A 57,671-nucleotide genomic window follows, 5' to 3' on the forward strand; every position below is an offset into this window, starting at 1 on the left:
TGAGCAGGCGATGAAACAATCGAGTCGACTTCGACAAAGCCACCTTCCTGCCCGCTAGCCTGAGCCTCGAAAAAGAAAGGGTCTTCCCCTTCCACTTCTTCTGCGGGTAAGAATAAGCAACCCTGCACCGCCAGAGCCGCTACAAGCGGCAGAGCGAATTTCCTTGAAGGCCTCATGATCCGACACTCCACTTTCAGTGTTGCGCTGATAGCTGTCTTTCAAAAAAGTCTAGCCGGCGAGGATTATCCAGCCAGTTGGCGTCAGGTCATTTCTGCGTGCAATTCATTTTTATAAAGTTTTATGCGCCATTTTAGGTACTTTTGTGGGTAACTGGTTAAAAGTTTCTTCGCAGTAAGGCACCTACGAGTCCGTTCTGACTAAAAAAAGCAGAAAGAACTCACAACTTCTTAAAAGCCCAATTTCAGCTGAGTGGCCCCCATAAAAAAAGCGGCCATAGGCCGCTTTTTGAGGTTTAGGCTGTAGCTTATGAAGAGGCTATAGCAGCAGGCGCCGCACATCCGCAAGCACACTCACCAGGTAGGTCATAAAGCGTCCGGCATCGCCACCATTTACCGCGCGGTGATCGTAAGACAGCGCCATTGGCAGCATCTGCCGCGGCTCGAAGTCTTCGCCGTTCCACATCGGCTTCACCGCCAACTTGGAAATACCGAGGATGCCCACTTCTGGCGAATTGACGATCGGGGTAAATCCGGTACCGCCAATAGCACCCAGGCTTGAGATGGTGAAACAGGCACCCTGCATCTCGTTGGGCTTCAGCTTGCCATCGCGGGCTTTCAGGGCCATTTCAGTGGCCTCGGCCGCCAGCTCGTACAAGCCTTTTTTATCCACATCGCGGATAACCGGCACCATCAAGCCTTTTGGCGTATCCACCGCCATACCCACATGTACATAGTCCTTGCGCACAATCTGCTCGCCATCGTTGTGCAGGGACACATTGAAGCTGGGCTCTGCGCGCAGGGCCGCGGCTACCGCTTTCAGCAGGAAAGGCACAGGCGTGAGTTTCACACCGCGCTTTTCCGCCTCAGCCTTCATAGACTTGCGGAAGGTTTCCAGCTCTGTGATATCCGCATCGTCAAACTGGGTGACGTGAGGCACATTGAGCCAGTTGCGCGACATATTGGCTGCGGTGATCTTGTGGATCTTGCTCATCGGCTCCACGCTCACCGGGCCAAACTGGCTGAAGTCGATATCCGGCATCTTGGCAATACCGATTCCACCGCCGACCGCACCGCTCTCGGCTTTCTTCACCTGTTCGCGGATGTAATTATGCAGATCGTCCTTGGAGACCCGGTTGCGCGGACCGGTGGGCTTCACCTTGTTCAAGGTAACACCCAACTCACGGGCCAATTTGCGTACGGCGGGACCGGCATAAACCTGGGCTGCAGCAGTGAGATTGCGCTCCAGCTGGTAATCTTTCTGCGGCACTGCCGGCGGCTCAACAGATAAAGGGGCCTGCTGTGGAGCACTCTCGACAGGCGCAGCAGCTGCCGGGACTGCGGCTTGAGCTGCCGGGGCGGCGGCACCGCCTGCAGCAACCACTTTCAATACACCGAGGGTATCGCCCGTGGAAACCTTATCGCCTTCTTTAACGGCGATAGAAACTACAGTACCGGCGCTGGGGGAAGGGACATCCATGGAGGCTTTATCGCCTTCCACCACAATCAGAGAATCACCCTCTTCGACGGTATCACCGGGTTGCACACTGATCTCGATCACATCAACCGCATCGGCACCGCCCAGGTCCGGGATCTGGATCGTTTCCTCTTTCGGCTCGCCGCTCGCTGCTGCCGCAGGGGCTTCAGCTACAGGCTCTGCCGCCGGCGCAGCTTCTTGCTTGGCGGGGGCTACAGCGGTCTCCTCTGCTGGAGTTTCCGCGACATCGGTTTCGATCTCACCGATCACATCGCCTTCAGAGACCTTATCGCCCTCTTTTACGCTGATGCTGAGGATTTTGCCGGCCACCGGGGCCGGCACATCCATGGAGGCCTTATCGCCCTCCACCACAATCAGAGAATCCTCTTGCGCGACGGTATCACCGGCGGCAACCGTAATTTCAATCACATCCACCTGATCGGCACCGCCGAGATCAGGCACTTTAATGACTTGTTTTGCCATAGGAGTTCTGCCTTCTCTTAGCTGATGCGCGGGTTAACTTTTTCGGCGTCGATATTGAGCTTCACGATCGCTTCGGACACTTCTTTCGCATCAATCACACCCTGCTTCGCCAGCCCATTCAGAGCGGCAATCACCACATAGTTGCGATCCACCTCGAAGAAGCGACGCAGCTGCTCGCGGCTGTCACTGCGGCCGAAACCATCAGTACCCAGGGTGGTCAAATCCCCATCGATAAATTCACGCAGGGGCTCCACATAGGAACGGATGTAGTCAGTGGAAGCGATCACCGGTGCGGTATTGCCCTCAAACTGCTCGGTGATCCAGGCTTTGCGCAACTCGGCTTCCGGGTGCAGCATATTCCAACGCGCCACATCCTGGCCTTCGCGGGCCGCTTCCACAGCAGAGGTGAGGCTCCAGACATCGGAGGTCACGCCAAATTGATCGGCGAGGATATCCGCTGCTGCCAGCACTTCGCGCAAAATAGTACCGCCACCAATCAACTGCACATGCTTCTTGGCAGTCTTGCCCTTGGCGCCTTTCTTGACGTTGGACTGGAGTTTGTAGATGCCGCGAATAATGCCCTCTTCCACGCCCTGGGGCATTTCCGGTTGCAGGTAGTTTTCGTTCTCGATGGTTATGTAATAGAAGACATTCTTCTGCTCCTCGTACATCTCCTTGAGGCCCCGCTGCATAACCACAGCCAACTCGTAACCGTAGGCCGGATCGTAGCTGCGACAGTTGGGGATAGTGGAGGACAGCACATGGCTGTGACCATCCTGGTGCTGTAGGCCCTCACCATTCAAAGTGGTACGGCCGGCGGTGGCGCCAATCAGGAAGCCGCGCGCCTGCATATCGCCAGCGGCCCAGGCCAGATCGCCCACACGCTGGAAGCCGAACATGGAGTAGTAGATATAGAAAGGCACCATCGGCACGCCGTGGTTGCTATAGGCCGTAGCCAACGCCATCCAGGCAGACATGGCACCGGCTTCGTTGATACCCTCTTCCAGCACCTGGCCTTTCTTATCTTCCTTGTAATACATGATCTGGCCGTGATCCACCGGGGTATAGCGCTGCCCTTCAGAAGAGTAGATACCCAGCTGGCGGAACAGGCCTTCCATACCGAAGGTACGGGCTTCATCGGGCACAATCGGCGCGATGTTCTTGCCGATATTCTTGTCTTTCACCAGTGCGGCGATAGCGCGCACAAATGCCATCGTGGTGGAAATTTCGCGCTCGCCGGAGCCTTTGGTCAGCGCGCTGAAGGCATCGAGACCGGGCACTTCCAGTTTTGGGCACTCAATCGGGCGACGGGGAACCGGACCGCCCAGGGTCTTGCGGCGCTCCGCCATATATTTCATTTCCGGGCTGTCCGGAGACGGACGGTAGTAAGGCACTTCTTCCAGCTCTTTATCGGTGAGCGGAATGGCAAAACGGTCGCGGAAGCGCTTAAGGGAATCCAGATCCAGCTTCTTCACGGAGTGGGTATCCATCGCCGCTTCACCGGCGGAGCCCAGGCCGTAGCCTTTAACTGTTTGCGCCAGGATCACAGTGGGCTGGCCTTTATGGGCCATGGCAGCCGCGTAAGCTGCGTAGACTTTATAGGGGTCGTGGCCGCCGCGATTGAGCTTCATAATCTCATCGTCGGACATATCCTTGACCAGCTCCAGCAGCTCCGGGTACTTGCCGAAGAAGTGTTCGCGGGTATAGGCGCCGCCGTTGGCCTTGAAGTTCTGCATCTCGCCATCGACCACTTCGTCCATGACTTTCTGCAGTAGCCCCTTGTCGTCTTTCTCCAGCAGCGGATCCCACAGGCGGCCCCAGAGTACTTTAACGACATTCCAGCCGGCACCGCGGAATACGCCTTCCAGCTCCTGCACAATTTTACCGTTACCGCGCACCGGGCCATCCAGGCGCTGCAGATTACAGTTAACCACGAACACCAGGTTTTCCAGTTGCTCGCGGCCGGCCAGGGAAATGGCGCCCAGAGTTTCCGGCTCATCACATTCGCCGTCGCCGAGGAAAGCCCACACCTTGCGGTCACCGCGCGGCGATAAACCACGGGCGGACATATAGCGCATAATATGCGCTTGATAAATTGCCTGAATCGGTCCCAGCCCCATGGAAACTGTGGGGAACTGCCAGTAATCCGGCATCAACCAGGGGTGTGGATAAGAGGAGAGACCGTTACCGTTCACTTCGCGGCGGAAGTTATCCAGCTGCTCCTCATCGAAGCGTCCTTCCAAGTAAGAACGGGCATAAATACCCGGCGCACTGTGGCCCTGGAAGAAAATCAGGTCGCCGCGCTCTTCACCTTCATTGCCGCGGAAAAAGTAGTTAAAGCCCACATCGTAGAGTGTGGCGGCAGAGGAGAAACTGGAGATATGGCCGCCGAGGTGGTCGTTATTCTGGTTGGCACGCACCACCATTGCCAAGGCATTCCAGCGAATCAGGGAGCGAATACGGCGCTCCATAAATAGGTCGCCGGGCATGCGCTTTTCCGCATTGGGCGGAATGGTATTGCGGTAAGGGGTAGTGATAGCCGCGGGTAGCTGCACACCGACATCGGTAGCGCGATCAGACAGCTGCTTTAGAAGGAAGGCGGCGCGCTCTTTGCCGCTGTAGCGGATAACCGCCTGCAGCGCATCCAGCCATTCCTGCGTTTCGAGGTTATCGGTATCTTCGTGCATCAAATGCTCCTCGGCGAATTAGGCGACGTCGAGTCGGTCTATTTCTCAAAAATCGGTACGCGGGCAAACTACAGCGCAGGCGAAAAAATGCTTCCTTTTTTTCAGGCTTCCGCCAATTCACCGCCGTTGGTGGCGGAAATGCAATGTGTGAATCTTCACCCGATCGCGGCGGAGAGGAAAAGCGGCGCCAGTCTGTGCCGCGAATGCTTAGTTTGACTGTAATTATCTGTTCCGGGCCCCACTCTAACGTGGCGGACAAAGCCCCATTCCCGGTTATTAGCGGAAGCGATTGTAGTATTACTACAAAAAATTTTCCAGATAGGGCGGTTAGTAACAAACAAAACAAAACGGCAAAACAATTATTTGCCATTTTGCTGTTTTACCGGAATATTTTATGGAAAGTTTGAGAAATCAAATTACAAAATCGAGTCTCAAATAAAGGTGCCAGTCACAGCTGCACCAGCTCCCCGCCAGATTGGTATTCAGCGTAGACCAAGTAGCGCAGTGGACCACCCGCCGCCATAGCATCGAAGGGATAGCAGGTCACCAGTAGCAGGCCGCGCTCGGCAAAAACCGGCAGACGTTCGCGCTCACTATTTACGATACGCAGCTCCGTCACCCGATACGTGTGCCAGCGCCCGTCTTCACCCTGCAGGTAAATGCCATTGCCGTGCCGCAGGGTTTGCAGCCCGGCAAAGTGTGTATCCCGATGCGCAGCGATTACTGTGGTGCGAAAATCACCGGGCTTACCGGAACCATTAAGCAAGCCGGGACCAAAGGCGAGGGATTCTCCACTGCCTCCCGCCAGCACTATAAAAGGACGCTGGCCCTGCAGCTTGAGCTTGGCCACCGGCCGGGTATCCGCCCAGGGCCAGGGCTTTTGCGGAACCCCGCCCTGCAACTGTTCCTCCCAGGCACTGGCAATCAGAAACTGAGCCAGCTGCGCCTTGGCCAGTAGCCAGGAGGCGGAGCCCAACTGCCACAACCCCACCAGCAGGCACACTGAAAAAAGCAGCAGGCGCATCACTGCGGCGCACTCCCCAGCTGCGCCTCCAGACCACTGTTACAGCGGCGCAAATCCGGCACTACCTTACGCAGCAGGCGGCGGATTGCCCCCATCAAATTGGCGCGCATTGAGCGGCCCCGGCGCAACAATGCTGCCAGGCTGAGCAAGCTCAGGGCAGCAAACAGCTGCGCATAAACACCTGTGGCCGTACTGGGGTAAGCCTGGCGCTGCAACACCTGCCCTCTGGGCACCATGCTGGTGAGCGCAGTTTGGGAGAGCTTTTCTTCGGGCTTGCGCACCAGCTCTTCTTCAACCGCGACAAAGCTGGTGTAGGGGCTGGCGAGTTGATGATCCAGGGCGAGCTGTAAAATCTGTGCACGCAGAGCCTGGCCCGCATCACTCTCCTCACCCAGCTGGGTCTGGCGGTCGCGCAGGGATTCCATTTTGTTGCGCGCCCACAAACTGCCGATGCCCTTGCTACTGGGGGCCTGCTCCAGGGTCAGCGCCAGGTTGCGCACAAACTGCTTACCGGCCATACGCCCACGCAACTGAATATCCCCCTGCAGCGACTGCCCTTCCACCCTGGCCACCAGCTGCAACGGCTCGCCGCGATAGAGATCGGGGATTCGTTTGGGATAGGCATCCGCCACCACACCCTCGGGCCAGCTCAACTGCAGATCGGTGGCCATAGGGTTTTCCAGCTTGGCGAATAAGGTCTGCATGCGCCTGTGCAGCTCGGAAAGATCGCCGATGGTGACGAAAGAACCGCGGCCAAACTGGGCGGCTTTACGCATAAAATGGCTGTTGGGCGCCGAGCCAATGCCCACCGTAAATAAACGCGCATCGCCCAGGTGTTGGTGGATTAACTCGAGCAGCGCCTGTTCATTGCCCACCGCACCATCGGTAATAAATACCACCTGGTGTACCAGGCTGTTGTTATCGGGCAACTGCTGGCCCAGTGCCAGGCGCAGCGCCGCAGCCATCTCGGTGCCGCCATCGGCATTTAAGCGTTCCACCTCCCGGCGCGCACGCTGAATATTCTCCGCACTTGCTGCCACTGGACGCGGGAAAAAAGCGCGGGAGCTGTTATTAAATTCGATCACATTAAAGCGATCATTACCATCTAGACGCGAGAGCGCCAGGGTAAGACTCTCCTTGGCCTGACGGATAGAGTTGCCAGACATGGAGCCGGAGGTATCGATCACGTAAACCACTTCCCGCGGCAAGCGCTGGGCACGAGCACCCTCATCTGGTGGCAGCAGCATTAGCTGCAAATAGGTACCGGATTTTTTATCCGCACTTTCCCTGCCATCCGCCTGCACACCGGCAGCACGCTCACCAACATGCTCACTAAACAGCGCCGCACGCGGCATGGCCGAGGGCTCCGGCTGCCAGTTTAAAAGAAAGTCCCGATCCATTTTTGCCCTGCCCTTGCGCAGACGAATCGAGTAGCGCTCTCCGGCTTTTTCATCGATGGCAATATCGTGATAGGGGCTGCCGATTTTCACCAGCGGCAAGCCGCCTTCCAGCTCTACCTCAATGGCCATATTGTGACTGCCCACCGCTTCCAACTCTGCCGCCGGCTGCATCAACGGGGTAATCGCTGCGGCATCCGGTACCTGATCAGTGGGCAGCGCCCAGCCACTGCTCTGAGTGGCCAACTCCAGCTCGGTACCACCGAAAGCTTGTGAGGGAATGGGTTCACCGGGGATATAACGGGGAGTCAGGGTGGTTGGCAGCCGCAAAGAAAAGACGCCACTGTCATAGGCCACCGGCTGCAGGTAGCGAATATTCACCTGCACCGTTTCTCCCGGTGCGATATTCGCTACCTTGTTGGTAAACAGGTTGGGGCGCTGCTGCTCTAAGAGCGCCGCACGCTTACCCGTCGCGCGCGCGGCCTTATAAATCTTTGCCGCCTGTTTGCGCTCGCGCACCTTGCCGACAATACGGCGCTCGCCCAATTGAATCTCGAGGCCAACTACCGCTGCCTGCTCGGGCAGCGGCAGTGCGTAAACCGCCTCCTGCCAGCTATCGCTGGTATTCTGAAAAGCCTGCTGTAACTGCACTTCCGCAACCAGACCGCGCACCACCATTTTGACACTACTGTGCAGGTGCACGGCGGGCACATAGCGGCCCGGCTCCGCACCGGTGAACAGTAAATCCCCCGCCTGCACATCATCCAGGGTAATCAGTTCAGAGGTAATATCACCATTACTAGACGTAAGCGCCTGGGCACTGACCTCGGCTCCGATTGCCGCAATGACCACGGCCAATACCACCACTATAAATAACAACCAGCGTCCGGTACCACCGCTCTTCTGGCGGCGGCGGTAATATTCCTCCGTCGGCAACATCAGATCGTCTTTATGAAACCGCTGCCCAAACAACATCACCCTGTTCACTCACTTCCCTCCACTTTTAAATTGGATGTTGAAGTGATTAAACAGGGGCAAGCGGGCGAAAGGTGGCAGGGAATCGGGTGGAAAATGGGAGGAATTATGGCGAATTGTGGTGAAGGGAGATAATTTAGCTTTTAGCTATCTCCTCTCACCCTCCATTAAAATCATTTTCAGACATAACTCTTTTTGACATAATTCTTATTGAGTCCCAACGCAATTTATACCCTAAACCCAAATAAACTATGCCGGACATATCAAGGAAGACAGGAGCATACAACACTCCAAACTGAGTATATTTAAACTATAAAAGCTGGCGAACAATAATTCAGACTACCAACCCCATAAATTAACATACAAGTAGACTCTACACTTAAAAAATCCTGACTTTTCTAAAAATCTTACACTCATGTAAATTGGTCTTCTTAGCCCCACCGGTAACATATGATTCACGACCAAATAAATGCGCCTCTAACTCCACCAACCTATCTTTAGCTTCTGCATGCTCAAACAACGTATAAAAATCTCCTAAGTTTGACAAATTCTTACTCTTATAAAATTTCTCTTTCGTGAAAAACTTATTTGCCCCATTCCCCAACATAATTACTATGCCTTCAGGCTTCAGAACCCTATACACCTCTTCATTTAACACGGAATACCCATGAGGGCTCACCGCAATTACAACATCTACTGAGCAATCATCCAAAAAAAGGCAAAAGTTAACATTTGCACTATATATATTCTCCCATTTCAACCTGTCCTCCTCATTCAACTCCTTCTTACTCAACTTACTCAACTTACTCAACTTTTGCCTAAAGTCACCCGGCTCCCAGAAAGAAGCATATGGAGCATGTGAACGATCAACAAAGTCATAATTAATAACTTTACTACCCTCAAATCCGGACACTTCCCGAATCTCGCCGTTACTTATTGGGTGCTCACGCCCAGAACCCAAGTTTAAAATAAGAGGCCCATCAGCTTCCATAAAAAATCCTTTTCAATAATTACCAAACGAAAACAATACCCAATTTAAGAACAAGCAAAAACTTCTCAAACAAAAAATTAAATCTCATAGAAAGCTTCAGCACTTTAACACACACATAAGAGTGAAGTATCACACTTAATTACAAACCATCCGAATATAGACCCAGAAGAAAATATACAATCAAAACCACCCCACAACCATTTGAACAGCAACAACAAAACTATGGATAAAATAAAAAAGCTGACAGAGGGAAGAATTTGAATAACAGACGTACAAATTAAACTGCAGAACCTCCAAAAATCAATCAATACTGAATCAATATTAATGCACTTTCTTAAGAGAAAATCTGCACCAAGACCATCGAACCAATAAGGAATAAAATTTCCAGACACAAAAAAACCGGCGCAAGCGCCGGTTTTTTTGTCAATCAATCTGATATCAGTCGACTAGACCATAATCCTTACGCAATACTTCAAGCAATTCCGCTTTGGGGTTATCTGATATCTCCAATTTCGTACCAATAATCTTCTCAGCAATACCAATATAAGTATTAGAGAGATCCATCAGCATAGATTCTGGCAGCTCATTGTCGCGAGCCAGAGCCAGGCGCTCAGCCATGCGGTCTTTGTTTAACAGGATATCGGCATCGGGGAAGTGATTGAGCAGGGCCTGGCGGAAACCCTCTTTGGATTTTTCCACAACCTTGCCCGCGCGATACTGTTCGCCGTCCCAGATACGGGAGGAGTCCGGGGTACCCACTTCGTCCATATAGATCAGCTTTTCTACACCATTAGCATCGGTGACATAGCCGAATTCAAACTTGGTATCGACAAAGACCTGGTCGAGCTTTTCCAGCTCGGCGGAGATCAAATCGAAACCTTCTTTTAACAACTTCTCGTACAGGTCGATATCGCCCGCGCTGCGGAAGCCGAAGGCCGCAAAATTGTCTTCGATATTCTTGCGGGTGACATTGACGTCATCCACTTCCGGCACGCCGGGGATCCCCTTGAGAATACCTTTGCTGGAGGGGGTAATCAGCAATTCTGGCAGCTTCTGGTCTTTCTGCAGGCCATCGGGAATTTCAATGCCGCAGAACTCGCGCTCGCCCTTTTGGTAAGAGCGCCACATGGAGCCGGTGATGTACTGGCGGGCGATCGCTTCGATCATCACCGGGCGCGCCTTCTGTACGATCCACACCAGCGGATGCGGGATATCCAGAATATGGCTATCGGCCAGACCCTGCTCTTTAAACCGCTTGAACCAGTGGTTGGAAATCGCGTTCAATGCCGCGCCCTTGCCGGGCACGCCGCGCATGCCGCCCTCGCCGGTCCAGATGCAGTCGAATGCGGAGATGCGGTCGGAAATCACCATTACCGCGAGAGGGGTGTCCGGGGAAACCGGGTAGCCTTTTTCCTCAATCAGGCGGCGGCTATCTTCTTCGCTCAGCCAGTAAACAGAACGGACCTTGCCGCTGTGGACAGGCTTATCGGTACGGATCGGCAGGTCATTATTGACCGCTAGAACTTTGTCAGCCAGGCTCATGGGCTCTCACCTATTCGAAGGAGCAAATAAAAGAAAGCGCGGCATTCTAGCAATGGCCCGCGTCGATACAAAGAAAAGAAGTTGGCGGGAGCCCCCGAACAATTTCGTGATGCCTCTGGCTCTCAGGCCGGTTACAGGCAGGGCTCGGCTGCGCAGGAGTGCCTAGACGTTTCAATAAGTCGCAACGCAGAGTGTGACCCGCTCTTAAAGCTCTATAGGGCGGGCCAGGTTGCGGAATAACAATGGCTCAGAGGCTCCCTGCGGGCTCGCCGGCATTACTCCGATATACGCTTGGCCTCCCACTCGGCCTGGTGCTCGCTGGTGGGCCAGGCACTCATAATGGCCTTAAGCAGGGTCGCCAGCGGAATAGCGAAGAAGACGCCCCAGAAGCCCCAGATACCGCCGAAAAACAGTACCGCCAGGATAATTGCCACCGGGTGCAGATTGACGGCCTCGGAAAACAACAATGGCACCAATACATTGCCATCGAGCAGCTGGATAATGCCGTAGGTCATAATCAGGTAGAAAAACTCATTGCTCCAACCCCACTGGAACAGGCCAATGGCCGCCACCGGGATGGTCACCACCGCCGCGCCGATATAGGGAATCAATACACTCAGGCCCACCGCCACCGCCAGCAGCAGGGCGTAATTGACCCCCAGCAACAGGAAGGCGGCGTAGCTCACCGCTGCCACTATACCGATCTCAACCACTTTGCCGCGCACATAATTGGCCACCTGGTCGTTCATCTCGTGCCAGATCTGGTGCAGCATGGGGCGCTGCTTTGGCAGGAAAGAGGTACACCAGCGGATCAGCTGGTCGGAGTCCTTCAGGAAGAAAAACACCAGGATCGGCACCACCACCACATAAATCAGCAAGCCGGCAAAAATGGGCAGGTTGGTGAGAGAAAAGGCCAGCAGGGTCTGCCCCATGCCACCCAGCTCTTTGCCGAGGGTATTAAAAACCTCGTCGATCTGCGCCGCAGAAATCAGGCGCGGGTAGCGCTCCGGCAGTAGCAACAACAGCTCCTGGCCGCGCTGCACCATATTCGGCAACTCCGCACCGAGGCGCACCAGCTGGCGCCAAATAATCGGCAGCACCACAAATAGCAGGCCCACGATAGTGCCCACCAACACCAGGCAGGAAAGTGTTACCGCGAGCCAATGGGGCACCCGCCAGGACTTCAACTTTTGCACCATGCCCTGCATCAGGAAGGCGATTACCAGGGCCGTAAGCACAGGCGCCAGCACACCTCCGAGCGTGGCCAGTACCACCAGCGCTACGGTGAGCAGCAGCACGAGCAACACCACTTCTTCCTGACTGAAGTAGCGGTTCACCCAGCCTTTAACAATCGACAACATAGACTCTCGGGATTGATTCTTCATTTGCCAGCGTACAGCCAATATAGAAAGGTATTATCACGCCTCTCGGCGCGCAGCAGGGGCCTGCCACTCAGTGCGGCAAAGCTGTGAAAATCGCGCCAGGAACCCTCATCGGTGGCCATCACACACAGTAAGGTCCCCGCCTCGTATTGGCGCAGGGCCCTGCGCATAGCCAGCAGAGGCTGGGGGCAGGGCAACTGGCGGGCGTCCACCGTTACCGCCGCATGCCAGTCCGGCACGGAGTTTTTATCAACGGTATCGGAAGGGGGCACGGCCATTGGCTATCTGGTCACAAGCTTTACAGAGCCGCGGATTATAACGCGTAATCTGCGCCAGTTACCGACAATGCTTAACCCTTTTTAACCTTCCCACTGGCGCCGGCCAGAACCTTTACCGCCCCACCCTGTCTAACCCTCGACAGTTCAACGGGGTTGCGTATAGAGTTGGACTATAGATCCTTCATGGACAGACCGAGCAGTAATCAAAATGACTGATCCCCAAAAAAGCCTGCCTCGTCGATCAAACAAAGCGCCTCTCTCACTGCGATTGCGCAATACCCTAAAGGCACTCGGCTTAGGCCTGTTGCTCGGCAGCACTCCCATTGCAGCCACCGCTGACTCTGAGGGAATCCGCCTGCCGGAACTTGGAGACAGCACCAGCGGCCTGGTATCCCCCCAGCGCGAGAAAGAACTGGGCCAAATGTGGCTACGTATATTTCGTAGCCAGGTTAAGACTTCCTCCGATGCACTGCTGCAGCAGTACGTCGAAAAAACCGTTAAGGGCCTGGCAGAATACAGCCCCCTGGAGGACAAGAATATTGATGTGGTCGTGGTAAACAATGAAACCATGAACGCATTTGCGGTACCCGGTGGCATTATGGGTATTCACACTGGCCTCTTCCTATTTGCGAAAAACGAAGATCAATTTGCTTCGGTGGTCGCCCACGAACTGGGCCACCTCAGCCAGCGCCACTACGCCCGCTCCCTGGAAGCCCAGCGCAACAACACCCTACCCACCCTGGCCGGCATGCTCGGCGCTCTGGTACTCGCCGCCACCGCCGGTGGCGAAGCGGGGCTCGCCGCCATAACTGCAACTCAGGCTGCAGCGCTCGACAGCCAGCTGCGCTTTAGCCGCAAGAATGAACAGGAGGCCGATCGGGTCGGTATCGAAACCTTGGCAAGATCCGGCCGCGATCCAGATGCCGCCGGCGAGATGTTCGAGCAGATGCTCAAAGCCACCCGCTATTACCGCCGCCCTCCAGAGTTCCTGCTGACCCACCCGGTAACAGAGAAGCGTATCGCCGATGCCAAGCTGCGCTCCCAGCGTATGGAGGATGTCGAACCCAGCGATAGCCGCGATTACCATATGATGCGCGCGCGAATTCGCCTGGCCACTGAAGCCACGCCACAGCAGGCCGTTAAACGCTTCCAAGCCGAACTTAATGGTATCCATGACAACGAAGATGCCGCCCGCTACGGCCTGGCATTGGCACAAATCGCCGCAGGAAGGCCGGATTCCGCTCTGGACACCCTGCAGCCGCTCCTCGATAAGGAGCCCTCAAAAGCCGCTTTTGTCCTGGCGCGCGCAGATATTGACCTAGTGCGCCAAGACTATTCAGGCGCCACCCAGCGCTTACAGCAGGCACTGGACCGCAACCCCGGCGACCACGCCCTGGTGATGGGGCTCGCCAACGCTCATTTTAAAGCGGGCAACTATCTGGCGGCAGAGCGCATGCTGGCCAAATACAGCAGGGTGCGCAAGAAAGACCCCGCCGTATGGTACCTATTGGCCGAGACCCATGGCTTGGCCGGGGATATCGTCGGGGTGCACGAGGCACGAGCCGAATACTATATTTTGATCGGTGTTTTCGATAAGGCCCTGCAGCACCTGCGCCACGGCATTCGCATGACCAAAGACGACTATCAAACCAATGCCATCCTGAAACAGCGCCTTAAAGACGTCATCAAGATGCAGGAAAAAGCCAAGGAGCTTTGACCCCACTCATTAACAACACAAACAAAGCACAAACAAAAAGAGCGGCCTCTAGCCGCTCTTTTTTATTTGCACTGGAGCCCGCTAGGCGCCTTTAACCCTTGCGGAAATCCAGCATTCTCTGCAGCGGGATCATCGCCTTACGGCCCAGCTCCGCATCTACAAAGATCTCGTTATCACCGCGCTCCAACACCCCACACAAATTCTCCAGGGAGTTCATCGCCATCCAAGGACAGTTCGCACAGCTGCGGCAGGTGGCGCCAGCTCCAGCAGTGGGGGCAACCATTAATTCTTTATCCGGGCACTCCTGCTGCATCTTGTAGAAGATGCCCTGGTCGGTCGCCACGATAAAGCGCTTCTCTGGGCGGGTCTTGGCTGCATTGATTATCTGCGAGGTGGAACCCACCACATCCGCCAGTGCAACCACCGAGGCAGGGGATTCCGGGTGCACTAACACTACGGCATCCGGGTAGAGCGCCTTCAGGTCCTCCACACCTTTCGCCTTGAACTCCTCGTGCACAATACAGGAGCCATCCCAAAGCAGAACATCCGCACCGGTTTCACGCTGCACATAGCCACCGAGATGCTTATCCGGGGCCCACAGGATTTTTTCACCGTTGGCATCCAAATGGTCCACTACATCCAAGGCGATACTGGAGGTAACCACCCAGTCCGCTCTCGCCTTCACCGCCGCAGAGGTATTGGCATAGACAACGACCGTGCGATCCGAATGCTGATCACAGAACTCGGAAAACTCATCCGGGGGGCAGCCCAAATCCAGGGAGCAGGTAGCCTCCAGGGTGGGCATTAACACACGCTTATTCGGCGTCAGGATCTTGGCGGTCTCGCCCATAAACTTCACCCCGGCCACCACCAGGGTATCGGCGCTATGCTTGGCACCAAAGCGGGCCATCTCCAGAGAGTCGGATACACAGCCACCAGTCTCTTCGGCCAACGCCTGGATTAATGGGTCTGTGTAATAGTGAGCCACTAACACGGCATTCTGCTCTTTAAGCAGACGCTTGATACGCTCACGCCAGGCTTGCAACTCCTCCTCACTGTACTGAGACACAACCGGCTCCGCCAAGTGCGCCTGCACCAGAGAGAGGGAATCTACCGTTTCTGCAACAACGGACTTTTGGGTCATGGCTAACTACCACCAGCGAAAAACGCGCAGTATAACGCATTGCGACGCCATATCAGCGCACCTAAAGTATCAACAACTGGTAATTCGACAGCACCGCAAGATAAGTTACGCCCCATGCCCAGGCTGCAGAGCCCAAGAGAACAGAGAAGCAGTTTTGCGCGCCCACATCCAGGCAAAAAAGCCTTCCTATTAATGGGGAACCCCTAAAATGGAGCAGGTTGAAAACATTGTGATTGGTGCTGGAGCCATTGGTCTCGCCAGCGCCTATGCCCTGGCCATTAAAGGGCAGGATGTACTGGTTCTGGAACAACACACTAATATTGGCACAGAGATTAGCGCCCGCAGCAGCGAGGTGATCCACGCCGGCATTTACTACCCAAGCAGCAGCTTAAAGGCTAATGCCTGTGTCGCGGGCAAAGCCAAGCTGTATCGTTTTTGCCGCGAGTATGCGGTCCCACACAAAGCCATCGGCAAATTAATCCTGGCTACCAACGAAGCCCAACTCCCCCAACTCAAAGCCTTGAAAGCCCAAGGAGATAAGAATGGCGCCGGCCATTTACAGCTGCTGAACGGAAGAGAAGCCAAGGCAATGGAACCCCAACTGCAGTGTCACAGTGCAATTTATTCACCTACCACAGGCATCTTCGATAGCCACGCCCTACTATTGGCACTGCAGGGCGCCCTGGAAGTGCGTGGCGGCCAGGTGGCACTGGGCACAGCAGTGAAAAAAATATCGCGTGAAAGTAACCTCTACCAACTCACAATGAGAGATGGCTACCAGCTCGGTACCAAGAATTTAATCGTAGCCGCAGGGCTACACAGCCACCAATTGCTCTGCAAAATCAACGACAAAAGTATTCGGCAATTAGTCCCAAGCCAATTTCTGGCAAAAGGGAATTACTTTTCTCTCGACCACAAGCCCCCTTTCTCCCACCTGATCTACCCCCTACCAGAACCCGGTGGGCTAGGCACTCATCTCACACTGGATTTGGAGGGCTATGCCCGCTTTGGACCCGACGTTGAGTGGGTAGAAAAAATTGATTACACCGTGGATAAAAAACGAGGGGAAAGGTTTTATAAAAGTGTTCGCCTTTATTGGCCCGAGCTCCCCGCAGAAAGCCTAAAGCCAGATTACGCTGGCATTCGCCCAAAGCTCACGGCAAAAGGCGGCCCAACCGAGGACTTCAAAGTATTCCACTGGGGCGAAAGTCAAGAACCACAACTAGTAGCCTTTTTCGGCATTGAGTCACCCGGCCTTACCAGTTGCTTATATTTAGGGGAGATGGCAGCAGACTGTATTTGTCGCTAAAAACTGCACTCCGTGAAGACCAATAAATACCTTAAAGGCTCAGCCAAGTAGAGAATTTTCAGGCGCTAGCAAACCAGTGTTCACAGAGAAGTAAAAATAAAAAGGAAGCAGTAAAGAAATGGTGGGTCGTGCTGGATTCGAACCAGCGACCAATTGGTTAAAAGCCAACTGCTCTACCAACTGAGCTAACGACCCTTAGGAAGTTGGGCGAACTTGGTATGTCCCAACTCAGGATGCTTTTACTTCTCTCGCAGATCTGTAAAAGCTGTGGGGTTACTGTGAATATCCCCGGCGGAAATGGTGGGTCGTGCTGGATTCGAACCAGCGACCAATTGGTTAAAAGCCAACTGCTCTACCAACTGAGCTAACGACCCTTTTCCGTGCCTCGATGTGAGGAGCTGCGTATCTTACGGATCTATTCTGAAAAGACAATACCTAACCCGAAAAAAAATCTAACAAATTTAAGGGGTTAGGTATTTCCCATAAAAATGACACCAACTGACAATCAGCTGGCATACACCGTAGGGTCCGCCAGGCCCGCTTCCGTAAATCCCGCAGCACGCAGCCGACAGCTATCGCAGCGACCACAGGCCGCACCATCTGGGCGCGCCTGGTAACAGGATACCGTCAAACTGTAATCAACCCCAAGACGGGTTCCCTCGAGTACAATATCCGCCTTACTCATCTGCATCAGCGGCGCTCTCACAGAGAGCTTGTTTCCCTCTACCCCAGCGCGGGTAGCGAGGTTGGCCATCTTTTCATAGGCCTCGATATACTCCGGCCGGCAATCCGGATAGCCCGAGTAATCCACCGCATTGACGCCGACAAAAATATCCTGAGCTCCAAGCACCTCGGCCCAGCCAAGGGCAATAGAGAGGAATACCGTATTGCGAGCCGGTACATAGGTAACCGGGATGCCACTGGTTTCCTCTTCGGGAACCTCAATACTGTCATCGGTTAGGGCCGAGCCGCCAATTGAACGCAGATCGAGCTTCACCACTTTGTGCTCTGCCGCTCCGAGATCAGCGGCTACGCGCTTTGCCGCTAACAATTCAGCTTCGTGCCGCTGGCCGTAATCAAAACCCAAGGCATAACATTCATAACCTTCTGCACGCGCCATGGCGAGCACTGTGGCCGAGTCGAGGCCACCGGACAGCAAAATTACCGCTTTCTTTGCAGTCATCTCTTCCTCAATTTTTCAATCCACAATCACCGGGCCAATCAGACACCCGGGATATCTCCCCACAGCAATTTGTGCAGCTGCATCTGCATGCGCACCGGCAACCCATCGGCCAGCACCCACTCCGCCAGCTGCCGCGCCGGCAACTGCTCATAGCTGGGCGAGAAAAGTACCTCCCCTACACGCTCTGGCAAGTTGTACTGATCCAGGGTGAACCTGGCCCACTCGTAATCGCCCCGGTCACAGATCACAAATTTGATCTGATCATCGCGGGTGAGCACCTGCATATTTTCCATGCGGTTGCGGTGCTGCTCTCCGGAAGCTGGGGTTTTCAGATCCACAACCCGGGATACCCGCGGGTCCACCTGATCCACCGGCATGGCGCCACTGGTCTCCAATGATACCGAGTAGCCGGCGTCGCAAAGGGCTTCAAGCAAGGGCAGGCAATTGGGCTGGGCCAGGGGCTCGCCCCCAGTTACACAAACATGGCGTGCGGGGTGGCTTTGCACCTGCTGCAATATTTGCTCCAGGGTCATGCGCTCGCCGCCATAAAAAGCGTATTCCGAGTCACAATAGGTACAGCGCAGCGGACAACCGGTCAGTCGAACAAAAACCGTAGGCAGGCCACTTTCCCGCGCTTCCCCCTGAAGGGAGTAGAAAATCTCACTAATTCTGAGTGATTCTTTAGACAGATTGGTCATACACACCCGACACAAAAACGCCCGAATGGCACATGCCATCCGGGCGCGGGATCATAGGCTTTTTCTGCTCAAAAAACCAGCGATGCGAATTAGGCAACAACAGCAGTTATTACTGCCGCACCGGGCTAGAAGTTCTCCTGCAGATATTTCTTAGCCAGATTTGATGCACGGGCATCACTCGCCGCCACCTGCTCCAGCAGGTTGCGCGCTTTCTGCTGATCTCCCAGCTGGTGGTAAACCGTTCCCAGCTTGTAACGACCGTCCCAGACTTTATTAGAGTTCGGGTAGCCGTCCAGCAGGGCCACAAACCATCCGCGGGCCTCTTCCAAATTTCCCTGTACCAGCGCTATCTCACCCAGCCAATAATTGGCATTGGGGGCATACTGACCGTTGGGAAAGTCTTGTAGCAGACTCTTGAATTCAGCGCTGGCGCCACCGTAGTCACCATTGCGAGCCAGACCAAAGCTGGCCTGATAGCGGTCGCGTTCACTCTTGCCGTCTTTCGGCCCCTGGGGCTTAGGCGGCATTGAGGAACCCCCTCCAACAGAGGCGCCACCACTGCCTTTAGTATCCACCGGCGGCTGAGCTGAGGGCTCTGTACCACTCAAGCGCGCTATACGCCGGTCCAGATCCATATAGTCCTCGGTGCGCTGTTGTTTGAGACGCTTAATCTCGTGGCGCAGCTCCTCAACCGTACCGCGCAATTCGCGCACTTCCTGCTGCAATACCTGCATCTGGTAGTAGGCTTCAGCCTGGGGGTTGGTCTTAGCTTTGGGACTGGGGGTTGTGGCGCGGGCGAGGTAGATGTCCTCGTTAGTAGCGTCACTTGAGACGGGCGACGGCTCCTGGCTGCTGGCAGTCAGGTCGACAATCGGGGCTTGGGAGAATACGGGCGATGCCGCAGCCATTATGGCAGCGGCGATCGCCAGTTTTCTAATCGTAAAAGCCATTGGCATCCATTTTGACGATTAGTTAATAACAACGCGACGGTTCATCGCACGGGCAGCTTCGTTAGAGCCCATTTGAGCCGGGCGCTCTTCACCGTAGCTGATTACTTCCAGGTTAGCTGCGTCTACGCCCTGCAGTACCAAAAAGTCGCGTACAGCATTGGCGCGGCGCTCACCCAGAGCCAGGTTGTACTCGCGGGTGCCCAGTTCGTCAGCGTGGCCTTCGAGGCGAACAGCAGTAGCATTACTGCGCATGCGGTCGGCGTGACGGATCAGCAGTTCACGGGTTTCCGGCTTCAGCAGGGACTGGTCGAAGTCAAAGTAAACCACATTTTCCAACGGAGCCATGGTTTCAGCTTCATCTACAACGTTAGTTTCAACTTGAGTATCAACCTCAGGCTGAGTGTACTCTTCACCGCTGGTGTTGTCGCTGCTGGTATTGCTACAACCGGCCATTACTGCCAGAACACAGGCCAACCCCAGGCCCGTTTTTACTGATTTCAACATAAGCTACTCCGCTTTTAGTGTTATCGAAAATCCTGAAAGATTTTTAAAATTGGTCTTATAAATACCCTACGCTTCAGAGCGCTGGGCCCCCGCCTCAATCAAAGTATGGCGACCATGCCGGTTCACGGACATCGCCTCTCTGTGAGGGTAAGTTGTACTTCACCCCGGCATCCAGCGATACCGCAGCCAGAATGCCCTTGTCTCCGCGCTTGGTTGCGTACATCAGCATGGCCCCATTGGGTGCAATGCTGGGGGACTCATCCAGGGTGGTCTCCGTGAGGACACGCATCCTGCCCGAGTTAATATCCATCGTGGCGATGGTAAAGGTTCCCCGGTTGCGATGTACCATGACCAACGTTTTCCCATCAGGAGAAACACGCGGCCGCGCATTGTAGTCGCCATCGAAGGTTAAGCGGTCGACTTGACCAGTGGCAAGAGTCAATTGGTAAATTTGTGGCTTCCCTCCCCTATCTGAGGTGAAAACCAGCGATTTACCATCCGGCATCCAGTTCGGCTCGGTATCGATGGAGAAGTGTCTGGTCATGCGAGTGAACTTACCACTCGCCAAATCCAGTACATAGATCTCCGGGTTGCCGTCCTTGGAGAGCACCATAGCCAACTTGGTTCCATCAGGAGACCAGGTTGGCGAGCTATTGATGCCCTTGAAGTTGGTTAGTTGTTTGCGTTCGCCTGTGCGCAAGTTTTCGCGGAAAATCGCCGGGCGGCCGGTCTCGAAAGAAACATAGGCCAGCTCCTGGCCGTTGGGCGACCACATGGGCGACATCACTGGCGCACTAAAGCGGCGAACCTGCTTGGCACGGGCACCGTCGATATCCGAGCGCATCAGCACATAGCTGGGCTTGCCGCCGCGCTTCTCTTCCTGCACATACACCATCTCTGTGGAGAAGGCGCCGCGAATACCAGTGATGGCCTCAAAGATTTCATCGGCGGCGCGGTGGGCAATATCGCGCAACTGGGTTTGGCCGCCGCGTACCTGTTTGGTGAACATCTTGTGCTGGCCGAAAACATTAACCAGGTCAAAAGTCAGCAGGTAGCCCGAGGCCTGGGGCTCGATACGGCCGGTAACAATGTACTCGGTGCCGAGGATACGCCAATCGCGGAACACCACATCTTCCGGAGTTTTAGGGAAGGACAGCATGTCCTCCTTGGGTACCGGAGAAAAAAGGCCGCTGCGGCGCAGGTCGGCGGAAATAATTCCAGAGACATCCTCTTTGAGGACACCACCGCCTGACCAGCTGAATGGGGATACCGCGATCGGGGTGGGGTCATCGATACCACTGGTGATATCCACCACCAGCTGGGCGCGAGCCCCCAGGCTCACCGAGGCGATTGCAATAATGACGACTGTCTTCAGTAAACTCTTGATCATTGGCGCAGATCTTCGACTTTAAAGTTCAAAATTGTGGTGCGGACTTCCCGCTCAAATATCACCGGCTCCTCCTGGGCCAACTTGGCCACTTCAGGAAAGACTTCCACCCGGCGGATGGCGGTGAGTACCGATCGATCCAGGGCCGCATTACCACTGCCCTCGACGATATTAGTTGCCACCACCCGGCCGGTGGGGACAAAATTTATTTTTACCTTGGTCAACATGCCGTTACGGGCACTCGGTGGGCGACTCCACACGGCTTCAATTTGCTGCTGAATCGCTTGGGCTACAGACATCACCGCCTGCTGCCCATCATTGGCATCAAGCAGCTCCTGCTCATCTTCCAGCGCTTCATTGAAAGAGCTCTCTCGCTCTTTGGCCAGCTGCTCCTTGAGTTCTTTTTCCTTACGCTCTTTTTCTTTGCGCTCTTTCTCGCGCTGGGCCTTCTCCTGCTTAGCCTTGCGATCGGCTTCGACTTTGGCCTTGCGCTTTTTCTCCGCTTCCTGCTTTTTCTTTTGCTCTAGGGCCGCGCGGCGCTTGCGCTCCACTTCGGCCTTGCGTTTTTGCTCAGCCTCGCGCTGGGCGCGCTGCTGAATTTTGTCTACTTTTTTGGGCAGTTTCTTCTTTGGCGTCGCCGCCTCAATGGTTACCAGCTTGGCCTGCACAAACTTCGGCATCGGTTTGCGCTCGGGCATACTGCTGGCTTCCCAACCATAGGTAATGGCAGTGATTAGCGCCCCGTGTAACAGGAGGCTAATTATTATCGCCAATACATAAAAGCCTTTATTCACCGGCACCCTACCCCTGCGGTGGCTCTGTCACCAAGCCGACACTGGGTGCACCCGCCTGCTGCAGCTCGGTCATGGCATTGACGATTAAACCGTAGCGGGCCTCGCTATCGCCCCATACCAGCACCGGAGTTTTCGGCTTTTGCCGCAACACCTTGGCCACCGTCTCCTTGATCTCAGGGAGAGACTTGGCCTCCTGCTCATCGGTACCCAGATTTAGGTAATAGGTGCCATCGGCACGCACCGAAATAATCAAAGGCTCCTCATCGGTGTCCTCCATCGGCGCCGAGGGCGCATTTGGCAGGTCCACTTTGACCCCTTGCATCAACAATGGTGCCGTGACCATAAAGACAATCAACAGCACCAGCATCACATCGATGTAGGGCACCACATTGATCTCGGAGACCAGCTTTTTCTTGGTTCCCTTGCGAAACACACTCATAGGGTTCGCCTACTCACTACTCAGCCGGAGTGCACTTTGCGGTGCAGGATAGAGGAAAACTCCTCGGCGAAAGTTTCGTAGCTGGACAACAGCCACTCCGCCTTGGCCGAGTAACGGTTGTAGGCCATTACCGCGGGAATCGCCGCAAACAAACCCATGGCCGTTGCCACCAATGCCTCACTGATACCCGGGGCTACAGTGGCAATGGTGGCTTGGTGCATAGTGGCGAGACCGCGGAAGGAGTTCATAATCCCCCAAACGGTGCCGAACAGGCCGATATAGGGGCTAACGGAGCCTACAGTCGCCAGAAACGGCAGGTTCATCTCTACCTTTTCCTGTTCCCGGGACATGGCCACGCGCATGGCGCGCTCGGTACCTTCCATAACCGCTTCCGGGCCACTACTGCCCTGCTGGCGCAGGCGGGTAAACTCGGTAAAGCCAGCGCGAAACAGGGATTCGACCCCATCGGTCTTTCCTTTTTCGGCGCGCTCGTTGCCCTCGCGAAAAAGTTTGTTCAGATCTGCGCCGGACCAGAAACGACGTTCAAAATTATTGAGCGCGCGTTTGGCCTGGGATAAGTAGAGCCCGCGCTGGATAATCATGACCCAGGACACCACAGAAGCCAGTAACAGCAGCAACATGACGAGCTGTACCAACAGGCTGGCGTTCTGAATTAGCCCCCAAAGAGAAAGTTGTTCACCGGCGTTCATCTTCTTTAATAACTGCCTTTAATGCTGAATAAATAGGTTCCGGCAGGGCACAGGGCCTGCGGCTGTCGTCAGCGACACAGGCCACTTTGACCACGCCTTCGCAAATTAGCTCATCGCCGCGCCAAATTTTTTGCTCAAAAGTCACTGCGGCACGCCCCAGTTTGCCAATCGCCGCCGTGGCGCGCAACGCATCATCGAGCCTGGCGGAACGACGGTACTGGACCTCGGCGGAATGTACCACCAACAGTACACCTTCCTGCGGCATCGCCGGCTTATCATACCCGAGGGAGCGCAACAGTTCTGTGCGCGCGCGCTCCATATACTTCAAATAATTCACGTAATACACGATGCCGGCCGCATCGGTATCTTCGATATAAACCCTTACAGGAATACCGAACTCTTCCTTCATTGAATATCCCTCACTTCCACAGCCACCCAACCCAAAAGTACCAGGTGCTGAATCATCAACTGACCTTATCCGGCTTAGGCAGGCCAAAATGTTCATAGGCGAGCCCGGTAACTACTCGCCCACGGGGTGTCCGGGCAATATAGCCCTGCTGGATCAGGTAGGGCTCCAATACATCTTCCAGAGTATCCCGCTCTTCGCTCACAGCAGCGGCGAGACTATCCACCCCCACTGGACCACCATCAAATTTCTCGATCATCGCCAACAGCATACGTCGATCCAGAGAGTCAAAGCCTTTTGCATCCACATTGAGCATATTCAAAGCGGCATCGGCGATATCAGCATCCACCGCACCATCGCCCTTAACATCTGCGTAATCGCGCACACGGCGCAGCAGGCGATTGGCAATCCTCGGGGTACCGCGGGCGCGACGCGCCACTTGTAAGGCTCCGCCTTCATCCATCTCAACCCCCATCAACCTAGCGGAGCGACGCACGATACTGGTGAGGTCTTGCACGTTGTAGAATTCCAGCCGCTGCACTATGCCGAATCGATCGCGCAGGGGCGAGGTGAGCAGGCCCGCTCTGGTAGTGGCCCCCACCAGGGTAAAGGGTGGCAGATCCAACTTGATTGAACGCGCCGCCGGCCCCTCGCCGATCATAATATCCAGCTGGTAATCCTCCATGGCCGGATACAAAACCTCTTCTACATGGGGGCTGAGCCTGTGAATCTCGTCGATAAACAGTACGTCCCCAGGTTCCAAATTCGTCATCAGCGCGGCCAGATCACCGGCCTTCTCCAGCACTGGCCCCGAGGTAGTCTTGATCGCCACCCCCATTTCTGCGGCAATAATATTGGCCAGAGTGGTTTTACCCAGACCTGGAGGACCGAATACCAGGGTGTGATCCAGGGCCTCTTTGCGCAATTTGGCCGCCTGAATAAAGATCTCCATCTGCTCGCGCACCACTGGCTGACCCACATAGTCGGCCAGCGCTTTGGGGCGCACAGCGCGGTCGTACTGCTCTTCCTGCCCAGAGGGCCCCGCAGGTTCTGGGGCCACTAAACGATCGGCTTCAATCATCGCAACAACTCCAAGCCACTCGGTTTAGGCGGGTGCCATGCCCTTTAGGGCCAGGCGGATAAGGGTGGCACTGTCGGCTTCCGGCTGCTCCTTGCTCGCGCGGGCCACCATTTTGCTGGCCTCAGTGGGCTTGTAACCCAGGGCCACCAGGGCGCTCTCCGCCTCGCCGGTATGATCTACCTTGGGTGCTGTGGCTGCCGCCATCAATGGAATATCGTTGGAATCACCGAAATCCGAGGTCAACTTATCGCGCAGCTCTACAATCAGACGCTCGGCCGTCTTCTTGCCAACGCCTGGTACCTTTACCAGTGCCGCAACATTATCCTCAGCCACACAGCGTGCCAAAGCCGCACCATCGAGACCGGATAAAATCGCCAGGGCCATCTTGGGGCCCACACCACTGACCTTGATCAGGGTCCTGAACAGTTTGCGATCGGCGTCGCGGATAAAGCCGTAGAGTTGCTGGGCCGTTTCGGAAACCGCCAAGTGCGTGTGTACTTGAACTGGCTGTCCCAGGGCGGGCAATTCAAAAATTGTGGTCATAGGCGCGAGTACTTCGTAGCCCACCCCTTGCACATCAATCAGTAACAAAGGGGGCTGTACCGCGGCCAGAGTGCCACTCAGTCTTCCAATCATGTGTTGTTCCAGGTTTATCTATCGCTGCCCACAATGAGGGCTAAGTTCTGCAGAGTTTTCTAAACGCTGAGGCGACCGCGGCGAAAGCGGCTGCGCGCTCCGCCGGCGGTAAATAGCAGGGTCTGCTCCGTGTGCATATGGCAGAGAGCCACGGCGAGTGCATCGGCGGCGTCCTCCTGGGGAGTCCCCGGTAGTGACAGCAAGGTTTTGACCATGTGCTGCACCTGCAGCTTATCGGCTGCACCACTGCCCACCACCGCCTGTTTGACCTTGCGCGCCTCATACTCAGCCACGGCGAGACCACTATTGGCCCCGGCCACTATGGCTGCACCGCGCGCCTGGCCCAGTTTCAGGGCTGAGCCCGCACTCTTAGACATAAATACATTTTCAATTGCCATCTGCGCCGGTTGGTATTGCTGGGCAATCTGAGAAACCGCATCGAAAATCAGCTTTAGGCGCTCAGATAGGGGGCCTTCGGGAATACGAATTACCCCACTGGCCACATAGCGGGCCTTACCCCGTTCTACATCGATAATTCCATAGCCGGTTTTACGCGAGCCGGGGTCAATACCCAGGATTCGGGTCAAGAGGTGTTCCCCAAATATCTGTATGTTTATATAGTGGCGGGAGTGTCCCAAGGTGGGAGCGAGGCGTCAAGGGAGATCGCAGACAGCATAGAAAAAGTGGCTATCTGCTGAAGCGATATGAGGGTAAACCGGAGCAAACACCGTCCGCCCCGGCCTGAACTGAGACTCAGCCCAGCTCTTCCATCACCTCTGCGGGAATATCCGCGTTGGTGTAAACACTTTGCACATCGTCGAGATCTTCCAGCATCTCGATCAGGGCCAACACCTTCTCTGCCCCCTCTTTATCCAATGGGATAGTGGTGGACGGAATCATGGCGATTTCGGCGCTGTCCGGCGTGAAGCCTGCGGCTACCAGCGCATCTTTCACCGTGAGATAATCCTGGAATTCGGTGGTCACCTCAACGCTGCCATCATCGTTGGTTTCGATATCCTCAGCACCCGCTTCCAGGGCCGCTTCCATCAGCGCGTCTTCATCCACGCCAATATCGTAAAACATCTGGCCTTTGCGGGTGAACAGGTAGCTTACGGAGCCATCGGTACCCAGGTTGCCGCCGCGCTTGGAGAAAGCGTGGCGAACCTCGGCCACTGTACGGTTGCGGTTGTCGGTCAAACACTCCACCAGTACTGCAACACCGCCGACACCGTAACCTTCATAAACTACAGCTTCATAGTTATCACCTTCCGCATTGCCGGCGCCGCGGGCAATAGCTTTATCGATGGTGTCGCGCTTCATATTCGCGCCCAGAGCCTTGTCGATAGTCGCCCGCAATGTCGGGTTATCGTCGGGGTTGGGGCCCGCCTTGGCCGCTACGGTCAGCTCACGAATGATCTTGGTAAAGATCTTGCCGCGCTTGGCATCCTGAGCCGCTTTACGGTGCTTGATATTGGCCCATTTACTATGTCCGGCCATGTTCCGTCTCTCTTCAATCTGTGCGAGGGATGGGCCAATAAGCGAAGCGAAATGCCCATCACCACGATTTGACAGGCCCGCTTCGCCCGGCCCGTCGGGGGAAAATCAGCTGATTTTTTCTTCTTTCTGGCGCAGGCGAATATTCAGCTCGCGCAACTGCTTGGCATCCACCGTGCCCGGAGCATCCGTCATGACACAGGCGGCACTCTGGGTTTTGGGGAAGGCAATCACATCGCGAATAGAGTCGCTGCCTGTCATCAACATTACCAAGCGGTCCAAACCAAAGGCCAGGCCTCCATGGGGCGGCGCACCATACTTGAGAGCATCCAGCAGGAAGCCAAATTTCTCGCGCTGCTCTTCCGCATCGATACCGAGAATACGGAACACCGCCTGCTGCATGGCCTGGTCGTGGATACGCACAGAACCGCCACCCAGCTCGGTACCATTCAGCACCATATCGTAGGCGCGCGACAATGCGCCCAGCGGGTTCTGCTCCAGCTCTTCAGGGCTACAGGAAGGCGCGGTGAATGGGTGGTGCAGTGCGGTAAGGCTGCCGTCGTCGTTTTCCTCGAACATCGGGAAGGCCACTACCCACAGGGGCGCCCACTCACTGGTGTACAGATTGAGGTCTTCACCCAACTTGCAGCGCAGCGCACCCAGCGCTTCGGAGACCACTTTGGCGGTATCCGCGCCGAAGAAAATAATATCGCCGCTCTCAGCCTCAAGCCGATCCAGAATGGCAGCACGAGTCTCAATGGGCAGGAATTTCACGATCGGCGACTGCAGGCCATTCTCCAGGTCGGAGCGGTCGTTCACCTTCACATAGGCCAGACCCTTGGCACCGTAGATGCCCACAAACTTGCCGTAGTCATCGATCTGCTTGCGGGTCAGCTTGTCGCAGCCACCACTCACCTTGATAGCCGCTACGCGACCTTTGGGATCATTGGCCGGTCCAGAGAACACCTTGAAGTCCACTTCGGTCATCAGGTCTTTGATCTCTACCATTTCCAGCGGAATGCGCAGATCCGGCTTGTCAGAGCCGTAGCGCAACATCGCCTGGTAATGGGACATACGTGGGAATTCACCCAACTCAATGCCTTTCAATTCCTTGAACAGCTTGCGCACCATGCCCTCAGTGATCGACATAATCTCTTCCTCGTCGAGGAAAGAAGTCTCGATATCGATCTGAGTGAATTCCGGCTGGCGATCGGCGCGCAGGTCTTCATCACGGAAACACTTGGCAATCTGGTAGTAACGATCGAAGCCGGACACCATCAACAACTGTTTAAACAGCTGCGGAGACTGCGGCAGGGCAAAGAATTTGCCATCGTGGGTGCGGCTCGGCACCAGGTAATCGCGCGCGCCTTCGGGGGTGGCGCGGGTCAGGATCGGGGTTTCGATATCGAGGAAACCGTGCTCATCCAGATAATTGCGAATGGCCGTGGTGAGCTTGGAGCGGAAATACAGATTGTTCTGCATCTCGTTGCGACGCAGGTCCAGGTAGCGGTACTTGAGGCGCACGTCCTCACCCACAGCGGTGTGCTCATCCAGCTGGAAAGGCACTGTCTCTGCCGTGTTGAGAATTTCCAGCTCAGTGCCGTAAACCTCAACTTCACCGGTCACCATATTCGGATTAAGGGCTTCGGGCGCGCGGGCGCGCACACGGCCGGTGACCTTGAGAACATATTCGCTGCGCACGCGATCGGCCATTTCGAAATGCTCGGCCGCATCCGGGTCGAATACCACCTGAACAATTCCCTCGCGGTCGCGCAGGTCGATAAAGATTACACCGCCGTGATCGCGGCGGCGGTCGACCCAGCCACAGAGGGTTACTACACGGTCTATGTCCGCGGAACGAAGGACGCCACAGTAGTCGCTGCGCATGGATGAAAATTCCCGTTATCGATAGGTAAAAAGGTTAAATAGAGAGTACACCGCACAAGCGGCTCCGCACAGCGGGTTTAAGCCGTCTTCGCCGTTTTTGCCGGCTGGCCACTTTTAGCTTTACTGCCATTGGCAGCATCACCGGCCAAATTTTTCTTACTGCCGGTCTTAAAATCTGTCTCGTACCAGCCGCCGCCCTTGAGGCGAAATCCCGCTGCTGAAATCTTCTTGTGCAACTCGGCCTTGTCACAGGCTGGACAGTCTTTGAGGGGGTTGTCGCTCATGCGCTGCAAGGCCTCCATCTCGTGGCCGCAGGCATTGCACTGGTATTCATAGATCGGCATTACTCGGTACCCGATGCTGGAAAAAGGGGGACAGAGTATACATGAGCCCCCCAGAGGGAAGAAGCAGGCACCCCCTTTTGGCCTTTGTAGAAGGGGTTTGGGATCTCAAAATAGGTACAAAATAAGGAAAAAGCACTATTTTTCTAGTATTTTCCCGTGCGGCCAAACAAAAACTATATATACTTCCCACCATCACCCGCTGAGACGCCGTTTTGTGGATGCAGCGCAGCGGGAGACCGAACACACTTTTACCGGATATACACCGAACAACAAAGAAGGAAGTAAGCTATGGCAATCGCCAAGAAAGCTGCCAGCAAAACCACTGCTGCCAAAAAGGCTCCAGCCAAGAAAGCCGCTGCCGCTCCAGTTAAGAAAGTAAAAGCGATCAAAGAGAAGTTCACCAAAACCCAGGTGCTGAACCAGATCGCAGAAAATACTGAACTGTCCCGCAAGCAGGTACAGTCTGTTCTGGACGAGCTGAGCGATATTATTGAAGGCCACATCAAGAAGCGCGCTGTTGGCGAATTCTCCCTGCCGGGCCTAATGAAAATCACCACTGTGAAGAAGCCAGCCAAAAAAGCCCGTAAAGGTATCAACCCCTTCACTGGTGAAGAGACTGTCTTCAAGGCCAAGCCTGCAAGCATCCAGGTAAAAGTTCGCCCCCTGAAGAAGCTGAAGGAAATGGCTGAGTCCTAAGACTCCCAGCCTCAGGCACTAAACCCCGCAACTGCGGGGTTTTTTTATGCCCCTATATATCATCTAAAGATTGGCCATAGCCCCATTCTTAGCTACACCAATTTCCCCTTTAACCACGCCCTTATCAATTTCAGCAGGGTGTAGCTTCCACAAAAAATAACCGATCCCATACGGGAGTCTATCCGGCAATATTTATTAGCTGATGAATAGCGTAAAATAACCAGCTTACCGATAATTGAACCCAGTTTATTCCTATGCGCGCATCCCGTTACCTTATCGCCACCCAGAAAGAAACGCCCAACGACGCGGTAGTAATCAGCCATCAGCTGATGCTGCGCGCCGGTATGATCCGCCGTCTCTCCTCCGGCCTCTACACCTGGCTGCCCACCGGCCTGCGCGTACTGCGCAAAGTAGAGCGTATTGTGCGTGAAGAGATGAATAGTGCCGGTTCCCTGGAAGTATTGATGCCGGTAGTGCAGCCGGCGGAGCTGTGGGAGGAGTCCGGCCGCTGGCAGCAGTACGGCCCGGAATTACTGCGCATCCAGGATCGCCACTCCAATGACTTCTGCCTGGGCCCAACCCACGAAGAAGTCATTACCGACCTGATCCACAATGAGATCAAAAGCTACAAGCAGCTGCCGGCCAATTTCTACCAGGTACAGACAAAATTCCGCGATGAAATTCGCCCGCGTTTTGGTGTGATGCGCGCGCGTGAATTCACCATGAAGGATGCCTACTCCTTCCACATCGATGCGGATTCCCTGCAGGAGACTTACGACATTATGCACGGCGCCTACTGCCGCATTTTTGATCGTATCGGCCTGGACTACCGCCCGGTGCTGGCGGATACCGGCTCTATCGGCGGCTCCAGCTCCCATGAGTTCCACGTTCTGGCACAAAGCGGTGAAGACGATATCGCTTTCTCCACCGAATCCCGCTACGCCGCCAATGTTGAGCTGGCCGAAGCCTTGGCCCCTGCAGGCGAGCGCGCCGCACCGAGCCAGGAAATGCAGGAAGTACACACGCCAGGGCAAAAAACCATCGCCGATGTCAGCGAATTCCTGAACAGCGACCCCACCCATTCGGTAAAAACCCTGATCGTGCTGGGTGAATGCGAAGAGGGTGAAACCGCGCCCCTGGTTGCGCTGGTGCTGCGCGGCGACCATGAACTGAACGAACTGAAAGCAGAAAAATTGGCCGGCATTGCCAGCCCATTGCAGTTCGCCCCGGAGCAACGTATTGCCGATGAACTGGGCTGCAATATCGGCTCTTTAGGGCCCGTCGGCATGAAGCTCGAAACCATTGTGGACCGAGCTGCGGCACACCTGGCGGACTTTATCTGTGGCGCCAACCGCGACGATTACCACTTCACCGGCGTGAACTGGGGCCGCGACGTGGAACTCGGCCGCATTGAAGACCTGCGCAATGTCGTTGCCGGTGACGCCAGCCCCGACGGCCAGGGCACCCTGGAAATCAAACGCGGAATCGAAGTCGGCCATATATTCCAGCTGGGTGACAAATACAGCCGCGCCATGAACGCCACCGTACTCGATGAGAACGGCAAGGAGCAGGTCATGTCCATGGGCTGTTACGGCATTGGAGTATCCCGGATTGTCGCCGCCGCTATTGAGCAAAACCACGACGACTCCGGCATTATCTGGCCAGACGCCATAGCGCCGTTCCAGTTGGCAATTGTGCCCATCAATATGCACAAGAGCGATGTGGTACGGGAAAAGTGTGAGCACCTGTATGAATCCCTGCGCAGCAAAGGCGTCGATGTACTGCTAATGGATGAGCCCAAGGCTCGCTTGGGTGGCATGCTCGCAGATGTCGAATTGATTGGTATCCCCCACCGCATCGTTATCGGCGACCGCGGCCTGGAGAAAGGCATTGTGGAATACAAGGGCCGCGCCGATGCTGAAAGCCAGGAGTTTGCGGTATCCCAGCTGGAGGAAGTACTGCTGGAGAAATTCGGCCTGCGCTAATCTGATGATGAGATAGATATTCCTTATCTATCTCAAAATACCTCCGTGAAATGCCAACGCAGCACTTTATGTCCGTTGGTATTTCACAGCCCCATTCAATTCAAATGCCTCTCCCTGTCCAGATTTGCGTAAAAGGTCCATAAAAGGCGCTACCCAATCTCCCTGGATCTCGTAAAATTCCCAACATGATAAGAAAAGCTATTACCGCGATGGGGTTCTGCCTTATCTGCTGCAGTGCCATATCCCAGACTAACACCAAGCAAGTGGACCCCGAGTTGCGGCTCGCCCTGCGCGAGGCCATTACTCAGGCAGACAGCTTTGTCGATCGCTTCGATGCGGAGGTGTGGCTGATGTCAAAATCCCAGCCCTTAGCACGCTACATCAAAGCCCCTAAAAGGCGCATACACGTTCTTAAGGCTGTGCATCGCGAGGCAACCCGAGCGGGTTTACGCCCGGAAATTGTTCTGGCGGTAATCCAGATCGAGAGTGCCTTTAACCCCTACGCAGTATCCCGGGTAGGCGCGCAAGGCATGATGCAGGTAATGCCATTTTGGAAAAAAGAGATTGGCCGTCCCGGTGACAACCTGATTGATATGGATACCAACCTGCGTTACGGCTGCACCATCCTCAAGCACTACATCAAAAAAGCGAAGGGCAATCTGGCCAACGCCCTCGCCTACTACAACGGCAGCTATGGCCGCCACACCTATAGCAGTAAGGTGCTGGATGCCTGGGCCAACCGCTGGAGATAAGTCGTGACCTCAGGCTATTTATTTTTTTCCGGCGGGGCCTGCGCCTTACTCTTACTGGCCGCAACCAAGGTTTCCGTCAATCACCGACGTCTCGCGGCGGGCCGCTGGCTGATTTTGGTTTTGATCGGTGTTATCTGTTATTTACTGTTACCGACACTCCCTCCCCTTGTCGGGCTCATGGGGCTGCTGATTCACCTGCCGGTGATTCTGGTGCCCGCCGCCTTCTGGCTGTTTACCCACTTGCTCTGTCGCGAGGAAGAACCCTTTCCCCGCTGGGGCTGGATGCCTATCGGCCTCTCCATTGCCTTTAGTATCGCTGCTAGTCACTCGCCAATCCCTTTAGGCAATAGCGCCGAAGAGGTTTTTTTTAATCTGTCCCAATTTACCCGCTTAGGTCTGATTGGCCTGGGCATGCTCACTCTACTCGGGCAGTTTCACTCGGATTTGGTCGAGGAGCGCCGTCGCTTGCGCGCCATACTGTTGATTGCGGTAGGCACTTATATGCTGATCGTTATCAGTGCTGAATCATTGTTTGCCTACCGCCCCGTCCCCAATGGTGTGCCAACTCTTCACGCCCTACTCGCCAGCCTGCTGTCCCTGGCAGCCTGTTTATGGCTGCTTGCGCTCTCACCCAGCGCCCTGGGCGACTCTCTACCACAACCAGCAACAGATATCCCTGAAGAGGAAGCCCCACCTCCAGCACCTGTACCAACCTTGGATGAGCAGCAGCAGATGCAATTGGCTAAATTGCAAAAGCATATGGAAGGTGGAGGCTATCGACACACCGGGTTGACCATTCGCGAACTGGCGGAGCAACTGGATACCCGCGAGCACCTGCTGCGTACACTGATAAACCGCCACTTGGGCTATCGAAACTTCAACGAATATCTCAATCAATTTCGCATTGATGAGGCCAGCGCTCGTCTGGCCGATCCGGAACAGGCGCATCTACCAGTGCTGACCATCGCCCTGGATATCGGCTACCGATCTCTCAGCCCGTTTAATGCCGCTTTTAAGCGTCGTCACAACCAGACCCCAACCGAGTACCGTCGCGACAAGCTGCCCGCCTAAGAGGGCAGCAATTCGGAATTCGTCAGCATTTTTTCATTTTCCGTAAGCCTCAGTCAGCAAAGCCCCCCAGACTGCAAGCACTGATGCAAAAGCTCCCCATGTGAGTAGCACCTAGAATCCCAATAGATCCTCAATATCCAACGCTGCCCCTTTAGCAACGCCGATGAAAAAGGATGGTGAAAAAGATGGATTTCTTCGCAGATGTGGCTGATTACGGAACCACCCACTTTAAACTGACCCTATTTCGCTATGTGTTGGCGGCTTCTGTGATGAGCATCTGCGCGAGCTGGCTGTTTCGCGCCTGGATGAACCGGCGCCGCATCCAAAAACGGCGTGCTAGCTGGGGGGATATTCGCCGGGAAGTCAGCTACTCCATGCTGACCGTTTGTATTTTCACCCTCTTTGGCATCAGCATAAATTTGCTACAGGATATGGGGATCGCCAAGCTGTATTGGAACTGGAGTGACTACCCGCTCTGGTGGAGCATCTTGAGCCTGCCTGTGGTAATTCTCCTGCATGACGCCTATTTCTACTGGACCCATCGGGCAATGCACCACCCAAAGCTGTTTAAGCACTTCCACAAGCTACACCATATGTCGCGAACCCCAACTCCCTGGACTGCCTACAGCTTCTCTATCGGTGAAATATTTATCAACGGACTTTTCTCTCCACTGATCGCCCTAACGATACCGTTGCACCCAAGTATCTGGCTTAGCTTCCTTTTCATAATGATTTTCCGCAACGCCATGCTGCATACAGGCCGCGAATTCCACCCACGCAGCTGGGTCGATGGCGTGCTCGATAATATGACCACCACAACTCATCACGACCTGCATCACCAGCGTTTTCAGGGCAATTACGGTTTTTACTTCACTTGGTGGGACCGCCTAATGGGCACGGAATTTAAGGACTACAAAGAAGTTTTCCGCCAGGCTGTAGACGGTAAACTACACGGCGGACAGCAGGTGGAAACTACCACGCTGGAACAGCACTCCAGCGATGACAACTCTGGGAAAATAACCGCCTGATCAATGGCTGCAGTGCAATCACTGGCTTTCAAAGTAAAGTGTCAACGGTAGTGTTATCAAACTGATAAAAGAGGTGGCAACCACCATTGCGGATGCAACGCCGCCATCGCATCCATAGCGTTTCGCCAGTACGGCGGCGATCGCCCCAGAGGGCATTGCCGCCTGTAAAACCAATAGCTCCCGCTCGATATGCGGTAACTCAATTGGCATTGCCAGAGCCCATGCCACCATAGGCTCTGCCACCAGCTTTAACAGGACGACCACCAGGATCAGGCCCGCCAGTTGGCGCACAGCGATGGGGCGCAGGGCCAGACCGATACTAAATGCCACGAGCACTATCAAGGATTGTCCGGAAATCCGTAATATATCCTCCAGCAGCTGCACAGTAACATTCCCCTGGGGCAGGCCAAATAGGGAAATAATTGTGCCTAAAACCATCGTGATAAAAATTGGTGATACAAAGAAAGGCTTACAGGCCTGCCAAACATTGACCTGCTCTCCCTCATCCCGGCCGAAATAAATGGCCACAGCAACACCGACAGTGAATACAGATAAAAGTGCGCCATATTCACCAATGAGAACACTGTCTCTCATAACCAGAGGGTTATCGTGAAAAATCCGACGAATCAGCGATAACCCTAAAGTCGAAGAGCCGCCAAAACCCGCAACCAACACGATCGAGCCGAGGGTCTTACGCCCCAGCCCCATCAATTTACCCACTGCCCACGCAGGCACCATGATTGCAATACTCACAGCAAATAAGGCCAGTGCGGGAAGAAGAGCCTGGGAAGAAAAAGGGACTTTAATCAAGCTATGTAAAATTACTGCGGGCAGCGCAAAGTCTGTTGCCAGGCGCCCAAATACTCCTTGTTCTTCTCTAAGAATCACCCTGCGACTGCGTAGCCAAATCGCGCAGGCACAGAGCGCAACCAGGATAACCAGAGCTTCCACCAAACTTTGGAATTGAGACATTACTCATATCCATCAGTGACAGGATGCAGCAAACACCAGGCCAAAGCCTTTGAATACAGGCCAGACATCCCTCAGTATTAACGCGAAAAGTAAGAACTGCCCACAGGCCAAAGTCACCGATGAACAGAGCTAAGGGCGATCCCAGTATTTAGCTGTTTTGGATTAATGCCCGTGTTGCAGGGGAAGCCAACGAGATTCCCGATAACAGTAGAGTCCCCAAATTACCATGATCACTTCCAGGGCGAAGAACAATAAATTGCGTTCATCGAAGCTACCGCTGGAAAACATGCCAAAGAGACGGCCAGCCGCGAATCCAATGTAAGAGATTGAGAGTGAAGCATAGGCGGCACGGCGGTGAGGGCGCATGGCCAACGCAATCAGTAAGAGAACGGCGATTGCCAACATAAAGCCGGCGTAAGTTGCAAGAAACTCGGGCACAGCGGTAGGTGAGGTAAATGAAAACCCGATTGCCGCAGCAAACGACTCCGGATTAAACAGGGCCCCAAGACCGATAGACGCAAAAGCCAATAAATTGAGAGTCAGGTAGACTCGCCCTAAATATTTCAACTGCCACTCCCCTGCACCAGCGGTGATTACCAGCCTCTGGATAGCAGCTTTCCAACCACTTTCGCTGCACAGAAGCCTGTCTAAAGTATATATGAGGTTACAGCCGCCACTCTTTCAATTGGATCACCAACCTCACAAAATGGACATAAAAGGGAGGTAAGTTCTTTAAATTCCGCACAGGATCAAGCCAGACCACCCGCCTGACAGCTAATTCAACCGATTAGAATCCCCGAAGAAAACGGCTCAAAACAGCATGGGTACCCGCCACCTAGGCCAGCCCGAAATTAATCTGGCCGACTAGAGACGCCACATTTAACACGCTTGTACAAGAAGGCAGGGCTTACCGCAACAAAATTGTCATACGCATGGCGCAGACTGAGCAGCTCTCCGCAATCTCTAGGCAGGATAACTATTAATAATGCTCAACTCTTTGAGCTGGGGCGCTTCAAGCTATTGAACAAACAGCAAGGAAAGCAAGAGAAAGGATTCTTGACCAGCTGGCAACAGTCTCTATTCGCTGTAGGTATCGTCGAAGAATAAGGATCACTTTTTGACCAGCATGTCAGAAAGTGCAAACGAAAGCCGCTCCACAAATAAGGAGCAGGCAGTGGCATTAAACCTGCCCACTGCCTGGCCTGTTCCTAATCCTGGAAGAGAAGCTCCAGTGGATAACCGGTAAAAGGCTTGGTTTTCTCGATCACCAAATGCGAAGTCATACGCGAGATAGCGGCCTCCTCATTGGCCAGTAACTGCTCGGAAACCCGGTTGAAGTCTGCCGCATCAGGGCAAATAAAGCGCAGCATATAATCGAATTCACCAGACATCTTCACGCAGGAAACGATCTGTGGGATATCACTGATAATTCGCCGGAAGTTTTCACTGGTGCGCGCATCCTGGCGCTTCAGGGCCACATTCACATAAAACTCAGCGTGGCGCACCTTGTCCAGATTGATCTCGGCAAGGAACTCACGGATATAACGCTCACTGGTAAGGCGCTTCACCCTGGCCAGGCAAGCGCTCTCCGACAAGCCAATTTGTTCACTCAAATTCAGGTTGCTAATACGGGCGTTAGTTTGCAGAGCCTGCAAAATACGCAAATTATGCCGGTCAATTTTCACGGAACTGATTTCTTTTGAATCTGAAAGGGGGCAAGGATAGCGGTAATCGCCGGAGGCTGAAACTCTATAACCTCCAGAGATGAAAAAGCCAGCCCCCGGCAAGAGAGGCTGAGAGCTGGCTACCGCCACTTGGGTTAACTAGCCTGGCGATTAGCGCAGGTGACAAAACGCTCGATTCGGTCCAGAGCGCGTGACAACTCACTGTCATCGGCCGCTAGCGTCAAACGCACATGATTCACCGCACTTTCACCAAAAGGTGTACCCGGCAATACTGATACCCGCTCGGCTTCCAGCAGGGCCTCGGCGAATACCTGACCAGAGCTGGCCAACTCGGAAACATTGACCATCACAAACATACCCGCATCCGGGCTGTAACAGCTAAGCCCCGGAATTTTGCCGATTCTCTCAACGATCAAATTGCGGCGACGCTCATAGGCGTCACGCATCTGTTTCACGAAATAGGTATCGAACTCCAGGGCAAAAGCCGCAGCTTCCTGGATAAACTGTGGGCAGCCGAAGATAGTGGCTCCGGCGAATGCCGCAAGGCGCTCCACCAGGGGGCCACGCGCTACCGCCCAGCCCAGACGCCAACCACTCATGGCATGAGACTTAGACAGACCATCAATCACCACAATATTGTCCAGAGACTCTGCTGCTGTGCGCAATGAGGTATGGCGGCGGGCAAAAGTGATCATGGAGTACATTTCATCGGACACCAGCCAGATGTTGCGCTCACGGCAAAAGGCAGCCAGTTCACGCAACTGTTCGGGAGTTGCCATAGCACCGGTGGGGTTGACTGGGGTATTGATCATGACCACTCGGGTCTCTTCGGTGACTGCCGCTTTGATCGAGTCCACATCGAAAGCAAAATTCTGTTCCGCCGGGCAGGCTACGCGCTTTACAGACAGCCTGAGACTGTCACAAATGGGTACATAACCGATATACATCGGTTCTGGGATAACAATCTCCTCACCAGGGTTCAACAGGCAGGAAAGTACCGCGTAGATAGCATTGGTACCGCCGGGAAACACCACAACATCATCGGGATTGCAGGGGTGGGGTGATACCTTACTCTCGATATCCGCGATAGCTCGGCGCAACACCGGCTCACCGGCGGCAGGCGAGTAATGAGTCCGCCCGACACCCAGGCGAGCGCGGGCAAAATCCAGAATTGGCTCGGGGGTATCGAAGTTGGGGTCCCCCACACAGAGGAAAATGACATCCTCCCCCTTATCGGCAAGATCATGGGCCCGGTCACTGACCGCCCAGACATTGGAATCCTCACAGTTCAGAGCCTCGCTTTGAAGGCTGAATTGGGGGGTAAAATCTGTCACGTTTTTCACTATTTATCTGCCATTTATGCCTGCTAAGGTAGCAACCATCAAAGTAATCTATACCGCTATATAGCCGCATATTTCGCATTACTCAGGAGTTTCTATGGGTATTACCGCAGAAAATTCTGAAGGCATTGTCTATGCATAAAGGTGGGATAGACTATTTGACATCATCCGGTCATAAAATATCTATCGCAGGCGACCGAATAGCCTATTAGGCAGATGCCAGTACATCTACTCCCTCCGATCACACACAGAAACAGATTCTCCAAACTGGCTCTATAAACGAATCCAGACTCCAAAGATGGCGCTCAGTTTAAGGCACATTTCAACAGCAGAAGAAAAGATAAGAGTCATACATCCGTCACTTACAGCCAAGCCCCCAGTCAACCCCTCCCTACCGACTTAACTGAGGCAAATGTGCCAGAAATTATCTTTGGCGGCCTCTTTTTTCTGCAATCCAGGCCCATATATTGATTTCGAAGGAATAACGAAAACAGAGGGTTACTGTAATGAAGAAATATCTAGCGGTTGTATTCTTGCTTATCTCATCGCACGGCTTCTCCGCCACCTTCTCAGCAGAGCAAAAAAAGTCTCTCATCGATGCCCTTGAGCTTGAGATTTCCAACCGTTATATACTTCAGGATAATATCCCCTCAATTCGTGAAAGCTTGCAAAAAGTTGCACACTCCGAGGCCCTAAAAAAAATTAAAACTCCAAAACAAACAGCCGATCTACTTACTAAGGCACTGGAAAAACACGATAAGCATTTTGGTGTGCGTTGGTACGATCCAAACATCCCAAATAAACAACCGAAGCGAGAAGATTGGTTCAGTAAACTGGCCAGGAAAAATTCTGGTTTCACGCGCGTTGAAGTACTCGAAGGTAACATTGGCTATATCGATTTCTGGGGCTTTGATCATGTCAACGAAGTCTCAAAGAAACGCCTAGAAGCCGTAATGACCTTGATTGAAGATACCGATGCCATCATCTTCGATCTTAGAAATAATGGCGGTGGTGATGGCAATATGGGCCGCCTAATTAGCAGTTATCTTTTTGAGACGCCCACCCACCTGAACAGTATTTACTGGAGAGCAACAGATAGCACCACCGAATTCTGGACTCTCGAAACCCTCAATGGCAAAAGAAAAGCCAAAGTGCCAGTCTTCGTCTTAACCAGTAAAGATACCTTTTCGGCCGCGGAAGCATTTACTTATTATCTAAAACATCTTAAACGAGCCACAATTATTGGCGAAGTCACCAAAGGTGGAGCCCATCCCATACAATTTCTCAGCCTTGATAAGGAGTTCAAGGTATCAATTCCTATCGCAAGAGCTGTAAATCCAATTACCAAAAGCAACTGGGAAGCTACCGGCGTTTTACCAGATATTATCGCTTCAAAAGAGGAGGCTTTTGATATTGCTTACCAAAAGTCACTACATATCATTCAAAACACAACAAACAATCCACAACAACTCAAGGAAGTTAGTGAACAATTAGAAGTATTGACTAACAAAGAAAGACGCAACTAGATCAACTTCAGCCTGAATGATTTCCTCGAATGAAGAACTTAAAGAAGAATTTAAATCAAACAAAACACATCGGTCTTGTTGGTTGCTCCTCTGAGGGCGCAGCCCTATGCTATAAGACAATTTGCACAGAAAGTGGCAAATATCTTGGTGAACATGCTCATCCCGAGATATCCATCCACACTCATTCTCTGGCTCGTTATGTAGAATATTTGGATTCCAATGATCTTCAAAGTGTTGGCGATCTAATGCTCTCTTCCGCTGACAAGCTCGAATCCCAGGGGGCCGACTTTCTGATCTGCCCCGACAATACTATTCACCAAGCCTTTAACTATGTAACAGAGAGATCCCCCCTACCCTGGCTACATATTGCCGACAGTATTATTGCTGAAGCCACTATCAAGGGCTACAGAAAGCTGGGGCTACTCGGTACCCAATGGTTAGTTGAGAGCGATGTTTATCCGTCGAAACTAGAGGCGGCAAACATAGGTTGGTTACGGCCGCCTAAGAAGGCTGTTGAAAGGATCGGGCAGCTGATTATGGGAGAGTTAGTCACTGGGGTATTTCGACAGGAAACAGTGCAATACTTCCAAGACACTATTAACAACCTTAAACAGGATGGATGTGATGCAGTTGTCCTGGGTTGCACCGAAATACCATTGATTATCGATGATAGTAATTCTGTGTTACCAACGCTAAACTCTAACCGCCTTTTAGCTGAGGCCGCGATAAAAGAGGCGATAGTAGCCTCTTGAATCAGGTGTCAGTCAAAGAATCATAGTACCAATTCTCAATTAGTTAAAAGTTTCAAGCAGTGACTCCTCACCTACCAGCTGTATTAGCTACTCTTCTGTCTCTAATTCCACTAAACGCAACAGCCAATATCTACAAGTGGATCGATGAAAATGGCCAAGTCCACTTCAGTGACAAGAAAATAGAAAATATTAAACAAGAAGTTATTAAGCCTAGAAAGCACAAGTCTGATTGGTCTCGATTTGATATTTCTGTCGAAGCCATTGACACCAACCTGAGCAATCAGGAATTAAACAGGATTGTTACAGATGTCAACCTCGTCTATGAGTTTTACGATCGCGTTCTGTTTTTTGACTTTTATAAAACGGTACCCGTTAAGGTCTTGGTTCTAAAGGATAAAAAAGCCTACTACGAACACCTAAGAAAGAGAATGGGAAAAGAACCATCAGCCTCTTATGGGATATATTTCTCTCAAGATAACCAAATTATTGTTTACATCCAAGAGGATAGAGCCAGAACATTCCGCACTATTAAACACGAGGTTAGTCATGCAATAACCGATACTGTCACTCCCTACGCCCAATCCTGGCTAAATGAAGGTTTGGCCGAGCAGATGGAAACCCTCACTAAAGTGAACGGGCAACTGCGCATCACTAGTCACTGGGAAAATTATAGATGGGTAAATCCTCTCAAGCGCCATGAGAGGCTTATGGATATCAGTACATTCCTTAGGCTCCCTAACACAAGATGGCGACATGCACAAAGAAATGGGACTGCGCCTTTACAAGCACAGGCCGGGCAATTTTTATACTTTCTATTATCAACACCAGTCGGTAAAAGCTTTGTAATTCGTTTAGTCCATAGGCTGGAGCGTGGTGATCGTACGCACTCGTATTATCTGGTCGATAAAGACTATATTGGCGGGATCAGAGGCCTGGAAATCAACTGGAGAAATTGGTTAAGTGGGGAAACTGACAAACATATCAACTTTTAAAACAAATATTTAAGCAAATTTAGACAAAAAAATATTCTGTTTAAACTATGAAAGACTTAAGAGTCGCAGGCAAGCTCCTTCAATTCAATGGGTGGCTAACACTTTTGTTTGGCATATTATTAACTGCCATTTATATATACAGTCAGGGGGCAGCCTTTACTATCAAAGCAGCAGCCCCAGCTATTTTATTTTTAAGCTGGTGTGTTGCACTTATCAGCATAGGAGGAAAGATAAAAAGCGGGGCTAGAATTTATAAAATTCCCGGTATTATTGCTGCATTACTCAGCCTAATAACTTCGCCCATAGGCTTTATTTTTGGCCTGGCTTCACTGTTTTATCAAATCAGGGGAAAAGACTCTTTTCTAAATAGCTGACTTGAGTAGCTGGGGGCGCCTTCCCCTCAGCACCTCATCAACTGATGAGGGCCGACCATTTAGTACATATAGCCAGAATATAACACGCATGGATTTTATATGAAATTTACTCGCTTATAGCTCAGCAAACAACACAGTCAAGCCTCCCAAATTCAGGAAACCTGCAACACCATATAACTAACAACTACATAGCGCAAAAGCTTACCTGCCGTCACCAAAATCAAAAACCATAACAATCGTATTCTTAACACCCCTGCCATAACGGTTAATGGATCTCCGACAACTGGAACCCAAGCAAAAGCTAATGAAATCAGGCCATATTTTTTAAAGCGCTGCTCAGCCTTTACAAATTCATTTTCTGACATCCTCAACCATTTTTTTATAATACCCAAACTTGCCCAATAGCCAAGAGCATAATTCACCAATGAACCGGCCACATTACCAATTGTTGCAACAGTCACCAATGCAACTGGAGAAAAACCATTGATCAGCAGAGTGGTTAATACGATCTCCGAACTTACTGGCAAGATTGTTGCCGCTAGAAATGCTGAAACAAAAAGACCGACAAAGCCTAATTCGACCAAACTCCCCATTTAACAAAAACATCCTCCAGGAAAACCATAAGAAACCTATAGGGTTTATGCAAAAAAATTTACTATCTTACCATTTCATTAACCCCTAAAACTGTCAACACCCATACTCAAGAAAATAAATATACTCCCCTTGAGCAATCACATACCTCAACTCCCCAACACTACCAATTTCCTAGCTAACTTATTAGCAAGAATTACAGAAAGATAGAATTTCAAAATATCACTCCAGACATTCAACTAGAAATAAAATCATTCTGGCATTTTACGTAGGCTTTAACCTAAAATTCAAAAATCTCGAATTAGATAGGCTTTACTTCAGCATGAACCCAATCCTAGAAGAAACTATTCAATGTCCCTACTGCGGCGAACACTTTAGTACACTCATTGATATTTCTGTACTTCCGCAAGAATATATAGAAGACTGCCAGGTCTGCTGTAAGCCCATAGTTTTTCACGTTACCGCTGACCTAGAGGGCTCTATTTCTATCAATTTATACAGGGAGGATGAGTCGTTTTGAATACTATCAAATAGTCGACATAGTTCTCTTCTATTTATCTAGAGTACCTGCTCTACAAAACTTATCTCTGCCTACCAACCTGCCTCTGAACATGGTTATTTAAGGTTGGCAAATACCTCTATCGCTCGCTTGCGCCCGGCACTCACATCACAAATCACTTGGGGATACCCTTCAATCATTGGGGGCTCATGAATCTCCTTATTACTTAGTGAGGAAATTTCCGGCACATAATGTCGAATAAACTCTCCGTTAGGATCGAACTTCTGCGACTGGCTATAAGGGTTAAATACCCGGAAATAAGGTGCTGCATCCGTACCGGTTGAGGCGGCCCATTGCCAACCGCCATTGTTTGAGGCAAAGTCACCATCAATCAAGTGCTGCATAAAATAGCGTTCACCCCAACGCCAGTCGATCAGCATATTTTTACTCAAGAACGAGGCGACAATCATTCGTAAGCGGTTGTGCATCCAGCCGGTTTCATTTAGCTGGCGCATTGCAGCATCGACAATAGGCACTCCGGTTTCGCCACTTGCCCAAAGGGAAAATAATCCTTCATCATAGCGCCAAGGAATTTGTTCTGTTTCCTCTTTAAATGGCCTGCCCATACTCAAGCGGGGAAAGTCAGTCAGTAAATGTGTATAGAATTCCCGCCAGATAAGTTCGCTGATCCAGCAGGCAATCCCTTCATCTCTACCCTGCCAAAGGCCTTTATTCTGGCTGAGGGCCATCTTGACGCACTGGCGAATAGAAATAGCTCCACTATTTAAATAAGGGGAAAGGCGGGAGGTACTATCTTTCGCTGGAAAATCTCGTTCGGCCTGATATTGATCAATAATTTTGGCAAAAACTTTCAAGCACTTTTGCGCAGCTTGCTCACCACTCTCCCAACCTTTAACCCTACCTGATCCATCAATATTGAGCGAGTAGCCCAATAACTGGTTAGGTATTTTCTGCGTTAGTTTTCGACTTCCTTTTACATCCACTGCGAACCACTTCGGCCAATGTTCGCTATTGGCAGAAGGTGGTATTTTCCTGGGAGTGGGCAAGGGCTTAACCTCGCTCCCTGCACATAACTGGATTAGGGCACGCTTGAAAGGGGTAAACACTTTGTAGGGATCACCACTCGCCGTTCTCACTGCTCCTGGCGGTAATAAGGTGCGGTCACTGTAGTATTCAACCGAAACATTGTGTTCCAGCAGTTTTTCTCGAACGGCATTGTCTCGACGCAGCTCATTCAGAGGATACTCAGCATTGGCAAACAATGCCTCTACTTTCAGGCGCTGAATAATTTGCTGCAGCGCCTCCGGAACCAGAGAAAACTCAGGGACTTCGAGGAAGTACAGGGGAATATTGCGAATTTGCAACTGCCCTTGGAGTTTCTGCAAGCAGGCCACACGAAAAGAAACCAGTACATCGCCTTCATCGTGGTTTTTCCAGGTTTCTGGGCAGGCGATAAAAATTGCGGCCAATTGTTCGCATCGAGTACTGGCATGATACAGCGCCGAATTATCCTGTATACGCAAATCGCTGCGGAACCAGACTAGGCCCCGCTGTATTGATATTTGTCGGCTCATCGCTTCAGCTGCTCCCGCAGTTGCGTTACCACGAAGTCTGTAGTGCCTGATAATACTGATATTATCGGTATTTTCTTTAGGTTATCCAAGCTGGCAGACTGTAACTCTACGAAATCCCCCACAAGCCTTAAAGGCTTGCTTAGCTCCTGAAATGAACGTGGTAATTCCTCCTCAAGTAAGGGTTTTGGCAGTGCCCGATGGCTGTACCAGAGCAGCGCATGCACATCCAGCTTTCTCATATTTTCAGTAAGCCCCGGCAGAACGGCCCGATAATCCAAAACCACTACGCCAATACCGGCAGCCAAAAGTGTGGCGCAAAATAATTGCACAAAGGCCCGCTGATCTTCACCGGGGAAATCCAGCAATAGGACTCGACTCTCGCAAGCCAAACGATCTTTATTTAAATTTCTCCGAGCTATGCCGTTGGCCAATAACAACTGTTCATTAACCAGCTGCCAAAAGAAACCTTGCGTGGCTTGCGATCGCCTCAACCTAGCCAACTCGGTATGCAGCGGCTTGAGCCAATGATCGAGTAATAGTGATGCCGGTAAGGTCGAAATCCAGTGGTCCAGTTGCTGGCGAAGCTTTCGCTCGTCAAAGTTTTGTGACAAGTTTAAGGCTTCATCGATCATCTCACGCCAACCACCTGCAGTGTTTGCCTCTCTCTCTTTGGCAGACAGGGAGGATGGACCACGTGCCAATAATTCCCGCACCTGTCCAATAGCTACACCTCGGGCCAGGCAGGCCAGTACCTCTTCGATACGCCTGACCTCTTCTTCACTATAAAGTCGGTGCCCCTTGCTGGTTCTGGCCGGTGTTAACAGGCCGTAGCGCCGCTCCCAGGCTCGAAGGGTGACAGGGTGCACGCCGGTACGACGCGCTACCTCACGAATTGGTAAGCTGGCTTCAGTAGGGGGGGCAATCTCAACCATCACAATTCTCAGCGAAATTCACATAGACCCAGCTCTGCCGGCTCAGCGGCGAGCAACACCTGGCTGTGGATAAACTGGTGAGGAGTGCGCGGTAAATAATGGCGCAACATGGTAAGCACTGCCGACAGAGGCTTATTACCCTGACGATATTCGTCAATAAGTAGCGCCAGTTCGGCTCTCTCCTCTTTGCTCAGGTAGCTCTTCAGGTGGCCCTGGCTGTGCATCAGAGCGTTAGTGCGGTCCTTTCGGCTGGCCAACTGGCTGAGAATCTCCATTATTTTACCTCTCACCTCATAGGCAAACTCCTCTACCGGCAATGCGCGCGAGTTAGAAACAAACTGACCCAATGCACGGGTCATTGGCTGACTGTGCGCCAACAGTAGATATTTATAAGCGGTGTAAAATTCAATGACCCTGGCTGGGCGCAGGTCGGTGGCCACATAGCGATGCCAGGCGTCGTAAGCAAAAACACGGGTGAGGAAATTCTCGCGCAAATCGCTGGCATTGAGCCGCCCCACTTCTTCCATCGGCAAGTGGGGAAAATGCTGGCGCAGGCGTGCCGCGAATAAGCCGGAGTCGTGCGCCAGCACCCCGGTACCATCTTCTTTATAGTGGGGAGTGGTTCGCACTCCACAGCTGGGAGATTTCTGCATCAGAATAAAACCACGCAGATTCTCCACTTCAGGGACAATCGTATCCGCGTAGCCCTCTAGAGCCTCGGTAACATCTAAGTTGGGGTCTTCCCGGCCAACCGCACGCAACCGGTCACTCACAATAAGGTGAATAGGCGGTCTGGGCACGCCCATGCCAATGGCAACCTCGGGGCAGTAAGCCTGTAACTCAAAACAATTGCCCAGCAGTTGGGTGCAGACTTTACTGTGCTTGTGGCTGCCGTTGTAACGCACCGGATCACCCACGGCGCAGCGGCTAATGCCCACCGGAATTTTTTGAGACAAGAGCTGTATATGCATAGTTTTGCTGCACAGAATCGGTTCACGTTCTTCTTTTATAGACTCTCACAACTAGTTGTACAAGAGATAGCTTTGTACAACTTTTGGAAAGTAATCAAGTCTCTATGGCCGCTTGCGCCCATACACACCATAGCTACAATGCAGGGCCGCATTTTTACCGAGCGGCAGGGCTGTGATTCTTTATCTCACCAGCTACCCCGGCAATTTGCGGCCTCCTCCTCCCCGAAAGTACGGATTAGCTCATGATTCCAGCATTGCGCGAAGTCGACGAGGTTCAGGCGCTCTATTTGCAGTTTTTGCAGGAGCTTGCAGACGCGGGTTTCCGCGGTGGCACCACACCCAGTTACGCCAGCCGCACCGTTTTAGCGACCGATAACTCTATTTACCAGGTTCTACCTCAGGCAGTGGTGTACCCACGCAATCACCGCGACCTGCAACTACTGGCGGAACTGGCCGAACGGGAGGAGTTCCACTCCGTAGTGCTCTCACCCAGAGGCGGTGGCACCGGTACTAACGGCCAATCGCTTACCGATGGGCTGGTGGTGGATATCTCCCGCCATATGAACCAGATCCTTGAGATCAATGTGGAAGAGCGCTGGGTTCGCGTACAGGCTGGCGTGGTCAAAGACCAGTTGAATGCCGCACTTAAACCCCACGGCCTGTTTTTTGCGCCAGAACTTTCTACCAGCAACCGCGCTACCATCGGTGGCATGATCAATACGGATGCCTCAGGCCAGGGATCCTGTGTTTACGGCAAAACCCGCGATCACGTGTTGGAATTGCACACAGTGTTAATGGGGGGGGAGCTGTGGCACTCCACCGCTATAGGGGACACTCAGCTGCAAGAAATATGCGCTGAAAATAGCCGCGTCGCAGAGGTGCATAAAACCTGTGACAAGATTGCCAGGGAAAAAGCCGAACTCATCGAGCAGAAATTCCCCAAGCTCAATCGCTGCCTCACCGGCTACGACCTGGCCCATATTCGTGAAGGCAATCGCTTTAATCTCAACAGCGTATTGTGCGGTTCCGAAGGCACCCTCGGGTTTATTGCAGAAGCCAAACTCAATCTGCTGCCCATTCCCAAGAGTGTGGCTCTGGTCAATTTAAAATACGACCACTTCCAGGAAGCGCTGCGCGATGCCAAGGACCTAATGGGCGCAGGCCCCATGTCGATCGAAACAGTGGACAGCAAAGTACTGCAGCTGGCCATGGAAGATATCGTCTGGCACAGCGTCAGTGAATTTTTTCCCGCAGAGGATCGCCCGGTCAAGGGTATCAACCTGGTGGAGTACGCTGCAGATACCGAGGAGGAACTGGAAAAAGCTCTGCAGCAATTTATTGCACATATCGAGGCTGCCATTGGCCAGCCAGGCAAGAGCTTCGGCTATTCTATCGCCCGCGGCCACGCCGAGGTGAATCGTATCTGGGCCATGCGCAAACGCGCAGTGGGTTTGCTGGGCAACGCCCAGGGGGAAAAGCGCCCGATTCCCTTTGTAGAAGATACTGCCGTACCACCAGAAAACCTGGCCGATTTTATTGCCGAATTCCGCGCAGTGCTGGATGAGGCCGGCCTCGACTACGGTATGTTCGGCCATGTGGATGCCGGCGTATTACATGTACGCCCGGCAATTGATATGAAAGATCCCCAACAGGCCGCACAAATTCGCCCAATCACCGACCGGGTGGTGGCACTGACACAAAAATATAAAGGGCTGCTGTGGGGAGAACACGGCAAAGGTGTTCGTTCCGAATATGCCCCGGAATTTTTCGGCGAGCTGTATCCCGAGCTGCAGAAAATTAAATCCGCTTTCGATCCACGCAATCAATTAAATCCCGGCAAAATTGCCACACCCGATGACAGCGCCAGCCTGCTGAAAATTGATGTGGTGAGCACCCGCGGTGAACACGATCGACAAATTCCCGCGCAAGTATGGGAGGGATACGACGAGGGTGTGCACTGCAACGGCAACGGTGCCTGTTTTAATTGGAATCCAGACGATGCCATGTGCCCTTCCTACAAGGCCACGCGCAACCGGATCCATTCCCCCAAAGGGCGTGCCTCGCTGATGCGAGAATGGTTGCGTCTATTGAGTAAACACGATGTAGACGCAGTAGCCAGCGCGCGTAAATACCGCGAGCGCTCTTTTTTTGTCGGCCTGCCCAAACGCATCGTAAATACCCTGGCAAAAACCCGCGGCGAGTACGACTTCAACCACGAAGTCAATGAAGCCATGCAGGGCTGCCTAGCCTGTAAATCCTGTGTAGGGCAATGCCCTATTCGCGTGGATGTACCGGAATTTCGCAGCAAGTTTTTGGAGCTTTATTACAGCCGCTACCTACGCCCGCTAAAGGATTACGCCGTGGGCGGACTGGAATTCCTGATGCCGCATCTAGCCAGACTACCGCAATTGTACAACTGGCCGCTAAAGCTGAAGCCTGTATCTTTTTTGATGGAGCGTGTTTTCGGCATGGTGGATAGCCCACAGCTCTCACAAAAAACCCTGCAAACCAGCATGAGAGAACTGGGAGTACCCACCGCTACAAAAGCCTGCCTGGATACTCTGGGGCCCTCCCAGCGCAGCCGCGCGGTCATCATTGTGCAGGATGCCTTCACCAGCTATTTTGATGCCGAAGTGGTAGCGGATATTTTGCGCCTGCTCAAACAATTGGACTTTGTGCCGATTCTCGCTCCCTATCGGGCCAACGGCAAACCCCTCCACGTTCATGGTTTTTTACGCCAGTTCCAACGAATTGCCGAAGGCAATAGTGAGATGCTTAACAACCTGGCGGAGAGCGGCATCCCCCTGGTGGGCATTGATCCCTCCATGACCCTTACCTATCGCTCTGAATACAAGAAACTCCTAGGGGAACGCGCTCCGAAAGTACATTTGTTACAAGAATGGCTGGTTCAACAAGAAGATCACCTGCAGCAACAGCGCGCTCGGGTAAAACCTGGCAGCTTTCAACTACTGCCGCACTGCACCGAGCAAACCAATGCCGCCGCCTCACTCAAGGATTGGCAAACGGTATTCGCCGCCCTGGGCCTGGAGCTGCAGAGTGAAAATCTCGGCTGCTGTGGTATGGCTGGGACCTATGGCCACGAGACCGCGCATAAGGAAACATCGCGGGTGATCTTCCAGCAATCCTGGGCTCCCAAACTCAATGGTGGGGAGCACAACCAACTCGCCACCGGATACTCCTGCCGCTGCCAAGCCAGCCGCTTTGCAGGTGTTAGTCTGCGCCATCCTCTGCAGGGATTACTGGCACAACTCGATAACTAGGGATTTACTGACGTATGAGGGCCGTAACTATGGCCCCATACGTCATCGGGCCAAGCGCGAAAATCCCTATGCATAAACCACTGCCTCATTTATACATATTTTTTTATGCACTTTTCTGCCTAACCGCACTATTAGCGGCAGTCTCCCTTATTTCGGACGTTCTCCCCAACAATACCCAGACTCACAGCGCTCAATCTCACGGGGGAGAAACCCTGGGGGCGATCCACTGGGTCAACGAAGCGGAGGCACTCGCCCGCGAGGGTAATTTTGGCGATGCCTTGCCACTCTATGAAAAAGCCATTTCCGCTCTCGGCGCCTATCCCTCCCAGCAGCACACCCTGCGCTACCGCTACGGCATAGTACTAAATGCCTTGGGGGCCAAATCGAGGCCAGATCTCTACCCGCTGGCGCGGGCCCAGTTTCAATCAGTTCTGCGCTACCTGGATTCAGGTGCACAACTACCTCACTCCAGCGCAAGAGTGCGCTCTGCCCTGGCACACACTTACCACCGCCAAGCTGCCAGCGAAGAGTTGGCCACGCAACGTGAACACCTCCTCAGCACTGCTTATCTCCTCTATAAAAGTGCCCTGGAAGGTCTGCTCAATCAGGAGGAATGGCACAACCTTTCTATTACTTATTTCAATCTTGGGCAGGTATGTGAGTGGCAAGGAAATCTTGAAGAGGCCATTCGTTGGCTGGAGAAAGCTGTAGAACTGGATTTACAGCACAAATTACCCGACCTAAAAGAGGATAGTGACTATTTGGCTGCGCTTCGCCAGCAGGTAGAACCGGTACAGCAGAACCGGGGAACCACCCTTTAGCCCTCACTTTTCCCCAAATTCTTTGCCAGAAAATGAATCGACGAAGCCGTTTTGCTGCGTTAAACCACGTTTTTTCTTCAATTCAGACTAATTTGGTGGGGCAGTCACAAATAGTTTCAGGGAAATTTTTTACTTTTCTCATCTGAATTAGAAAGCCGATCCGGAAAAATAGCTTGTTAACCGTAGGATGACATCGCTGTCACTGTAAACCCCACCTAAAAAATGAAATTTCTTAATCATAAAAAAATAGGAATTCTGTAACCATCAATAGCGTATAAGCGCGAACAAAACCCTTAAATATAAAAATAAAAAGGGTTATTGATTTCAAGCACTCACAATAACCAGCCATTCTTTAAGGTCTTTTGTCGCCAAATAAGAAAAAGTTGCCTCAACCCAAATCCCCAGTAATATAACCAGCGTTGATTAAATATTGATCAACCATTTCCAAAAGCACTTGGAAATTTCGTAAGCACCTTTTGGCTTGCGACCATTTGATTCCTGGAGGTAATGGGACATCATGAAACAGACTCTGCGTAACACTGCTTTTTTCATCGCCGCCCTGCTTGCTATTGGTGTGAGTGTCAATGCATCAGCCGCTCTTAAGAAAACCATGATTGTCGACGCTACCGCGTATAACTCGGTGCCCGGCCAGACAGATAGCGACCCTTGGGTAGCTGCCTGGAACAACCGCCTGCGTCCAGGCGATAAAATCATTGCCGTTTCCCGTGATTTGGAAAAACACGGCCTGACCAACGGCGCTAAAGTACAGATTGAAGGTCTGCCCGGTACTTACACTGTGCGTGACCGCATGAACAAACGCTTCACAAACCGTATTGATGTTTGGATGGAAAAAGATATCCGCAAGGCTCGCGCCTGGGGTAAGAAGAAACTGAAAATTGTTTTTGAACCGGTAAAGTAAAGCAGAACTGATTTCAACGACCCTTTTGGCCCCGCCCTCCAGCGGGGTTTTTTTATTTCTGCCGTTAGGTAAACAATCAATAGAGAGAATTACTGCTCTCTAACTTTATGCCATCGATTATTAGTAATGATTAGTTAGAGGCTTATTCAAACTTATGCGCTTGGAACGTTGAAAGAAGAGATCTCTGCATCCCTGCTCTGTATCCCTGCATCTCTGCATCTCTGCATCTCTGCATCTCTGCAGCAGAGTCTACTTCCTATAGTCTCACCACAGATAGTCGAGCCTCTACAACAGAGTTGGGTAGCCACCCTTTAGCTCTTATTTACCCCATTTCTTTGCCAAAAAAATCAGTGACGAAGCAGTTTTTCCACCTAAAATCAGGTTTTCCCTGCAAAGCAGACAGTTTTGGCGGAATGGTCACAAATAGTTTCAGGGAAATTTTTTACTTTTCTCGTACGAATTAGAAAGCCGATCCAAGAAAATAGTTTGTAAACCGTAGAATGACATCGCTGTCACTGCAAATCCCACCTAAAAAATGAAATTTCTTAATCAGAAAAAAATAGGAATTCTGTAACCAGTAGTAGCGTCTAATCACAAACAAAAATCTTAAAAGTAAGACTAAAAAGGGTTATTGGTTTTAAGCACTCACAATAACCAGCCATTCTTTAAGGCCTTTTGTCGCCAAATAAGAAAAAGTTGCCTCAACCCAAATCCCCAGTAATATAACCGGCGTTGATTAAATATTAATCAACCATTTCCAAAAGCACTTGGAAATTTCGTAAGCACCTTTTGGCTTGCGACCATTTGATTCCTGGAGGTAATGGGACATCATGAAACAGACTCTGCGTAACACTGCTTTTTTCATCGCCGCCCTGCTTGCTATTGGTGTGAGTGTCAATGCATCAGCCGCTCTTAAGAAAACCATGATTGTCGACGCTACCGCGTATAACTCGGTGCCCGGCCAGACAGATAGCGACCCTTGGGTAGCTGCCTGGAACAACCGCCTGCGTCCAGGCGATAAAATCATTGCCGTTTCCCGTGACTTGGAAAAGCACGGCCTGACCAACGGCGCTAAAGTACAGATTGAAGGTCTGCCCGGTACTTACACTGTGCGTGACCGCATGAACAAACGCTTCACAAACCGTATTGATGTTTGGATGGAAAAAGATATCCGCAAGGCTCGCGCCTGGGGTAAGAAGAAACTGAAAATTGTTTTTGAACCGGTAAAGTAAAGCAGAACTGATTTCAACGACCCTTTTGGCCCCGCCCTCCAGCGGGGTTTTTTTATTTCTGTCGTAAAGTAGGAATCAGAGTAAAAAGTGGATGACCGCTAATTACTTACCGGTCCATTATTAATAAGGACTTGATTAGAGAGCACTATAATTGTTCTCTCGAGGCCCTTATGCAAAGAAGCCCCTGAAACAATGCCGGCTCACTCTCTCCTCAAATGACTGAAAAAGGCCACAATTTCTAGGGCTCCATTTCCATCAAAATCCCCGGTAATTCCTTACAGTTCGCACTCTCCAAATGGAAAACACTCGGCTGATGCCCCTCTACGTAACGGTGCTCCAGATTTTCACCCGTGAGTAAAAGCAGGTATTCAGACTTGATCCAAACATCCCCCGACCGGTACTCGGTCAACCATAACAGTGAAGGCAGCCCCTCATAGCAATAGCCGTAAAACATGCGGGTTTTTTCTACCAGCTTTTTCGTCATATAGTCGAGATACCGCCCCGGATAGGTATAACGATCACCATCTGACTGATTATTACCAACTACATCACCCGGCCTGGCAATACGGCGTATATAAATCGCTAGATTCTCATCGCAATCAATGCAGTGGCGCCCCGCCACTATTGCGTAACCATGCAGCTTCGCAACTAGGCGAACCTCCTTGAGGTCTGCATAAAGCTGCTGTTGGGCAAGTGGCACCAAGGGGTCGGCATGGAGGGGAAGGGGCGGGATCTGCAAGCAGACCATGATAAAAATACCGCGCATTATCATGGGGAAGGCAACCGCTGGTTTGGTAGCACCGCCGGAGACAAAAGCTCCACAGTTGCCTCGCGACGGCGCTGTGATTGGGGTGTGCTGTCACACAGTCGCGATTCCCTTCACCATAACCATAGCAGTTATCGGCATATTGGGCGCAAAGAGCCGCCTCCCAGGACTACCGGGAAGACATCCACCAGCAGCAGGTGCACTTTGAGGTCACAGCAAAACTATCTACCAGCCGCCATCCGCTTCTTGAACAGGGCCGACAAAAGTAGAGATGCCCTCTTCCCGCAAAGCGTCCAATGCTTCCTCAAGGGCATCCTGCTCTGTCTCAAAGGCATCCTCCCACACGGTGGAATTGTTATTCTCATCGACAATTTCGAGCAGCCAACCGCCCTCACCATCCTCGAATATATCGATTTGCACAGATACCTCGCCCTCGCGGTAGATCTGGCTCAATTCTGACTCTTTCGGTGCAAATTCTTCGCCCATGGGGTTCACCTCGCTATGACCCTGAAAATTCGGCCAGAACTTTGACAAGTTGCGGCTCCCCGGTCAACAAATATTGTTGTGCTGGGACAACAGCTGGAGCGCTTGCTAAATGTACGACAAGCTGTTTTTTTTGCGATAAAATGCGCGGCGATTTTTTCTGCCCCGGATTTACGCTCCGGACTGCATTTAAGGAAGTACCATGAATCAATTCGTTGTCTGTGCACTCTACAAGTTCGTCACTCTGGAGGACTTTGAGTCTCTGCGCACTCCCCTGCTTGACGTTATGCTGGAAAACCAAGTGCGCGGCACCCTACTCTTGGCCCGAGAGGGCATTAACGGCACTGTTGCTGGTTCCCGCGAGGGCATCGACACCATCCTCGCCTACTTGAAATCAGACGAGCGCCTTGCCGAGCTGGATTACAAGGAGTCCTACACTGGCGAGATGCCGTTTCTGCGCAGCAAGGTCAAATTGAAGAGAGAGATTGTCACTATGGGCGTAGAGGGCATTGACCCCCGCCGAGTGGTTGGCACCTACGTCAAACCAAAAGACTGGAACGCCCTAATCAGCGACCCGGAAGTCGTTGTTGTGGATACCCGCAACGACTATGAATTCCAGGTAGGTACTTTCAAAGATTCTCTCAACCCCAATACCGAAACCTTCCGAGAGTTCCCTCAGTACGTCAAAGAGAACCTGGATCCAGCCAAGCACAAAAAAGTCGCCATGTTCTGCACTGGCGGTATCCGCTGTGAAAAGTCCACCGCCTATTTGAAAGAACAGGGCTTTGAAGAGGTTTACCATCTGCACGGTGGCATCCTCAAGTACTTGGAAGAAGTACCCAAAGAGGAATCTCTGTGGGAGGGTGAGTGCTTTGTTTTCGATGAACGCGTCACCGTCAACCACGATCTGGAGCAAGGCCAGTACGATCAGTGCAATGCCTGCCGTATGCCTATCACCAAGGAGGACCAGCAGTCAGAACAGTTTGAGCAGGGAGTTAGCTGTCCGCATTGTTATGACAAAGTGAGTGACGCCGATCGCCACCGCTTCCGCGAGCGCGAGAAGCAGATTCAACTGGCGAAAAAACGCGGGGAAAAACACATGGGCCAAGATGCCCGTGAAATGACTACCGCTAAACGCCTGCAGAAAAAAGAAGAGCGGCGCCGCCAGGCGGAAGCTCAGCAGGCCAAAACCCAGCAGGCGTAGTAATCAGCGAAGTCCCGGCCTGGGAGTGCCCTTGATCTGGGTGAGCCAGGCCTCAGCCTCAGCTTCGGCAACAAATTCCCGCGAACTATGCCGGCACAGGCAGGTGCCGTCGGTCGACAGGGGGGAAGTACAGCGGTTGCGCGGATGTAAAACGGCAATATAAGCGCAGCGCAACACCGGATGCTCGGCTATAAAGCTGGTGAACTGCCGCTGCTCCTCCAGGGTAACCCTCGTGCGCGCATAGCGCATATCCAGTAATACCCGCAAAGGTACACGGTGGCGGTACTTTTCTACCAATCGGGCAGCCGCCTCCATTTTTTCTGCAAATCCCACGGGCCCATAAAATAAAACCCGCGCTATACCCCCTATCGGTCGATAGCTAATATTAAAATTCATGGATGAAAGCACTCGCGCTTTTGTCTTTGTTATTTTTATCGACTACAGCTACTGCAATGCCTGATGTATGCCCTACCTGAGACCAATAACACGGTGGCCACCACAGGTTTGCACTCCTGATATTATTGCCCTCGGCGCAGTATGTCTGTACCACGCAACCGAGTGTTATCCACGAACCGACTAAACATCTCCCGGTATATTCCGTGGATTATCGCGGCTTTTCTGATTATCCGAGTTGTCCCTCCAATAAAAAGTAAAATCACATAAATACCTTGACGATTGCCAGAGGATATTCAGCAGGAATACTTACTCTTTTTACCGCAGAGGCTGAATTCGAGCAGCCATAGGCAAAACTGCCATAAGTATCTACAGAATAAATTGGGTCTGTTAAAAAAATACTAAAACCCTGACGATTAACTCGGCAGCGTACCAATAAAGGCTAACAGGCACACTAGCGCGAGCGAAGGCGCCGTAAATACAAAATCGCAATAAATAAATTATTTAAAGACCCATTTTTCAATGGCTCAACTGCGAGCCATCAACACAAGTCATTATTACGAATCTTTACAGAGACATGAAAAGCCTGCGTTAAATTCTGGCTTATCAAGATTGAGCGCTCCTGCAAAAACGAAATTTCACAGAGGCGCCCGAAGGAGTTCAATATAGGGAGTTTTGCCCCTTTAAAAAACCACAAAAAATAAAAAGTTAATGCTTTGTGATCAATATCGCGGTTGGGTTCAACTAATTTCGATTTCCGGCAGTTCCTCGTCGCTGCTGGCATTCAACCAAACCTGGGCTGCAGCTTTGCGGGCAATTTCCCGGTAGAAACCGGCAATTTCACCCTCGGGATCTGCGGTTACACTGGGACGACCACTATCGATATCGGCGCGAATTTTCTGTGCCAGAGGCAATTCGCCAAGCAGGTGGGTATCGTATTCCTCAGCGATACGCTCACCACCACCTATGCCGAAGATCGGCTCACTATGGCCACACTTGGAACAGGTATGAAGGGCCATATTCTCAACAATACCAAGCACTGGTACCGACACCTTGCGGAACATCTCCACGCCTTTGATAGCATCCTTCAACGCCAAATCCTGTGGTGTAGTCACAATCACCGCACCAGCCAAAGTAGTTTTTTGCGCCAGAGTCAGCTGGATATCTCCGGTACCCGGGGGCATATCCACAATTAAATAATCCAGCTCTTCTTTGGCATCACACCAAAGTGTTTGTGTGAGAATTTGATTGAGTGCACCACTGGCCATAGGGCCGCGCCAAACTGCCGGGGTATCCTCAGTCATCAAGTACCCCAAAGACATTGTCTCGATACCTAATGCATCCACTGGCACGAAGAACTTCTGTTCCTTCACATGCGGGCGGACCCCTTCGGTACCAAGCATGGTGGGCAGGCTGGGACCATAGATATCCGCATCAAGTAACCCGACCCGCGCACCCTCTGCCGCCAGCGCCAAGGCCAGGTTCACGGCTGTGGTGGACTTGCCGACGCCACCCTTACCAGAAGCAACTGCGACAATATTCTTTACGCCACGCAATGGCTCTGGAGCGTTGGCCGATGAGGTGGCAGGGATATCGCTGAATAATTCAAATTGCAAGCCGTGGCCGCCTAGGGGACCACTCTTCATCAGGGGCTCACAGGCCTCGGTAACCCGCTTGCGCCAATGTACTTCCTGGCTTGCGCAGGGGTAGCCGAGG

The 57,671-nt window shown here is 52.5% G+C and carries 55 protein-coding genes and 2 tRNA genes (2 of these 57 cut by a window edge); 18 read left to right on the forward strand and 39 right to left on the reverse strand.

Features of this window, described 5'->3' with window-relative positions; all coding sequences use genetic code 11:
- The 3 genes from ACJJH9_RS16165 to aceE form a co-directional block, all read right to left on the reverse strand.
- Positions 1–176, reverse strand: the 5' portion of a protein-coding gene (locus ACJJH9_RS16165; RefSeq protein ID WP_444923381.1) for a hypothetical protein. It extends 94 nt beyond the left edge of the window; 176 of the gene's 270 nt are visible here — the first part of the coding sequence; it begins with the start codon at positions 174–176; its stop codon lies beyond the left edge, outside the window.
- A 319-nt stretch (positions 177–495) separates the two neighbouring features.
- Positions 496–2,136, reverse strand: a complete 1,641-nt coding sequence (gene aceF / locus ACJJH9_RS16170; protein ID WP_444923382.1) for a dihydrolipoyllysine-residue acetyltransferase — start codon at positions 2,134–2,136, stop codon at positions 496–498.
- 17 nt (positions 2,137–2,153) lie between these two features.
- Positions 2,154–4,823: a pyruvate dehydrogenase (acetyl-transferring), homodimeric type gene (gene aceE / locus ACJJH9_RS16175; RefSeq protein WP_444923383.1), complete on the reverse strand. Its 2,670-nt coding sequence runs from the start codon at positions 4,821–4,823 to the stop codon at positions 2,154–2,156.
- On the opposite strand from aceE, the gene ACJJH9_RS16180 reads away from it, so the two are divergent.
- The gene (locus ACJJH9_RS16180; protein WP_444888059.1) at positions 4,818–5,039 is read left to right on the forward strand and encodes a hypothetical protein; all 222 of its coding nucleotides are present in this window, start codon (positions 4,818–4,820) and stop codon (positions 5,037–5,039) included. The genes aceE and ACJJH9_RS16180 overlap by 6 nt on opposite strands.
- 232 nt (positions 5,040–5,271) lie before the next feature.
- On the opposite strand, the gene ACJJH9_RS16185 is transcribed toward ACJJH9_RS16180, so the two are convergent.
- From ACJJH9_RS16185 to ACJJH9_RS16210, 6 genes are all read right to left on the reverse strand, one after another.
- Positions 5,272–5,847: a class GN sortase gene (locus ACJJH9_RS16185; RefSeq protein ID WP_444900925.1), complete on the reverse strand. Its 576-nt coding sequence runs from the start codon at positions 5,845–5,847 to the stop codon at positions 5,272–5,274.
- Entirely contained in the window at positions 5,847–8,231 is a 2,385-nt protein-coding gene (locus tag ACJJH9_RS16190; protein ID WP_444899039.1) for a marine proteobacterial sortase target protein, read from the reverse strand. The genes ACJJH9_RS16185 and ACJJH9_RS16190 overlap by 1 nt, the downstream gene beginning before the upstream one ends.
- A 367-nt stretch (positions 8,232–8,598) precedes the next feature.
- Complete coding sequence (locus ACJJH9_RS16195) at positions 8,599–9,210, reverse strand: class I SAM-dependent methyltransferase (protein ID WP_444899040.1); 612 nt, start codon at positions 9,208–9,210, stop codon at positions 8,599–8,601.
- A gap of 438 nt (positions 9,211–9,648) precedes the next feature.
- The gene (locus ACJJH9_RS16200; protein ID WP_444923384.1) at positions 9,649–10,752 is read right to left on the reverse strand and encodes a phosphoribosylaminoimidazolesuccinocarboxamide synthase; all 1,104 of its coding nucleotides are present in this window, start codon (positions 10,750–10,752) and stop codon (positions 9,649–9,651) included.
- 275 nt (positions 10,753–11,027) lie between these two features.
- Positions 11,028–12,113, reverse strand: coding sequence for an AI-2E family transporter (locus tag ACJJH9_RS16205; RefSeq protein ID WP_252085962.1), 1,086 nt, complete (start codon positions 12,111–12,113; stop codon positions 11,028–11,030).
- A 20-nt stretch (positions 12,114–12,133) separates the two neighbouring features.
- Positions 12,134–12,412 (reverse strand): sulfurtransferase TusA family protein, encoded by a 279-nt coding sequence (locus tag ACJJH9_RS16210; RefSeq protein ID WP_444888055.1) that lies wholly within the window; start codon positions 12,410–12,412, stop codon positions 12,134–12,136.
- Between the two features lie 208 nt (positions 12,413–12,620).
- Here ACJJH9_RS16210 and ACJJH9_RS16215 point away from each other — a divergent pair, with 208 nt between their 5' ends.
- On the forward strand, positions 12,621–14,129 hold the full coding sequence (locus tag ACJJH9_RS16215) for a M48 family metalloprotease (RefSeq protein WP_252084633.1): 1,509 nt from the start codon (positions 12,621–12,623) through the stop codon (positions 14,127–14,129).
- A 91-nt stretch (positions 14,130–14,220) separates the two neighbouring features.
- Here ACJJH9_RS16215 and nadA read toward each other — a convergent pair whose 3' ends face one another.
- On the reverse strand, positions 14,221–15,273 hold the full coding sequence (nadA, locus tag ACJJH9_RS16220) for a quinolinate synthase NadA (RefSeq protein WP_252084632.1): 1,053 nt from the start codon (positions 15,271–15,273) through the stop codon (positions 14,221–14,223).
- A gap of 208 nt (positions 15,274–15,481) precedes the next feature.
- Here nadA and ACJJH9_RS16225 point away from each other — a divergent pair, with 208 nt between their 5' ends.
- Positions 15,482–16,582, forward strand: coding sequence for an NAD(P)/FAD-dependent oxidoreductase (locus tag ACJJH9_RS16225; RefSeq protein ID WP_444923385.1), 1,101 nt, complete (start codon positions 15,482–15,484; stop codon positions 16,580–16,582).
- A 119-nt stretch (positions 16,583–16,701) separates the two neighbouring features.
- Here ACJJH9_RS16225 and ACJJH9_RS16230 read toward each other — a convergent pair.
- The 17 genes from ACJJH9_RS16230 to ACJJH9_RS16310 all read right to left on the reverse strand — a co-directional run bounded on the left by ACJJH9_RS16230 (position 16,702) and on the right by ACJJH9_RS16310 (position 29,095).
- Positions 16,702–16,777 (reverse strand) — tRNA-Lys (locus ACJJH9_RS16230).
- Positions 16,778–16,880: 103 nt separating this feature from the next.
- A tRNA-Lys gene (locus ACJJH9_RS16235) sits at positions 16,881–16,956 on the reverse strand.
- Between the two features lie 131 nt (positions 16,957–17,087).
- Positions 17,088–17,765: a 7-cyano-7-deazaguanine synthase QueC gene (gene queC, locus ACJJH9_RS16240; RefSeq protein WP_444883815.1), complete on the reverse strand. Its 678-nt coding sequence runs from the start codon at positions 17,763–17,765 to the stop codon at positions 17,088–17,090.
- Between the two features lie 38 nt (positions 17,766–17,803).
- Entirely contained in the window at positions 17,804–18,463 is a 660-nt protein-coding gene (gene queE, locus ACJJH9_RS16245) for a 7-carboxy-7-deazaguanine synthase QueE (RefSeq protein WP_252084629.1), read from the reverse strand.
- Positions 18,464–18,588: 125 nt separating this feature from the next.
- Entirely contained in the window at positions 18,589–19,413 is an 825-nt protein-coding gene (locus ACJJH9_RS16250) for a YbgF trimerization domain-containing protein (protein ID WP_444891296.1), read from the reverse strand.
- An 18-nt stretch (positions 19,414–19,431) separates the two neighbouring features.
- Positions 19,432–19,917, reverse strand: coding sequence for a peptidoglycan-associated lipoprotein Pal (gene pal / locus ACJJH9_RS16255; protein ID WP_252084627.1), 486 nt, complete (start codon positions 19,915–19,917; stop codon positions 19,432–19,434).
- 94 nt (positions 19,918–20,011) lie between these two features.
- The gene (tolB, locus tag ACJJH9_RS16260) at positions 20,012–21,307 is read right to left on the reverse strand and encodes a Tol-Pal system beta propeller repeat protein TolB (protein ID WP_252084626.1); all 1,296 of its coding nucleotides are present in this window, start codon (positions 21,305–21,307) and stop codon (positions 20,012–20,014) included.
- The gene (tolA, locus tag ACJJH9_RS16265) at positions 21,304–22,098 is read right to left on the reverse strand and encodes a cell envelope integrity protein TolA (protein WP_252084625.1); all 795 of its coding nucleotides are present in this window, start codon (positions 22,096–22,098) and stop codon (positions 21,304–21,306) included. The genes tolB and tolA overlap by 4 nt, the downstream gene beginning before the upstream one ends.
- 7 nt (positions 22,099–22,105) lie before the next feature.
- The gene (gene tolR / locus ACJJH9_RS16270; RefSeq protein ID WP_252084624.1) at positions 22,106–22,537 is read right to left on the reverse strand and encodes a protein TolR; all 432 of its coding nucleotides are present in this window, start codon (positions 22,535–22,537) and stop codon (positions 22,106–22,108) included.
- 20 nt (positions 22,538–22,557) lie between these two features.
- The gene (gene tolQ, locus ACJJH9_RS16275; RefSeq protein WP_152451559.1) at positions 22,558–23,247 is read right to left on the reverse strand and encodes a protein TolQ; all 690 of its coding nucleotides are present in this window, start codon (positions 23,245–23,247) and stop codon (positions 22,558–22,560) included.
- A complete protein-coding gene (gene ybgC, locus ACJJH9_RS16280) occupies positions 23,234–23,656 on the reverse strand; it encodes a tol-pal system-associated acyl-CoA thioesterase (RefSeq protein ID WP_444923386.1) in 423 nt (140 codons plus the stop codon). Before ybgC ends, tolQ begins: the two co-directional genes overlap by 14 nt.
- Positions 23,657–23,711: 55 nt before the next feature.
- Entirely contained in the window at positions 23,712–24,734 is a 1,023-nt protein-coding gene (gene ruvB, locus ACJJH9_RS16285; RefSeq protein ID WP_252084622.1) for a Holliday junction branch migration DNA helicase RuvB, read from the reverse strand.
- 24 nt (positions 24,735–24,758) lie between these two features.
- Complete coding sequence (gene ruvA, locus ACJJH9_RS16290) at positions 24,759–25,370, reverse strand: Holliday junction branch migration protein RuvA (protein WP_444923387.1); 612 nt, start codon at positions 25,368–25,370, stop codon at positions 24,759–24,761.
- A 59-nt stretch (positions 25,371–25,429) separates the two neighbouring features.
- The gene (gene ruvC / locus ACJJH9_RS16295) at positions 25,430–25,957 is read right to left on the reverse strand and encodes a crossover junction endodeoxyribonuclease RuvC (protein WP_444923388.1); all 528 of its coding nucleotides are present in this window, start codon (positions 25,955–25,957) and stop codon (positions 25,430–25,432) included.
- 166 nt (positions 25,958–26,123) lie between these two features.
- Positions 26,124–26,867, reverse strand: a complete 744-nt coding sequence (locus ACJJH9_RS16300) for a YebC/PmpR family DNA-binding transcriptional regulator (protein WP_444923389.1) — start codon at positions 26,865–26,867, stop codon at positions 26,124–26,126.
- A 105-nt stretch (positions 26,868–26,972) separates the two neighbouring features.
- On the reverse strand, positions 26,973–28,751 hold the full coding sequence (gene aspS / locus ACJJH9_RS16305) for an aspartate--tRNA ligase (RefSeq protein ID WP_444923390.1): 1,779 nt from the start codon (positions 28,749–28,751) through the stop codon (positions 26,973–26,975).
- A 77-nt stretch (positions 28,752–28,828) separates the two neighbouring features.
- The gene (locus ACJJH9_RS16310; RefSeq protein WP_252084617.1) at positions 28,829–29,095 is read right to left on the reverse strand and encodes an FmdB family zinc ribbon protein; all 267 of its coding nucleotides are present in this window, start codon (positions 29,093–29,095) and stop codon (positions 28,829–28,831) included.
- 288 nt (positions 29,096–29,383) lie between these two features.
- Between ACJJH9_RS16310 and ACJJH9_RS16315 the strand changes: the two genes are divergently transcribed.
- From ACJJH9_RS16315 to ACJJH9_RS16335, 5 genes are all read left to right on the forward strand, one after another.
- Positions 29,384–29,791 carry an HU family DNA-binding protein gene (locus tag ACJJH9_RS16315; protein ID WP_252084616.1) on the forward strand — a complete coding sequence of 136 codons (408 nt, stop codon included), beginning with the start codon at positions 29,384–29,386 and terminating at the stop codon, positions 29,789–29,791.
- A gap of 254 nt (positions 29,792–30,045) precedes the next feature.
- On the forward strand, positions 30,046–31,776 hold the full coding sequence (locus ACJJH9_RS16320) for a proline--tRNA ligase (protein ID WP_444923391.1): 1,731 nt from the start codon (positions 30,046–30,048) through the stop codon (positions 31,774–31,776).
- Between the two features lie 209 nt (positions 31,777–31,985).
- Positions 31,986–32,528: a lytic transglycosylase domain-containing protein gene (locus tag ACJJH9_RS16325; protein ID WP_444925230.1), complete on the forward strand. Its 543-nt coding sequence runs from the start codon at positions 31,986–31,988 to the stop codon at positions 32,526–32,528.
- Positions 32,529–32,531: 3 nt separating this feature from the next.
- Positions 32,532–33,599, forward strand: coding sequence for a helix-turn-helix transcriptional regulator (locus ACJJH9_RS16330; protein WP_444923392.1), 1,068 nt, complete (start codon positions 32,532–32,534; stop codon positions 33,597–33,599).
- 185 nt (positions 33,600–33,784) lie between these two features.
- A complete protein-coding gene (locus ACJJH9_RS16335) occupies positions 33,785–34,627 on the forward strand; it encodes a sterol desaturase family protein (protein WP_444923393.1) in 843 nt (280 codons plus the stop codon).
- 18 nt (positions 34,628–34,645) lie between these two features.
- On the opposite strand, the gene ACJJH9_RS16340 is transcribed toward ACJJH9_RS16335, so the two are convergent.
- The 4 genes from ACJJH9_RS16340 to ACJJH9_RS16355 form a co-directional block, all read right to left on the reverse strand.
- Positions 34,646–35,599: an AEC family transporter gene (locus tag ACJJH9_RS16340; protein WP_444923394.1), complete on the reverse strand. Its 954-nt coding sequence runs from the start codon at positions 35,597–35,599 to the stop codon at positions 34,646–34,648.
- A gap of 162 nt (positions 35,600–35,761) precedes the next feature.
- Positions 35,762–36,166, reverse strand: a complete 405-nt coding sequence (locus tag ACJJH9_RS16345) for a DUF4345 family protein (protein WP_444888048.1) — start codon at positions 36,164–36,166, stop codon at positions 35,762–35,764.
- 641 nt (positions 36,167–36,807) lie between these two features.
- On the reverse strand, positions 36,808–37,284 hold the full coding sequence (locus ACJJH9_RS16350; protein WP_226644702.1) for an Lrp/AsnC family transcriptional regulator: 477 nt from the start codon (positions 37,282–37,284) through the stop codon (positions 36,808–36,810).
- Between the two features lie 134 nt (positions 37,285–37,418).
- Entirely contained in the window at positions 37,419–38,627 is a 1,209-nt protein-coding gene (locus ACJJH9_RS16355) for a pyridoxal phosphate-dependent aminotransferase (RefSeq protein ID WP_444899052.1), read from the reverse strand.
- A gap of 503 nt (positions 38,628–39,130) precedes the next feature.
- Between ACJJH9_RS16355 and ACJJH9_RS16360 the strand changes: the two genes are divergently transcribed.
- Genes ACJJH9_RS16360 through ACJJH9_RS16375 form a run of 4 tightly spaced genes read left to right on the forward strand, consistent with a single transcriptional unit; the run spans position 39,131 to position 42,268 of the window.
- Positions 39,131–40,150 carry a S41 family peptidase gene (locus tag ACJJH9_RS16360; protein WP_444923395.1) on the forward strand — a complete coding sequence of 340 codons (1,020 nt, stop codon included), beginning with the start codon at positions 39,131–39,133 and terminating at the stop codon, positions 40,148–40,150.
- Positions 40,151–40,179: 29 nt separating this feature from the next.
- The gene (locus tag ACJJH9_RS16365) at positions 40,180–40,902 is read left to right on the forward strand and encodes an aspartate/glutamate racemase family protein (protein WP_444923396.1); all 723 of its coding nucleotides are present in this window, start codon (positions 40,180–40,182) and stop codon (positions 40,900–40,902) included.
- A 59-nt stretch (positions 40,903–40,961) separates the two neighbouring features.
- Positions 40,962–41,894, forward strand: a complete 933-nt coding sequence (locus ACJJH9_RS16370; RefSeq protein ID WP_444923397.1) for a DUF4124 domain-containing protein — start codon at positions 40,962–40,964, stop codon at positions 41,892–41,894.
- Between the two features lie 47 nt (positions 41,895–41,941).
- Positions 41,942–42,268, forward strand: a complete 327-nt coding sequence (locus ACJJH9_RS16375; RefSeq protein WP_252084607.1) for a hypothetical protein — start codon at positions 41,942–41,944, stop codon at positions 42,266–42,268.
- A 152-nt stretch (positions 42,269–42,420) separates the two neighbouring features.
- Here ACJJH9_RS16375 and ACJJH9_RS16380 read toward each other — a convergent pair whose 3' ends face one another.
- Positions 42,421–42,861: a YqaA family protein gene (locus ACJJH9_RS16380; protein ID WP_444883796.1), complete on the reverse strand. Its 441-nt coding sequence runs from the start codon at positions 42,859–42,861 to the stop codon at positions 42,421–42,423.
- A gap of 320 nt (positions 42,862–43,181) precedes the next feature.
- On the opposite strand from ACJJH9_RS16380, the gene ACJJH9_RS16385 reads away from it, so the two are divergent.
- Entirely contained in the window at positions 43,182–43,379 is a 198-nt protein-coding gene (locus ACJJH9_RS16385) for a CPXCG motif-containing cysteine-rich protein (protein WP_444883795.1), read from the forward strand.
- A gap of 95 nt (positions 43,380–43,474) precedes the next feature.
- Here ACJJH9_RS16385 and ACJJH9_RS16390 read toward each other — a convergent pair whose 3' ends face one another.
- From ACJJH9_RS16390 to ACJJH9_RS16400, 3 genes are read right to left on the reverse strand one after another with little or no spacing between them, the layout of a single operon-like run.
- Entirely contained in the window at positions 43,475–44,953 is a 1,479-nt protein-coding gene (locus ACJJH9_RS16390) for a cryptochrome/photolyase family protein (RefSeq protein ID WP_444923398.1), read from the reverse strand.
- Positions 44,950–45,885, reverse strand: a complete 936-nt coding sequence (locus tag ACJJH9_RS16395) for a MerR family transcriptional regulator (RefSeq protein ID WP_444923399.1) — start codon at positions 45,883–45,885, stop codon at positions 44,950–44,952. The genes ACJJH9_RS16390 and ACJJH9_RS16395 overlap by 4 nt, the downstream gene beginning before the upstream one ends.
- A gap of 8 nt (positions 45,886–45,893) precedes the next feature.
- Positions 45,894–46,856 (reverse strand): YbgA family protein, encoded by a 963-nt coding sequence (locus ACJJH9_RS16400; RefSeq protein ID WP_444908721.1) that lies wholly within the window; start codon positions 46,854–46,856, stop codon positions 45,894–45,896.
- A 242-nt stretch (positions 46,857–47,098) separates the two neighbouring features.
- On the opposite strand from ACJJH9_RS16400, the gene ydiJ reads away from it, so the two are divergent.
- From ydiJ to ACJJH9_RS16420, 4 genes are all read left to right on the forward strand, one after another.
- On the forward strand, positions 47,099–50,137 hold the full coding sequence (ydiJ, locus tag ACJJH9_RS16405) for a D-2-hydroxyglutarate dehydrogenase YdiJ (RefSeq protein WP_444923400.1): 3,039 nt from the start codon (positions 47,099–47,101) through the stop codon (positions 50,135–50,137).
- A gap of 68 nt (positions 50,138–50,205) precedes the next feature.
- Positions 50,206–50,958 carry a tetratricopeptide repeat protein gene (locus ACJJH9_RS16410; protein ID WP_444883790.1) on the forward strand — a complete coding sequence of 251 codons (753 nt, stop codon included), beginning with the start codon at positions 50,206–50,208 and terminating at the stop codon, positions 50,956–50,958.
- 517 nt (positions 50,959–51,475) lie between these two features.
- Positions 51,476–51,877: a 3D domain-containing protein gene (locus tag ACJJH9_RS16415; protein ID WP_444883789.1), complete on the forward strand. Its 402-nt coding sequence runs from the start codon at positions 51,476–51,478 to the stop codon at positions 51,875–51,877.
- Positions 51,878–52,707: 830 nt separating this feature from the next.
- Positions 52,708–53,109 carry a 3D domain-containing protein gene (locus tag ACJJH9_RS16420; RefSeq protein WP_444883789.1) on the forward strand — a complete coding sequence of 134 codons (402 nt, stop codon included), beginning with the start codon at positions 52,708–52,710 and terminating at the stop codon, positions 53,107–53,109.
- A 238-nt stretch (positions 53,110–53,347) separates the two neighbouring features.
- Here the strand turns inward: ACJJH9_RS16420 and ACJJH9_RS16425 are convergent, their stop codons facing one another.
- Positions 53,348–53,881 (reverse strand): hypothetical protein, encoded by a 534-nt coding sequence (locus ACJJH9_RS16425; RefSeq protein WP_444923401.1) that lies wholly within the window; start codon positions 53,879–53,881, stop codon positions 53,348–53,350.
- Positions 53,882–54,100: 219 nt separating this feature from the next.
- Complete coding sequence (locus tag ACJJH9_RS16430) at positions 54,101–54,361, reverse strand: hypothetical protein (protein WP_252084598.1); 261 nt, start codon at positions 54,359–54,361, stop codon at positions 54,101–54,103.
- 199 nt (positions 54,362–54,560) lie between these two features.
- Between ACJJH9_RS16430 and trhO the strand changes: the two genes are divergently transcribed.
- Positions 54,561–55,562 carry an oxygen-dependent tRNA uridine(34) hydroxylase TrhO gene (gene trhO / locus ACJJH9_RS16435; RefSeq protein WP_444883787.1) on the forward strand — a complete coding sequence of 334 codons (1,002 nt, stop codon included), beginning with the start codon at positions 54,561–54,563 and terminating at the stop codon, positions 55,560–55,562.
- Positions 55,563–55,565: 3 nt separating this feature from the next.
- Here trhO and ACJJH9_RS16440 read toward each other — a convergent pair whose 3' ends face one another.
- Positions 55,566–55,958, reverse strand: a complete 393-nt coding sequence (locus tag ACJJH9_RS16440; RefSeq protein ID WP_444883786.1) for a hypothetical protein — start codon at positions 55,956–55,958, stop codon at positions 55,566–55,568.
- A gap of 737 nt (positions 55,959–56,695) precedes the next feature.
- Positions 56,696–57,671, reverse strand: the 3' portion of a protein-coding gene (apbC, locus tag ACJJH9_RS16445; RefSeq protein WP_252085959.1) for an iron-sulfur cluster carrier protein ApbC. It continues 176 nt past the right edge of the window; the window shows 976 of its 1,152 coding nt (coding positions 177–1,152); its start codon lies off the right edge, out of view — the gene reads right to left on this strand; its stop codon occupies positions 56,696–56,698.

It is taken from the genome of Microbulbifer mixtoriginis (SeqCode) (genome assembly GCF_052466715.1).

Bases quoted from the DNA above. Each gene is read 5' to 3' on its own strand.
- aceF (WP_444923382.1), bottom strand. From the start codon at position 2,136: ATGGCAAAACAAGTCATTAAAGTGCCTGATCTCGGCGGTGCCGATCAG.
- aceE (WP_444923383.1), bottom strand. From the start codon at position 4,823: ATGCACGAAGATACCGATAACCTCGAAACGCAGGAATGGCTGGATGCG.
- ACJJH9_RS16185 (WP_444900925.1), bottom strand. From the start codon at position 5,847: ATGCGCCTGCTGCTTTTTTCAGTGTGCCTGCTGGTGGGGTTGTGGCAG.
- ACJJH9_RS16195 (WP_444899040.1), bottom strand. From the start codon at position 9,210: ATGGAAGCTGATGGGCCTCTTATTTTAAACTTGGGTTCTGGGCGTGAG.
- ACJJH9_RS16200 (WP_444923384.1), bottom strand. From the start codon at position 10,752: ATGAGCCTGGCTGACAAAGTTCTAGCGGTCAATAATGACCTGCCGATC.
- ACJJH9_RS16205 (WP_252085962.1), bottom strand. From the start codon at position 12,113: ATGTTGTCGATTGTTAAAGGCTGGGTGAACCGCTACTTCAGTCAGGAA.
- ACJJH9_RS16210 (WP_444888055.1), bottom strand. From the start codon at position 12,412: ATGGCCGTGCCCCCTTCCGATACCGTTGATAAAAACTCCGTGCCGGAC.
- ACJJH9_RS16215 (WP_252084633.1), top strand. From the start codon at position 12,621: ATGACTGATCCCCAAAAAAGCCTGCCTCGTCGATCAAACAAAGCGCCT.
- nadA (WP_252084632.1), bottom strand. From the start codon at position 15,273: ATGACCCAAAAGTCCGTTGTTGCAGAAACGGTAGATTCCCTCTCTCTG.
- ACJJH9_RS16225 (WP_444923385.1), top strand. From the start codon at position 15,482: ATGGAGCAGGTTGAAAACATTGTGATTGGTGCTGGAGCCATTGGTCTC.
- queC (WP_444883815.1), bottom strand. From the start codon at position 17,765: ATGACTGCAAAGAAAGCGGTAATTTTGCTGTCCGGTGGCCTCGACTCG.
- queE (WP_252084629.1), bottom strand. From the start codon at position 18,463: ATGACCAATCTGTCTAAAGAATCACTCAGAATTAGTGAGATTTTCTAC.
- ACJJH9_RS16250 (WP_444891296.1), bottom strand. From the start codon at position 19,413: ATGGCTTTTACGATTAGAAAACTGGCGATCGCCGCTGCCATAATGGCT.
- pal (WP_252084627.1), bottom strand. From the start codon at position 19,917: ATGTTGAAATCAGTAAAAACGGGCCTGGGGTTGGCCTGTGTTCTGGCA.
- tolB (WP_252084626.1), bottom strand. From the start codon at position 21,307: ATGATCAAGAGTTTACTGAAGACAGTCGTCATTATTGCAATCGCCTCG.
- tolR (WP_252084624.1), bottom strand. From the start codon at position 22,537: ATGAGTGTGTTTCGCAAGGGAACCAAGAAAAAGCTGGTCTCCGAGATC.
- tolQ (WP_152451559.1), bottom strand. From the start codon at position 23,247: ATGAACGCCGGTGAACAACTTTCTCTTTGGGGGCTAATTCAGAACGCC.
- ybgC (WP_444923386.1), bottom strand. From the start codon at position 23,656: ATGAAGGAAGAGTTCGGTATTCCTGTAAGGGTTTATATCGAAGATACC.
- ruvB (WP_252084622.1), bottom strand. From the start codon at position 24,734: ATGATTGAAGCCGATCGTTTAGTGGCCCCAGAACCTGCGGGGCCCTCT.
- ruvA (WP_444923387.1), bottom strand. From the start codon at position 25,370: ATGATTGGAAGACTGAGTGGCACTCTGGCCGCGGTACAGCCCCCTTTG.
- ACJJH9_RS16300 (WP_444923389.1), bottom strand. From the start codon at position 26,867: ATGGCCGGACATAGTAAATGGGCCAATATCAAGCACCGTAAAGCGGCT.
- aspS (WP_444923390.1), bottom strand. From the start codon at position 28,751: ATGCGCAGCGACTACTGTGGCGTCCTTCGTTCCGCGGACATAGACCGT.
- ACJJH9_RS16310 (WP_252084617.1), bottom strand. From the start codon at position 29,095: ATGCCGATCTATGAATACCAGTGCAATGCCTGCGGCCACGAGATGGAG.
- ACJJH9_RS16315 (WP_252084616.1), top strand. From the start codon at position 29,384: ATGGCAATCGCCAAGAAAGCTGCCAGCAAAACCACTGCTGCCAAAAAG.
- ACJJH9_RS16320 (WP_444923391.1), top strand. From the start codon at position 30,046: ATGCGCGCATCCCGTTACCTTATCGCCACCCAGAAAGAAACGCCCAAC.
- ACJJH9_RS16325 (WP_444925230.1), top strand. From the start codon at position 31,986: ATGGGGTTCTGCCTTATCTGCTGCAGTGCCATATCCCAGACTAACACC.
- ACJJH9_RS16335 (WP_444923393.1), top strand. From the start codon at position 33,785: ATGGATTTCTTCGCAGATGTGGCTGATTACGGAACCACCCACTTTAAA.
- ACJJH9_RS16340 (WP_444923394.1), bottom strand. From the start codon at position 35,599: ATGTCTCAATTCCAAAGTTTGGTGGAAGCTCTGGTTATCCTGGTTGCG.
- ACJJH9_RS16360 (WP_444923395.1), top strand. From the start codon at position 39,131: ATGAAGAAATATCTAGCGGTTGTATTCTTGCTTATCTCATCGCACGGC.
- ACJJH9_RS16365 (WP_444923396.1), top strand. From the start codon at position 40,180: ATGAAGAACTTAAAGAAGAATTTAAATCAAACAAAACACATCGGTCTT.
- ACJJH9_RS16375 (WP_252084607.1), top strand. From the start codon at position 41,942: ATGAAAGACTTAAGAGTCGCAGGCAAGCTCCTTCAATTCAATGGGTGG.
- ACJJH9_RS16380 (WP_444883796.1), bottom strand. From the start codon at position 42,861: ATGGGGAGTTTGGTCGAATTAGGCTTTGTCGGTCTTTTTGTTTCAGCA.
- ACJJH9_RS16385 (WP_444883795.1), top strand. From the start codon at position 43,182: ATGAACCCAATCCTAGAAGAAACTATTCAATGTCCCTACTGCGGCGAA.
- ACJJH9_RS16390 (WP_444923398.1), bottom strand. From the start codon at position 44,953: ATGAGCCGACAAATATCAATACAGCGGGGCCTAGTCTGGTTCCGCAGC.
- ACJJH9_RS16395 (WP_444923399.1), bottom strand. From the start codon at position 45,885: ATGGTTGAGATTGCCCCCCCTACTGAAGCCAGCTTACCAATTCGTGAG.
- ACJJH9_RS16400 (WP_444908721.1), bottom strand. From the start codon at position 46,856: ATGCATATACAGCTCTTGTCTCAAAAAATTCCGGTGGGCATTAGCCGC.
- ydiJ (WP_444923400.1), top strand. From the start codon at position 47,099: ATGATTCCAGCATTGCGCGAAGTCGACGAGGTTCAGGCGCTCTATTTG.
- ACJJH9_RS16410 (WP_444883790.1), top strand. From the start codon at position 50,206: ATGCATAAACCACTGCCTCATTTATACATATTTTTTTATGCACTTTTC.
- ACJJH9_RS16415 (WP_444883789.1), top strand. From the start codon at position 51,476: ATGAAACAGACTCTGCGTAACACTGCTTTTTTCATCGCCGCCCTGCTT.
- ACJJH9_RS16420 (WP_444883789.1), top strand. From the start codon at position 52,708: ATGAAACAGACTCTGCGTAACACTGCTTTTTTCATCGCCGCCCTGCTT.
- ACJJH9_RS16425 (WP_444923401.1), bottom strand. From the start codon at position 53,881: ATGATAATGCGCGGTATTTTTATCATGGTCTGCTTGCAGATCCCGCCC.
- ACJJH9_RS16430 (WP_252084598.1), bottom strand. From the start codon at position 54,361: ATGGGCGAAGAATTTGCACCGAAAGAGTCAGAATTGAGCCAGATCTAC.
- trhO (WP_444883787.1), top strand. From the start codon at position 54,561: ATGAATCAATTCGTTGTCTGTGCACTCTACAAGTTCGTCACTCTGGAG.
- ACJJH9_RS16440 (WP_444883786.1), bottom strand. From the start codon at position 55,958: ATGAATTTTAATATTAGCTATCGACCGATAGGGGGTATAGCGCGGGTT.